Raw genomic sequence first — 57,671 nt, 5'->3', positions numbered from 1 at the left:
CGCATCGCCATGTCGGCGGTGGTCATCATGGTCTTGACCTTCTTCGCGGGGTTGCCCGCGGCCGGGGCCATGTGATCCTCGGTCACGTCCTTCGGTGTCCACTGCCAGGCGCCGGCGGGCCCCTTGGTCAGTTCCCATTCGTAGCCGAACAGCATCTCGAAATAGCCCATGTCCCACTGGGTCGGGTTGGGGGTCCAGGCGCCTTCGATCCCGCTGCCGATCTGGTCGTCGCCGATACCGGTGCCGAAACGGTTGGCCCAGCCGAAACCCATCGCTTCGATGGGGGACGCCTCGGGCTCGGCCCCGACCAGCGCCGCGTCGCCCGCGCCATGGCATTTGCCAAAAGTATGGCCGCCCGCGGTCAGCGCCACGGTTTCGTAGTCGTTCATCGCCATCCGTTCGAAGGTCTCGCGGATGTCGCGACCCGCGGCGACCGGGTCGGGATTGCCGTCAGGACCCTCGGGATTGACATAGATCAGGCCCATCTGAACCGCCGCCAGCGGGTCTTCCAGATCGCGGTCGCCGGAATAGCGGCTGTCGGGCTTGTCGCTGGTGGCAAGCCATTCGGATTCGGCACCCCAATAGATGTCCTCTTCCGGCTCCCAAGTATCGGCACGACCGCCGCCGAAGCCAAAGGTTCGCCCTCCCATCGATTCGATGGCGCAGTTGCCGGCCAGGATCATCAGGTCGGCCCAGGAAATCTTGTTGCCGTACTTGCGCTTGACCGGCCACAGCAGGCGGCGGGCCTTGTCGAGGTTCACGTTGTCGGGCCAGGAGTTCAACGGCGCAAACCGCTGCTGCCCGCCGCCGGCGCCACCGCGGCCATCCCCGGTGCGATAAGTGCCGGCGCTGTGCCAGGCCATACGGATGAACAGCGGCCCGTAATGGCCGTAATCGGCCGGCCACCAGGGCTGGCTGTCGGTCATCAGGGCATAGAGATCCTGTTTCAACGCCTGCAGATCCAGCGCCTTGAACGCCTCGGCATAGTCGAAGGACTCGCCCATCGGGTTCGATCTGGCCGATTGCTGGTGAAGCATCGCCAGGTTCAGCTGGTTCGGCCACCAGTCACGGTTCGACCTGATCCCGAAATTGGTTGCCCCGTGCATGACCGGGCATTTCCCGGCCGCGGCGATGTCATTTCCGTCCATGATATTCTCCCCTTCATCCCGCGCCATGCGGGCGTGTCATTTGAAACGTTACCAAATTTCCCCGGCCAGTGGACCGCGCCTGCAGCCCGTGCGACGCCGGCCGAAAGCGGCAAGTCCGTTCGGCCGGGTGCGTCCCCAGACCGGATACCGCCACAGCCCGAAGCCGGTCTGCGCCCGGGATCCCGTTGACCGACGGTCGGCACGACATCGCATCCCGTCCTGCAAACGGCCTCTGGCACCGACTCGCTATCCTTGCGGGGAGCCTAACAAGGCTGGAGCATTAGGTTAAGTTGAGTTTTCAAACCACTTTCATAGGATTTTCCTATGAATTCCCCGGCCACAGAGTCCTGGACCAAGGACGTTGCGAAAACGGGATCCACGCGCGTTGCCGCGACGGCCCCGGCGTCCGCCCGGAATACTGCTTGCCGTCACCGAGCCCCGCCCGCGGGTCCAGGCCAGAGCCCGCGGCAGCGCAAGTGCACCCCGGCGCAGCCGGTTGAAACGCAGGCAACACGCACTTACATGCCTCAATATGCGTCCTTCGGATCGGCGAGGTTGTCTTGTACCTCGATCCGTGCGAGGGAAAGCATGTGGGATCGCCGCATGATGCGGCGCCGGGCGCGCTGCGCAGGGTGTTGGAGGGTCGATCATCACATTTTGGACGATCCTTTCGATCGTGACGTTCCAAAATATCCGCGTCCTCTGCCGCAGTGGCATTCAGACGGCAAAAACCGCCCGGCTGTCGGCCGAAGGCCGCTTCTCCAGCAGCAAAGATTTCCAACCCGAGGCCGGTGCACCGCGCAGGCCCGGCAGTTCCGCGTTTCTCGCCGGTCTGTCCCTGATTGCGGCCCTGTCGCTGATCGCCCCGCCCCGCCCCGCCCAGGCGACCGAATTGGCCGTGCCGGCGAATGCCCATGCCCGAAGCTTTGGCGACAGCTGGGCCTGCGACCTCGGATTTCGCCAGAGCGGCGAGGAATGCCTGGCCGTTGCCGTGCCCGACAATGCCTATCCAACCGACAGCGCCTATGGCTCAGGCTGGAAATGCAACTTCGGGTTCGAAAAAGACGACACGACCTGCCTGGCGATCCCGGTTCCGAAAAATGGCTTTCTCGATGCCTCGGGCACCCGCTGGCGCTGTGATCGCGGTTTCATCCGCAGTGGCGAACGTTGCGATCCGATCCGCGTGCCGGAACATGGCTATCTCTCGGACGGCAGATTCCGGACGACCTGGGAATGCGAGCGCGGCTATGAACGCTCGGGCGACAAGTGTGCCCGGATCCGCGTGCCAGAAAACGGTTATCTCGCCAACGGTCGCGACGGCAAGGCCTGGGCCTGCGAACGCGGCTATAACAGGGCTGCCGGGCGCTGCGACAAGATCATGGTGCCGGAACATGGCTATCTCGTCGATACCTACAACGGTCAGGGCTGGGCCTGCGAGCGCGGCTATGCCGCTGAAGGAGAGGCCTGCGTTGCCCTTCTGGTTCCGGCGAACGCCCATCTCGACGACGGCGGCAACGATTGGACCTGCAATACAAGCTTCCGGCTTTCTTCGGGGACCTGCGTTGCCGGGCAATGACCGGGATCGCCAGGCGAACCGAAACGGCGCGTTGCTCCGACCGGCCGGACATATTCACACCCGCACGGGAGACGAAAAGATGCGCATAAGACTTGGCTGCCGCCTTGGGTACAGTCTGCCCAAACCGACCCCGATGATCGCCCTTCTGAACGTCCATTATTCGCGATTTGGCGATCTGGAGCGGCCGGATTTCCTGTTCACCACGCCAAGCGTGCCGATAGAAAGCTATCGTGACGGCTTCGGAAACTGGTGCACCCGGTTCGTCGCCCCGGCCGGCGAGTTCATGATCGGCGCCGACGGGATCTTCCGCGACAGCGGTGCGCTCGATCCCTTCGAGCCCGATGCCATCCAGCACCCGGTCGAGGATCTGCCCGCCGAGACGCTGAGCTGCCTTCTGGGCAGCCGCTATTGCGACACCGATCTGCTGTCGGATCGGGCCTGGCAGCTGTTCGAGAATACGCCTCCGGGCTGGGCAAGGGTGCAGGCGATCTGCGACTATGTCCATGAAACCATTGAATTCGGCTATCACAACGCCCGCAACACCCGGACCGCCTCCGAGGCACTGAACGAACGCGTGGGGGTCTGCCGCGACTACACCCATCTGGCCATCGCGTTCTGCCGCTGCATGAACATCCCGGCCCGCTACTGCACCGGGTATCTCGGCGACATCGGCACGCCGCCGCCCTATCCGCCGGGCGACTTCGCTGCCTGGATGGAGGTCTTCCTTGGCGGCGCATGGTGGACGTTCGATCCGCGCAACAACGTCCGCAGGATCGGGCGCGTCCTGATCGCGCGCGGGCGCGACGCCGCGGACGTGCCGCTGACACAGACCTTCGGCGCTGCCAATCTGACCCATTTCGAGGTCTGGACCGACGAGATTGTTTGAGCATCGAGACCGGGACGCTCAGGGTGCGGAGCGCCATCGCCGATGGACCGGAGCGAACGGAAATCCCAGCAAAGGGGAAACGGAATGACACGCAAGAAGGAGCCCATGGCACCCGCCCGGTTCGAACTGACGACCAAGCGGACCTATGAGACGGCCAAGGTCATTGTCGACGCCGAATCCCAGGAACGCAGCGACAAGGTGCAGCGCCTCCGCAAGGCCCGGATGGAACGCGAGGCATCCGGCGCCGCAACCCTTGCCGCCGTGAAGGCGTCACCCCGCCGGGGCTAGGCCTTTCTGCGCGCCGTCCGTCTTGGGCGACGGCGCGCCGATGCCGGACAGCGCACCGGACAGGCGGGCATTGCCCGGCTGATCGGATCCATTGGCAACCGAAGGCCGCGGGTGTCGGTCTGCTCGGGGCCATTAGACCGCCCGATCTTGCCTTTGCCCGAGAATTGGCGACAAATTTCGGTGACTTTCCACAAGGCGTTCCCTGTTCCATGGATCTCATCGACGGCCTTCGCGCCTTTGTGGCCACCGCCCAGACCGGCTCTTTCACCGCCGCGGCCGACCGGCTGGGGGTCTCGAACAGGCTTACCTCGAAATACGTGGCCGAGCTCGAGGCGCGGCTTGGCGCCCGGCTGTTGCAACGCACGACCCGGCGCGTCGGGCTGACGCCTGCGGGCGAACGGCTTCTGGCCCGGGCGCCGGCCTGGCTCGAAGACCTCGACGACCTACTGGGGGACGTGACCGAGAATGCGCAGGGCTTTTCCGGCACGCTGCGGGTTTCAGCCCCGGTGACATTCGGCGAGATGCGGGTGACCGGCCTGCTGACCCGCTTTGCCGCGCCCCACCCGGATCTGACCATCGACCTGCGCCTGTCCGATGCCTTTGTCGATCTCGCGGCCGAGGGGATCGACGTTGCCTTCCGCATCGGGACCCTGCCCGACAGCGCGCTGCTGGCCCGCCGTCTGGGCGGGATCCGCATGCTGGTTGTGGCCTCCCCCGACTATGTCGCGGACCATGGCGCGCCGCAGGTCCCCGCCGATCTGGCCGATCACATCTGCATCTATGACACCAACCGCCGCGGTGGCAGGCGCTGGCGGTTCGGCGAAGGATCGGCCGCGCAAGAGGTCGCGGTCTCGGGCCATTTCATGGTCAACAGCGCCCGCGTGGCCCGCGATCTGGCCGTAGCCGGCCAAGGCATCATCTGCTGCCCCGACTTCGTGCTGGGTGCCGACCTTGCGGAGGGCCGGCTGGTGCCGCTGCTCGTCGACTACCCGACCCCGCTGTTCGACATAAGCGCCGTTCACCTTGCCGGCGCCGTCCTGCCGCGAAAGGTCCGCGCGCTGATCGACTTCGCGGTCGAGGACATGGGCCGCGTCCACGCCTGATCGCCCCCCCGCTCAGGCGCGCCACAAGGTCGGTAGAAAGAACATCGGCCCCGCCATAAGGCGAGGCCGATGAGCACCTGGATCACTCGCCACAACCGGTTTGCGGGTCCACCGCCCCCCACCGGGCAGATGAACCCGCTCCTCCCCGACCTCAGCGGCAGGGAGGATAGGGGGCATAGCCGCAGGGCTCGGAATAGGGGCCATAGGGTCTCGCGGCGGCCTCTGCACCGGCGGCGTAGAAGGCGCCGCGATAGGCGGTCCGCCGGGCAACGCCGGCGAACGAGAGCGGGGTCAAAGGCCGGCCGATCAGGTCGATGAACACGGCCGCAGGCCCGCTCGCCCCGTCGAGACTGCCTTCCAGCACTGCGACGTCGAACATCAGATCGGCGCCCTCCATCCGCGGGTTGGTCAACGTGACCACGGCGTCATAGACGTTCTTCTCGGTCTCGCCAAAAACCGACACCGTGGCATTCGGCGGATCGGCATAGAAGCTGTCGGGATAGGCGGGGTTCCATTCGTCCAGCAACACCGCGGTCGGCGCGTGCCCGGCCGAACGCACCGGGCGGTCGGCAAAGACGATGGCGTTGCCGGCGATGCCCTTCAGCGTCAGCGTGCCGTCGGCAAGCGTCGCGCCCGCGGAATTCATCACAATCAGCGAGGGCACGATATCGGGCCGGGCCTGGCCGATCGTCTTTTCAAGCGGCTTGTGCGGCGGTGGCGCCGACTGGGCAAAACCCGTGATCGGTGACAGCGCGATGGCGAGTGCCGCGACAGCGGGCAGGCTCCAGGCTCTCAACATGTGTTCCTCCAAATTCGCGTGAGGCTCCGGCGGCAGGACTTTCGCCCTGCCGCCCTGCGCTACCAATAGCCGATGCGGATTCAGGCAGTTCACCCTGCGCGCCAGTTTGGCGGCGGACCGGGCAGATTTTTCATGAGTGCGGCAGGGGAGATGCCCGCCGATGCCGCATGCAAGGCGCGCTGTCCACTCCGGCCCGGCAAAGTCGCCCGCCGCGGATATGCGGCCTCAGACCAGCCGGATCCGGGCGATGTCGCGCGCGCGCGCGAAGGCGTCGTGCAGGTCGGGATAGCCCGGATCGGGGTCGACGCGTTGTCCGCCCTGCGGCAGCGGCAGGACCTGTCCCTGCGCCTCGTCCGCCAGCGCCGCCAGACCCAGCGCCGTGCGCTCGGCCTGATCCGAGACAACGACCGACCGGCGGCAGACATTGGCGAGGATGCGGGCGAAGCCCGGGTTTTGCGACATGCCGCCGTCAATCGCGATCGGCGACCGGATCGCCGTGCAGCGCCCCATCGCCTCCAGCACCTCGGCGGTGCGATAGGCGACGCCCTCGAGGATCGCCTGAACCATGTTCTGCCGCCCGGTTTCCAGCGTCAGCCCCAGCCAGGCGCCGGTCGCCCCGCGATCCCAGTGCGGACAGGCAAGCCCGACGAGCGCCGGCACGAAGACAAGGCCGCGCGCCAGCATCGAGGACCCGCCAAGCCCCGAGATCTCGTCGAACCCGGAAAACAGCCCCAGATCCCGCGCCCAGTTCAGCGCCGCCGAGGCGGCATAGACCCCGCCGTCGAGCGCATAGACAGGCGCCGCGCCATCCTGCTGCCAGGCAACCGTCGGCAACGCCCCGAGACCCGGCGCGGGCGGCGCGGCGCCCGCAACCGCCAGCACGAAGGCGCCGGTGCCAAAGGTGATCTTGGTGTCCCCCGGCGCGCGGCAGCCGTGCCCGAAAAGCGCCGCCTGCTGATCGACGATGCTGGCCGCGAGCGGCAGCCCTTCGGCCGTGCCAAGCGCCCCGGCGCAGGGAACGATGCGCGGCAGCGCCTCGATCGGGACGCCGAAGATCCGGCACAGCTCGGGGTCCCAGCGGCAACTGGCTAGGTTCATCAGCGAGGTGCGCGAGGCGGTGGCGGGATCGGTCTCGAACCGGCCGGTCAGGCGGTCGCGGAAGAACGCGTCGGTGGTGCCGAGCCGCAGCCGCCCGGAGGCCAGCAGCGCCCGCGCCTGCGGCACATGGCGCAGGATCCAGCCGAGTTTCGAGGCCGAGAAATATGGGTCGAGCGGCAGCCCGGCCCGTGCCGCAACCTCGGCCGCCGCGCCGTCGCGCTGCAGGGCGTCGGTCACCTCGGCGGTGCGGGCATCCTGCCAGACGATGACAGGGCTGATCGCCGCCCCGCTTGTCGCGTCCCAGGCCAGACAGCTTTCGCCCTGATTGGCCAGCGCCCAGGACGTGGCGCCGCGGGCCGCACCCGCCGCAAGCGCCGCCGCCACGTTCGCCAGCAGTTCCTCGGGGTCATGTTCGACCCAGCCGCGCCGGGGAAGGATTTGGCGATGGGCAAGGCTTGCGACCGGCTCGGCGCGGCCATCCGCAGCGACCAGAATACCGCGCGTGCTGGTCGTGCCCTGATCGATGGCAAGACAGCGCATCAGCACCCCTCGAGCCGGATCACGGTGTCCTCGACGGCCGGCAGATCGAAGGTCATCCGCCGCTCTGGCCTTGTCGCCAGCCGATGCCGCCGCCCACCCAGCAACAGATCGCCGCCCAGATCCCGCGCCGCCCGCGCCTGCAGCCGCGGCAACGCCGGCGGCGGCCCGGCGGGGGCGATCCTCTGCGGCAGCACCCAGGCAAGGCCTGCGCCCTCGACCGACACCGCCTGCGCCGCCGCGCGCGGCGGCAACCGGCCCGCCAGATCTGCCGCGATGGCCCCCGCGACCGCCCGTCCCTCGGCCCAGCACCAGCCCGCGGTCTCGACCGCGCGCAGCAGGTTGCCGGCGGCGAAATAGGCCGGATCCGAACAGCGGCCGTACTGATCGACCTCGGGGCCGAGCGTGCCGGGATCGACCGCCAGATGGCTGGCCCGCAACAGGGCGTTCTCGGGCCGGAACCGGCCGGTCAATACCACCCCGTCCACCTCGACCTCGCGCGTCGTAGACCCCGTGGCCAGCGTCACGCCCTCCACCCGATCGGCGCCATGAATCGCGACCAGGTCGGTGTTCAGCCACAGCGGCACCCCGAACACGAGCGGCGCAGCCCGCAATGGCGCCTGCGCCGTCATCCGGTCGTTCGGCTCGACCATGGCCACCGGGCGCATTCCGGCCTGCCGGCAGGTCAGCAGCGCCGAGAACGAGACCAGTTCCGTCCCCAAGATCAGCGGCCGCGAAAACGGCTTCAACCCGTCCAGATGCACCAGCCCCTGCAAGGCGCCGGTGTTCAGCACGCCGCCGGGTTTGGTCCCGCCGATCAGCCGCACGGCGCGCGGGCTTTCGCGCACGCCGGTCGCCAGCAGCACGGCGCGGGCGTCGATCTCGGCCATCCCGTCGGGCGTGCTCAGCGATACCCGCCCGCCCGGATGCAGCGCCGTGACTGTGACCTGCCGGTGCAGGGACGCACCCGCCGCTTCGGCCGCCGCGGTCAGGCGGCGGGCAAAGGCGGGGCCGAACATCGGCCGCCGGAATTCGCGCAGGCCATAGGGGGAATGGGCGCAGTGGCGGGGGATGCCGCCGGTCTCGGATTCGCGCTCCAGCACATGGACCGAGCCGATGCCCAATGCGCGCAGCCGCACCGCCGCCGCCAGCCCGGCCGGGCCGCCGCCGACGATCAGCACATCACAGAGCTGCGGCAGATCACTCATCATCGTCCTCCACCATCGGATGGGCCAACCGTCCCTTCGTGCAGGCGGCAAGGGCTGCCGAGCAATAGAACCCCTGGCAGCGCCCCATCGTCACCCGCGTCCGCCGTTTCAGCCCGGCCAGCGTCTGCGGCGCCAGCGGGCCTGTCATCGCGGCCTCGACCTCGCGCCGCGTCACCAGTTCGCAATGACACAGGATGCCGCCATTGCCCGGCCGCTGCCAGTCGCGTTCTGCCCCTTCCGAGATGTTCGCGACCGCGGGCCAGACCGGATCGGCTGGCGGCGCCGGGGAAAGCCCCAGCGCCTCGGCCAGCCGCGCCACATGGGCGGCGAGCCCCAGCGCCGCCGACAGCCCGGTCGAGCGGATCCCGCCGACGGTGATCATCGCCCGCCCCTCGTGGGCCGTGACACGGTATTCCTTGCGCTCGGTCGCGGGGCGCAAACCGGCATAAAGCGTCGTGATCTCCTCCTCCGCCAGCGCCGGCAGGATCTCGGCCCCCCTGGCGCGCAGCATCTCGAGCGTCTCGGGGACCAGCGCCGCGGTCTGGCGATCGCTCTGTTCCTCGGCGGTGGGGCCGACCAGCAGATTGCCCCAGACCGTGCGGCAAACCACGATCCCCTTGGTCTTTTCGCCCGGCACCGGCAGCAGGATGTGCCGCGCGAGCCGCGCCGCGGTCTTGTCGAAGACCACGAACTGGCCCTTGCGGGGCCGAATATCGAACGTGCTTTCCCCCAGCAGCATCTCGTCCACGCGGTCGCCGTAAAGCCCCGCGGCGTTGACGACGATACCCGACCGCAGCGGCCCTTGCGACGTCTCGAGCCGCCATTCGGAGCCGTCAAAGTCGCCGCCGGTCACCGCACAGTCGCGCAACAGCGTGGCGCCAGTCTCCAAGGCCTGCAGCAGATAGGCATGCGGCGCCGACCAGGGGTCGATCAGGCTTTCCCGCGGCACCAGGAACCCGGCACGGACCCGGGGCGCAAGCGCCGGCTCCAGATCGAGGATCCGGTTGCGGCCCAACATCTCGACATCCGCGACGCCATTTGCGTGCGCCTGCGCGATCAGCTCGGGCAGCTTCGCCTCTTCGGCCTCGGTCCAGGCCAGCACCAGCGCGCCGCAGCGGTCGAGCGGCAGGTTCAGCCGCTCGCGGATCTCGAGGTATTCGCGGTGACCCTCGCGGATGCACTCGGCCTCAAGCGAACCAACCGGGGCGTCAAAGCCGGTGTGCAGGATCGCGCTGTTGGCTTTTGATGCGCCATCGAGGATGTCGGGCGCCTTTTCCAGCACCGCGACATGGGCCCCAAGCAGGCTCAGCCGCCGCGCGATGGCGCAACCGATCACACCGGCACCGATCACCGCGACGTCGAAACAGGTGTTGCCGTGCGTCCTGTCTGGCATTGATTCGGGTCCTTCCGGTCACATCTCGACCTAAATATGGGCATCGAATGCCCATATGGTCAATGTTTGGGGCAGAATATCGGCCATACAGTCATAATTCGGGCATTTTTGTTGACAGGCCGCGCCGCATTGCCCGTATCCTGAGCATGTCGCAGCTGCCGGGTGGCTCCTTCCTCTTCCGTCGCTGGCGGCGCGACACCCCATTCACCGGGCCCCGGTCCGAGGACGATTGGAGCTTCGATGAGGCCGATAGACCGCAGAGCCGAGATTGCCGCGCTGGTGGAACGCCGGGGCGAACAAAGCGTCGAGACGCTGGCACAGGCCTTCGCCGTATCGGCCGAAACCATCCGCCGCGATCTGGCCCGGCTGGCCACCGACGGGGTGCTGCGCAAGGTCCATGGCGGCGCCCGCCCGCTGGCGCGGCTGCATGTCGAGCCGAGTTTTCAGGACCGGATGGCCGAGGACCCCGAGGCCAAGGCCGCCATTGCCGCCAAGCTGGTGCCCGAGATCGGCGCCGGCGACACGATCATGATCGACACCGGATCGACCACGCTGATCGCGGCCGAGGCCATGGCCGGGATTCGCGGCCTGTCGGTCATCACCAATTCGCTGGCAATCGCCAGCAGCTTCGGGCGCCGCGCGGCCGAGGACGAGACCCAGGTCTTCCTGCTTGGCGGCAGCTATGCCGCCGGCAATCACCAGACCGTGGGCGCCGCGGCGCTGGCGCAGCTCGACCTATACCGCGCCGACCACGCCATCGTCACGGTCGCGGCACTCGCGCCCGACATCGGGGCCATGGATTCGAACGTGGCCGAGGCCGAGATTGCGCGCGCCATGATCGCGCGGGCGCAGAACGTCATCGTTCTGGCGACCGCCTCGAAATTTGGCAGACGCGCCGCTTTTCGCGTCTGTGGCTTCGACGAGATCGACGTTCTCGTTACGGAAAGGCCCCCCGAGGCTTCCCTGGCCGACGCGCTTGGCGAGGCTGGCGTGACGATCCGGTGAGGGTGGGCAGATGACGGCGGGCAGGAGATACCTATGCCAGAAATGATCCGCGCCTATGTGCGCACCGTCGACAGGATCTCGGACTATGTCGGCATTGTCGCGATGTACCTGATCTTCGTCATGGTCGGGGTGTTGCTGCTCGATGCGATAACCCGCAACGTGATCGACATCCCGCTGAACTGGTGCGTCGAGTTCACCCAGTTCACGCTTGCCGCCTATTACTTCATGGGCGGCGCGATGTCGTTGAAGAACGAAGACCATGTCCGCATGGACCTGTTCTATGAACGCCTGTCCGAACGCGGCAAGGCCTGGCTCGACGCGGTCACGATCTTCTGCCTGCTGTTCTATCTTGGCGTGCTGTTCTGGGGGTCGATCTCCAGCCTCGGCTATGCCATCGCGACCAACGAAAAGCGGTTCTCGATGTGGAACCCCTCGATGATCCCGATCAAGTCGCTGATGGTCGCCTGCATCGCGCTGATGATCCTGCAAACCATATCCATCTTCATAAAGACCGTGGCCAAGCTGCGCGGGAAAGCGATCTGATGACCCACGAAATGATCGCCCTGCTGATGTTCGCCTCGATGATGGTGCTGCTGCTGACCGGCCAGCGCGTCTTTGCCGCGATCGGCTTTGTCGCCTCGGGCATGGTGCTGATGCTCTATGGCACCGGCGGGGTCGAGATCCCGTTCTCGTCGGCGTTCAAGCTGTTCAACTGGTTCCCGATGCTGACCCTGCCCCTGTTCATCTACATGGGCTATATCCTGTCCGAGGCGGGCATCGCCGAAGACCTCTACAAGATGCTGCACGTCTGGTTCGGCCGGGTGCGCGGCGGGCTGGCGGTCGGAACCATCGTGCTGATGGTGATCATATCGGCCATGAACGGGATGTCGGTCGCCGGCATGGCAATCGGCGCCACCATCGCGCTGCCCGAGATGCTCAGGCGCGGCTATGACAAGGTTCTGATTTCGGGCGTGGTGCAAGGCGGGTCCTCGCTTGGCATTCTGGTGCCGCCCTCGGTCGTGCTGGTGCTTTACGGCATGATCGCGCGCCAGCCGGTCAGCCAGCTGTGGCTTGCCGGCGTCGTGCCGGGGCTGCTGATGGCCGCGATGTTCATCGTCTATATCCTCGTGCGCGCCCGGTTGAACCCGTCGCTTGCACCGACGGTGTCGGAAGACGACCTGAACCTGCCGCTCAGCGAAAAGCTGGCGCTGCTGCGCGCCGGGATCATCCCGTTCCTGATCTTCTTCGCCATGACCGGGCTGTTCGTCATGGGCTATATCAGCCTTGTGGAAAGCTCGGCCGTCGGCGCCACCTCGGCGACGCTGGCCGCCTTGTTCAAACGACGCCTGAGCTTTCGCATCCTGCACGAGACCGCGCGCAAGACGCTCGCCATCTCCTGCATGTTCCTGTGGCTGATCCTGGCCGCGCTGGCCTTTGGTTCCGTCTTCGACGGCCTTGGCGCGGTCCGCGCGATCGAGAACCTGTTCATCAACAACTGGGAGCTGACGCCCTGGCAGACCATCATCATGATGCAGGTCAGCTTCATCGTGATGGGCATGTTCCTCGACGACACCGCCATGCTGGTGATCGTCGCGCCGCTTTATATCCCGTTGGTGCGGATGCTCGATCTCGGCATCGACAACCAGCTGATCTGGTTCGGCGTGCTCTATACGATGACCTGCCAGATCGCCTATATCACGCCCCCCTTCGGCTATAACCTGTTCCTGATGCGCTCGATGGCGCCAAAGGAGATCGGGCTGACCGACATCTACCGGTCGATCTGGCCCTTCGTGATCATGATGGCGCTGACCATCCTTCTGGTCATGCTGTTTCCCGGTATCGCGCTCTGGCTGCCCCAGATGGCGAACGCGCGATGAGCCTGCCCCTTCCCCGAACCGCCCGCAGAAGGCTGGATCATTCCAACTGAAGGAGACCAAGAAGATGACCGAGAAGACCCCGAAACTCATCACGCCGTCCGAACGCATCCTGTCGACCCGCCGAAGCTTCATGAAGCGCGCGGGCCTCGGCGGTGCGGCACTTGCCGCCAGCCCGCTGGCCGCGCCCTACCTCAACGCGCAGTCGGCGCCGATCAAATGGCGGCTGCAGACCTATTCCGGTGCCCCGCTGGGCGCCCATGTGATCCTGCCGCAGATCGAGGCGTTCAACGCCGCCGCCAATGGCGAGATGGAGATCGAGCTTTACTACGCCGACCAGCTTGTCCCCACGGCCGAGCTGTTCCGCTCACTGCAGAACGGCGTGCTCGATGCGGTGCAGTCGGACGAGGCGACCATGGCCTCGCCGGTCGATATCTCGGTCTTCGGCGGCTACTTCCCCTTTGCCACCCGCTACAGCCTCGATGTGGCGGCGATGTTCATGTACTACGGCTTGGACAAGATCTGGCAGGAGGCCTACGACGAGGTCGAGAACGTCACCTGGCTGTCGACCGGCGCCTGGGATCCGCTGCACATCTTCACCGTCAACGAACCGATCCGCAGCCTTGCCGACATGAAGGGCAAACGCGTCTTTGGCGTGCCGACCGCCGGGAAGTTCCTCAGCCAGTATGGCCTGATCCCGGTGACCGTGCCCTGGGACGACGTCGAGGTGGCGATGCGCACCGGCGAGCTTGACGGTGTCGCCTGGTGCGGGTTCACCGAAGCCTATGAGGTCGGCTGGGCCGACGTCTGCAACTATGCCCTGACCAACTCGGTCACCGGCGCCTGGTTCGGCAGCTATTTCGCCAACTCGGAATCCTGGGCCAAGGTGCCGCCGCATCTCAAGCAGCTTTACCTGACCACCATCGACCAGTCGCATTATTACCGCAACGTCTGGTACTGGGGCGGCGAGGCCAAGCTGCGGGTCGAGGGCCAGAAGATGGAACTGACCTCGCTGCCGCCCGAGGAATGGGCGCAGGTCGTGGGCGACGCGCAGGTGTTCTGGGACGAGATCGCCGCCACCTCGCCGCGTGCGGCGCGCGTGGTCGAGATCTTCAAGCAGTATTCCGCCGTGCAGGAAGCCGCGGGCTACCCCTATCGTTGAACCGCGTTCGGAGCCGTGCCATTAGGTGCGGCTCCGTGCTATCATCGGCAATTGATGTACCACCCAGATCTTCCCACCCACCCGGCACCCGCGCCGGGCAGTGCCTTCCTGCAGGCTGCCGGTCGTTTGCCTGGCTTTCTGGGTCCGGCCGTCGCGGTCCCCAAACCTGAAATGTCCGCCAACGGATCCCCTCGATGACACTCTACCGCACCGCCTTCGGCGGCGAGACCTTCCGCTTCGGCTCGCTGCGCGAAACCCTTGCCGCAGCGACCCCGTTGCGATCGGGCGACGAACTGGCCGGGATCGCCGCGGCCAGCGAGACTGCCCGGGTTGCCGCGCAGGCGGTGCTGGCCGATCTGCCGCTGACCACGTTCCTCAGCGAGGCGGTGATCCCCTATGAGACCGACGAGGTGACGCGGCTGATCTTCGACAGCCACGACGACGCCGCCTTCGCGCCGGTCCGGTCGATGACTGTCGGCGGGTTTCGCGACTGGCTGCTGTCGGACGCGGCAACGCCTGCGCAGGTGACAGCCCTGGCCCCCGGCCTGACGCCCGAGATGGTCGCTGCGACCGCGAAGCTGATGCGCAACCGCGACCTGATTTCCGCCGCGCGCAAGGCGCCCGTCACCGCGGCCTTCCGCACCACGCTGGGCCTGCCCGGCCGCATCGGCAGCCGGTTGCAGCCGAACCACCCTTCGGACGACCTGCAGGGGATCGCGGCCGGCATCCTCGACGGGCTGACCTATGGCGTCGGCGACGCGGTGATCGGCATCAACCCCGCGACCGACAACATCCCGAACGCCATCGCCCTGATCGAGATGCTGGACGAACTGCGCCAGCGCTACGAGATCCCCACGCAAAGCTGCGTTCTGACCCACATCACCAACGCGATCGAGATCATGGCGCGCGGCGCCCCCATCGATCTGGTGTTCCAGTCCGTTGCCGGCACCGAGGCCGCGAACGACGGCTTCGGCGTCAGCCTGTCGGTGCTGGACGAGGCTTATGACGCGGCGCTTTCGCTCGGCCGCGGCACCACCGGGCAGAACGTGATGTATTTCGAAACCGGTCAGGGCTCGGCGCTGTCTGCCGATGCCCACCACGGCGTCGATCAGCAGACGCTGGAGGCGCGCGCCCATGCCGTCGCCCGACGCTATCGCCCGTTGCTGGTCAACACCGTCGTCGGATTCATCGGCCCCGAATACCTCTATGACGGCAAGCAGATCATTCGCGCGGGGCTCGAGGATCACTTCTGCGGCAAGCTGCTTGGCCTGCCAATGGGGGTCGATGTCTGCTATACCAACCACGCCGAGGCCGACCAGAACGACATGGACGTGCTGATGACGCTGCTTGCCGATGCCGGCGTCACCTTCCTGATCGCGGTTCCGGGTTCGGACGACATCATGCTGAATTATCAAAGCCTGAGCTTCCACGACATCGTCTACCTGCGCAACACGTTCGGGCTGCGCGCGGCGCCCGAGTTCGAAGCCTGGCTGGAGCGTGTCGGCCTGATCGACGCAAGCGGCCACCTGCTCGAATCCGATGCACCGACCCGTGCCCTGATCGCGGGGGCGGCATGACAGGCGAGGTGACGAAAGACCCCTGGGCGCGGCTGCGCGCCGCGACGCCGGCCCGGATCGGGCTCGGCCGGGCCGGAAGCGCCCTGCCCGTTGCGGCCAACCTCGAATTCCAGTTCGCCCATGCCCGCGCCCGCGACGCCGTCCAGCGGGCCGTCGATTTCGCGGCCCTCGCCGATGACCTCGCCCCCCACCCGACGATCCTTGTCGACAGCGCCGCCCCGGACCGCGCGACCTATCTGCGCCGCCCTGACCTTGGCCGCAGGCTCGGGCCCGGCGACTGGCCCGCGCTCGACGGGCATCCGGCGTCGGATCTCGCCTTTGTCATTGCCGACGGGCTTTCGGCCGATGCGGTCCAGACCCACGCTGCCGCGGTCGTGCGTGCCTGCGACGGGCCGCTGAAGGGCCTGAAAGTCGGCCCCGTCGTGCTTGCCCGTCAGGGCCGGGTCGCCATCGGCGATCAGATCGGCGCGCGTCTTGGTGCCCGGCTGGTCGTGGTGCTGGTCGGCGAACGGCCGGGCCTGACCGTGGCCGACAGCCTTGGCGCCTATCTGACCTTCGCCCCTCGCGATGGCCGGCGCGACAGCGAACGCAACTGCATCTCGAACATCCATGCCCGCGGCGGCCAGAGCCATGAGCAGGCGGCGGCCAAGATCGCCTGGCTTGCCCGTCAGGCACTGGCCCGAGGGCTGACCGGGATCGCGCTGAAGGACGATGCCCCGGCGCTCGACGGCCACGGCCAGACCGGGATCGGCCGCGCGACCTGAACTGCGGGCCTAAAGGTTCAGGTCGGGGAACAGCGACGCCGAATTCTCGACGATCCACGCCTGCACCTTGTGGGCGGCGGGCCGCGTGTGGCGGTCGGGACGGCTCAGCAGATACCATTTCCGGACAATGGGCATCCCGGCGCAGGACAGCATCGCCAGCCGACCCGTCCGCAGTTCCTCGGCGACCGTGTGCCCCGAGATCACGGCGATGCCGAGCCCGCTCATCACCGCCTGCTTTATGGTTTCGTTCGACGACATCTCGACCATGCGCACCGCCTGCCCGCGAGCGATGTCTTCGACGAACCGCATCGCCAGAATTCGCGTTCCCGAGCCATCCTCGCGCATCACGAAGTGCTCGCGCAGCAACGCTTCGCTGTCGACCCGCGCCTGCTGTGCCAGCGGATGGTCCGCAGCCGCGATCAGAACATGGGGGTTGTCGCCAAGCGGGATCGCCTCGCACAGCGGCTCGCGCGGCGGGCGCCCCATGAGGCACAGGTCGAACTCGCCCTTGGCCAGTCCCGCGACCGTTACCTCGCGGTTGCCGACCTTCAGGATGATGTCGACCTCGGGGAACTCCTGCCGCAGCCGGGCGACGATTCGCGGGGCGAAATACTTAGCCGTGCTGACGACGCCCAGCACCACGCTGCCGATCTGGCCGCGGTCGAGCGCATTTATCGTGTGCACGGCCCGTTCGAGCGAGGCGCGGACCTCGCAATAGGCTTCGATCAGCACCCGGCCCTGCGGGGTGGGCTGGCTTGGCCCCTTGCCGTCCCGTTCCAGCAGCGCTGATCCGATGGATTCCTCCAGCAATTTCAGCTGGCTGTGAACGGCCGGCCCGGTCAGCCCAAGGCAATCGGCGGCGGCCGTGACAGTGCCTTCGCGCGCAACGGTGTCAAGAGCCCGAAGCTGCCTGAGGCTGATCTGATCGAGGCGTTTCAAAATTTTCCTTACACATACCATCGAATTTCTAAATTTATCTATCACTGAAAATCGGGAACAAGAAAGGCGCAAAAGACGAGGAGGGGAGGCCAGATCATGATGCTCACACCGGCCACCACAGGCACCGAAATTCCCGCAGACATCGCGCCGATCATCTCGGCGCTCTGCGCGGTCGCCGCGGATCTGTCGGCCACCATCGCACTCGGACCGCTCGGCCAGAGCCTTGGCGCCACGGTCGGCGCCAATACCGACGGCGACAGCCAGAAGGCGCTCGACATCATGGCCGACGACGCCTTTGCCGCGGCGCTGCGCGGCACCGGCGTGCGCTGGTACGCCTCGGAAGAGCGCGAGACGGTGGCCGAAATCGACCCCGAGGGGCGCCTGGCGTTGGCCATCGACCCGCTCGACGGATCCTCGAACATCGACGTCAACGTCTCGATCGGCACGATCTTCGCGATCCAGCCGGCCGAACCCGATGCGACGGCAACATTCCTGCGCGACGGCTCGCATCTGCGCGCCACCGGCTATTTCATCTATGGCCCCCAGACCGCGCTGGTCACCAGCTTTGGCGCGGGTCTGCGGCTGTTCATCCTCGACCGCGCCACGGGTCAGTTCCGCGAAACCCCGAAGGCGCCCGTCTTGCCGGCCGATGCGAGCGAATTCGCCATCAACGCCTCGAACTATCGCCATTGGTCGAAGCCGGTGCGCGCCTATATCGACGATTGCCTCGCCGGGGTCGACGGCCCGCGCGGCCAGAACTTCAACATGCGCTGGGTGGCCTCGCTGGTGGCCGAAACCCACCGGATCATGGCCCGCGGCGGCATCTTCCTCTACCCCTCCGACGACCGCAGCGGCTATGCCAAGGGGCGGTTGCGGCTGGTCTATGAATGCGCACCGATTGCCTTTCTGGTCGAACAGGCGGGCGGCAAGGCCACGACCGGGACCACCCGCATCCTCGATCTTGTGCCAGACAGCCTGCACGCCCGCACCCCCTTCGTGTTCGGAACCGCCGACAAGGTGGACCGCGTAGCATCCTACCACGACCTGCCTGACCGCGAGGTTTCGGCCCTATTCGGCGACCGCGGCCTGTTCCGCGCCTGATCAAGACGAAAGACCTGAAATGTCCAAGAAACATCCGATCATCTCGGTGACCGGCTCCTCTGGTGCCGGCACAACCACGGTCAAGGCGACCTTCGACCAGATCTTCCGCCGCGAGGGTGTGAAGACGGTGTCGATCGAAGGCGACGCCTTCCATCACTTCGACCGCGCCGGCATGAAGGCCGAGGTCGAGGCACGCAAGGCCGCGGGCGACCAGACCTTCAGCCACTTCAGCTATGAGGCCAACGAGTTGGTCAAGCTGGAGGATGTGTTCCGCAAGTATGGCGCGACCGGCCGGGGCGAGACCCGCCACTATATCCACGACGACGCCGAGGCGGAGTGCTATGGCGCCGCCCCCGGCACCTTCACCGAATGGGCGCCGTTCGAGGATGGCTCGGACCTGCTGTTCTATGAGGGTCTGCACGGTGCCGTGGTCAACGACGAGGTCGACCTCGCCTCGCACGCCGACCTGAAGATCGGCGTTGTCCCGGTGATCAACCTCGAATGGATCCAGAAGATCCACCGCGACAAGTCGAGCCGCGGCTACACGACCGAGGCCGTGACCGACACGATCCTGCGCCGGATGCACGCCTATGTTCACTGCATCTGCCCGCAGTTCACCCAGACCGACATCAACTTCCAGCGCGTGCCGGTGGTCGATACTTCGAACCCCTTTACCGCCCGCTGGATCCCGACCGCCGACGAAAGCCTGGTGGTGATCCGGTTCCGGAACCCGCGGGGGATCGATTTCCCCTATCTGACCAACATGATCCACAATTCCTGGATGACCCGGGCCAATTCGATCGCGATCCCCGGCTCCAAGCTCGATCTCGCCATGCAGCTCATCTTCACCCCGATGGTCAATCGGCTGGTGAGCGAATCCCGACGCGCCTGAGGAGAACGCCGATGAACGTCCAATCCCCGGTCAAAGCCGACGAACGCCTTATGGCGACCGCAATCCGCGTTCTGACGATGGATGCGGTCGAGGCCGCGAATTCCGGCCACCCCGGCGCGCCCATGGGGCTCGCCGATGTTGCGGCGGTGCTGTTCAACCGCTTCCTCACCATCGACCCCGCGGACCCCGCCTGGCCCGACCGCGACCGTTTCGTGATGAGCGCGGGCCACGGCTCGATGTTGCTTTATGCCGTCAACCATCTGCTCGGGTATGACGACATGGGCGCCGACCAGTTGCGCGCCTTCCGCCAGCTTGGCGCCCGCACCGCCGGTCACCCCGAATATGGCCACGCCAAGGGGATCGAGACCACGACAGGCCCGCTTGGCCAGGGCATCGCGACCGCGGTCGGCATGGCGCTGGCCGAGCGGCTGCACAACGCGCGCTTTGGCGACGATCTGGTGGATCACTGGACCTATGTCATGGCCGGCGACGGCTGCCTGATGGAGGGGATCAGCCATGAGGCGATCGACCTTGCCGGCCACCTCGGGCTGGGCCGGATGATCGTCTTCTGGGACGACAACCGCATCACCATCGACGGCGCGACCGACCTTTCGACCTCGATGGACCAGCAAAAGCGGTTCGAGGCCGCGGGTTGGCAGGTGCAGGCCGTCGACGGCCACGATACCGCCGCGATTGCGGCGGCCATCGAGGCCGCCCGCGCCGAAACCGGAAAGCCCTCGATGATCGCCTGCCGCACGGTGATAGGCAAGGGCGCGCCCAACAAGGCTGGCAGCCACAAGGTTCACGGCGCGCCGCTTGGCGCCGACGAGATCGCTGCCGCGCGCAAGGCGCTCGACTGGCCGCACGCGCCCTTCGAGGTGCCCGACGCGGTTCGCAGCGCCTGGACCGAGGTGGCCAACCGTGGCGCCGCAGCCCGCGCGGACTGGGCCGCGCGCAAGGCGGGCGCTGCCAATTCCACCGCCTTCGACCTCTCGCTCGCCCGGCCCGATGCCGCGGCCCTCGATGCCGCCATGACAGCCTACAAGAAACGGCTGTCCGCCGAGGCGCCCAAGGTCGCGACCCGCAAGTCCAGCGAAATGGCGCTGGAAGTGATGAACGCGACCCTGCCCAATTCCATCGGCGGCTCGGCCGACCTGACGGGGTCGAACAACACCCGCACAGGCGCCATGCGCGCGGTCAGCCGCAGCGATTATTCGGGCGACTACATCCACTATGGCATCCGCGAACACGGCATGGCGGCTGCCATGAACGGCATCGCGCTGCATGGCGGCTTCTTTCCCTATGGCGGCACCTTCCTTGCCTTCGCCGATTACTGCCGGCCGGCCATCCGTCTGTCGGCGCTGATGGGGGTGCCTGTCGCCTATGTCATGACCCACGACAGCATCGGGCTGGGCGAAGACGGCCCGACCCACCAGCCGGTCGAAACCATCGCCTCGCTGCGGGCGATCCCGAACCTGACCGTGATCCGCCCCGCCGACGCGGTCGAGACCGCCGAGGCCTGGCAGATCGCCGCGGCATCGGACAGCACGCCGACCCTGCTCTGCCTGTCGCGCCAGAACCTGCCGACCCTGCGCACCGCGCATCGCGACGAGAACCTGACCGCACGCGGCGCCTATGTGCTGAACGAACCCGAAGGCGGGCGCGACGTGACGCTGATCGCCACCGGCTCCGAGGTCGAGATCGCGATGGAGGCATCTTGCCTGCTGGCCGCAGACGGGATCCGGGCCGCGGTGGTTTCGGCGCCGAGCTTCGAGCTGTTTGCGGCGCAGCCGGAAGACTATCGCCAGCAGGTTCGCGGCGACGTCCCCCGCGTCGGGATCGAGGCCGCAATCCGCCAGGGGTGGGACCTGTTCCTCGAACGCTCCGACAGCTTCGTCGGCATGGCGGGCTTCGGGGCCTCCGCCCCCGCGCCCGAACTTTACCGCCACTTTGGCATCACGGCCGAGGCCGCCGCAGACGCGGCCCGGCGCCAGATCGAAACGCGCGCGACCGCCTGAACCGCTGCTGCGGACCAATCAAGAGGGAGGAAACTCATGGCCCTTATTACCCTGCGCCAATTGCTCGATCACGCCGCCGAGAACGCCTATGGCGTGCCGGCCTTCAACATCAACGCCATGGAACAGGGGCTTGCGATCCTGCGCGCGGCCAAGGCCTGCGATGCGCCGGTGATCCTGCAGGCCAGCCGCGGTGCCCGCAGCTATGCCGGCGACATAATGCTGCGCCACATGGTCGAGGCACTGGCCGAGATGCACCCCGAGATCCCGATCGTGCTGCACCAGGACCACGGCAATAACGACGCCACCTGCCTGTCGGCGATCCGGCACGGATTCACCTCGGTGATGATGGACGGCTCGCTGATGGAGGACATGAAGACGCCTGCCTCCTATGACTACAATGTCGAGATCACGGCCCGCGTCACCCGCGCCGCCCATGCGGTCGGCGCCTCGGTCGAGGGCGAGCTCGGTGTGCTTGGCAGCCTCGAAACCGGCGAGGCGGGCGAAGAGGACGGATCGGGGGCCGAAGGCAAGCTGTCTCACGACCAGCTTCTGACCGATCCCGAACAGGCGGTGGATTTCGTCGCCCGCACCCGCTGCGACGCGCTGGCCATTGCCTGCGGCACCAGCCACGGCGCCTACAAGTTCTCGCGCAAGCCCGACGGCGAGATCCTTGCGATGGACACCATCGCCGCGATCCACGCCCGCCTGCCCGACACGCATCTGGTGATGCACGGCTCTTCCTCGGTGCCGCAAGAATTGCAGGACATCATCAACCGCTTCGGCGGCGAGATGCCCCAAACCTATGGCGTGCCGGTGGAAGAGATCGAACGCGGCATCCGGATGGGTGTGCGCAAGGTCAACATCGACACCGACTGCCGGATGGCGATGACCGGCCAGTACCGCAAGGTCGCCTTGGAAAGCCCGCGCGAATTCGACCCGCGCAAGTTCCAGATCCCCGCGATGGAAGCGCTCGAAGCGCTGTGTCGCGACCGCTTCGAGCGCTTCGGCACGGCGGGCCATGCCAGCCAGATCAAGCCGATCCAGCTCGACGAAATGGCGCGGCGCTATGCCAGCGGCGCGCTCGATCCCGCCATTGGCGCCGAAAAGGCCGCCTGAACAGCCCCAGAGGACGAAGGACATGAACGACATGAACGACCAGACCAGAGTCACAGGCGCCAAGCGCTATGCCGCGGGGGTGATGAAATACGCCCAGATGGGGTATTGGGAGCCCGACTACGAACCCAAGGACACCGACATCATCGCGCTGTTCCGGATCACGCCGCAGGACGGTGTGGACGCGATCGAAGCCGCCGCCGCGGTTGCGGGCGAAAGTTCGACCGCGACCTGGACGGTGGTCTGGACCGACCGTCTGACGGCGAGCGAGAAGTACCGCGCCAAGGCCTATCGCGTCGATCCGGTGCCGAATTCTCCCGGCGAGTTCTTTGCCTATATCGCCTATGACCTCGACCTGTTCGAGGGCGGCTCGATTGCCAACCTCACCGCCTCGATCATCGGCAACGTCTTTGGCTTCAAGCCGCTCAAGGCGCTCAGGCTCGAGGACATGCGCCTGCCCACCGCCTATGTGAAGACCTTCCAGGGCCCGGCGACCGGCATCGTCGTCGAACGCGAGCGGCTGAACTGCTATGGTCGGCCGCTGCTCGGTGCGACGGTGAAGCCGAAGCTCGGGCTGTCGGGGCGCAACTATGGCCGCGTGGTCTATGAGGCGCTGAAAGGCGGACTCGACTTCACCAAGGACGACGAGAACATCAATTCGCAGCCGTTCATGCACTGGCGCGACCGGTTCCTGTACTGCATGGAGGCCGTCAACCGCGCCTCGGCCGCGACCGGCGAGGTCAAGGGAACCTATCTCAACATCACCGCCGGAACCATGGAGGACATGTACGAGCGCGCCGAGTTCGCCAAGCAGCTTGGCTCGATCGTCGTGATGATCGACCTTGTGATCGGCTATACCGCGATCCAGTCGATGGCGAAGTGGGCGCGGGCGAACGACATGATCCTGCACCTGCACCGCGCCGGGCATTCGACCTATACCCGCCAGCGCAGCCACGGCGTCAGCTTCCGCGTCATTGCCAAATGGATGCGGCTTGCGGGCGTCGACCACCTGCACGCCGGCACCGTCGTCGGCAAGCTCGAAGGCGATCCGGCGACGACCAAGGGGTACTACGACATCTTCCGCGAGGAATTTAACCCGATGGCGCTGGAAAACGGGATCTTCTTCGATCAGGACTGGGCGTCGCTGAACAAGATGATGCCGGTCGCGTCGGGCGGCATCCATGCCGGCCAGATGCACCAGCTGATCTCGTATCTCGGCGAGGATGTGGTGCTGCAGTTCGGCGGCGGCACCATCGGCCACCCGCACGGCGTCTCGGCCGGCGCCACGGCGAACCGCGTCGCACTCGAGGCCATGGTCTATGCCCGCAATGCCGGACGCGACATCTGGAACGAGGGCCCCGACATCCTGCGCGATGCCGCCCGTACCTGCACGCCGCTGAAGCAGGCGCTGGACACCTGGAAGGACGTCACGTTCGACTATACCTCGACCGACCAGCCCGACTATGCGCCCACCCCCGAAGTCACGGCCTGAGCCCAGATCAACAGGAGTAGACCAATGAAAGTTACCCAGGGCCAGTTCAGCTTCCTGCCCGACCTCACCGACGACCAGATCCGCCAGCAGGCACAATATGCCATCGACAAGGGCTGGGCGGTCTCGGTCGAATACACCGACGACCCGCATCCGCGGAACACCTATTGGGAGATGTGGGGCCACCCGATGTTCGACAATCCCGATGCCGCCGCGGCGGTCTTCGAGGTCAACGAATGCCGCAAGGCGCACGGCAGCAAATACATCCGTGTCATCGCCTTCGATGCGAGCCCGGGCTGGGAATCGATCCGCATGTGCTTCATCGTCAACCGCCCCGCGCAGGAACCGGGCTTCCGCCTGGTGCGGCAGGAGGGCGAGGGACGCGTGGTCCGCTATACCATCGAAAGCTATGCGGTGCGCGAACCCGAAGGCGCCCGCTACGTCTGAACCAGCGGCCCGGGCGACACGCCCGGGCCCCCCTTTCCCGCAGGAGCCCCGAAATGGACGACGACGCCCCCCGCCCCGAAACCGTCGATCTTGCCGCCGCTTTCGAAAGCAGCGGTGTGCGCGACCTGCTGGCCGAGCTTGACGAGACCATGATCGGACTCGGCCCGGTCAAGAACCGGATCCGCGAGACCGCGGCGCTGCTGCTGGTCGATCAGGCCCGCCGGCAGATGGGCCTCGCCACCGAAACTCCGACCCTGCACATGTCGTTCACCGGCAACCCCGGCACCGGCAAGACCACCGTCGCGATGAAGATGGCGGGCCTGCTGCACCGGCTCGGCTATGTCCGCAAGGGGCATCTGGTGACGGTGACCCGCGACGATCTGGTGGGCCAGTACATCGGCCACACCGCGCCGAAGACCAAGGAAGTGCTGAAGAAGGCGATGGGCGGCGTGCTGTTCATCGACGAGGCCTATTACCTCTATCGCCCGGAAAACGAACGCGACTATGGTCAGGAGGCGATCGAGATCCTGTTGCAGGTGATGGAGAACAACCGCGATGACCTGGTTGTGATCCTGGCCGGCTATGCCGACCGGATGGACCGGTTCTTCGACTCGAACCCCGGGTTCCGGTCGCGCATCGCCCACCACATCGAATTTCCGGACTATTCCGATGCGGAACTGCTGCGCATCGCCGAGCGGATGCTGACCGACCAGAACTATGTCTTCGATCCTGCCGCCCGGCAGGCGATGGCCGACTACATCCCCGCCCGCCGTGCCCAGCCGCATTTCGCCAATGCCCGCTCGATCCGCAACGCGCTCGACCGCGCCCGGCTGCGGCAGGCCAATCGCCTGTTCACCGAAGCGAAAGGACCGCTTAACGCGACCGACCTTTCGACCATCGCCGAACCCGATATCCGTGCCAGCCGTGTGTTCCGCGGCGGGCTCGATGTCGACCGCCGCCCGGCCGCCGACGCCGCCGAATGACCGACAGGAGACCAAGATGACCTTCGACCGTTCCATCAAGATCGCGCCGTCGATCCTTTCCGCCGATTTCGCCAACTTCGGCGCCGAGATCCGCGCCATCGAATCCGAGGGCGCCGACTGGGTGCATGTCGACGTGATGGACGGTCATTTCGTGCCGAACCTCACCTTCGGCCCGCCGGCGGTCAAGGCGTTCCGCCCGCACGTGAAAACGGTCATGGACGTGCACCTGATGATCGCGCCGGTCGATCCCTTTATCGACGCCTATGCCGAGGCGGGCGCCGACATCCTGACCGCGCATATCGAGGCGGGCCCGCATATCCACCGCACCTTGCAGGCGATCCGCGGCGCCGGGATGAAGGCGGGCGTGGCGCTCAACCCCGGCACGCCGGCCGAGGCGGTCGAGCATCTGCTCGACCTGACCGACCTGATCTGCGTGATGACCGTCAACCCGGGCTTTGGCGGACAAAAGTTTCTCGACCTGTCGAGCAAGATCCGCAAGCTCCGGTCGATGATCGGCGACCGCCCGGTGCATATCGAGATCGACGGCGGCGTGGACCCGACGACGGCCCCCATCGTCGTCTCGGCCGGCGCCAATGTGCTGGTCGCAGGCTCGGCGGTGTTCCGCGGCGGATCGGTCGAAAGCCCCGCAGCCTACGGCGCCAACATCCGCGCGATCCGCGCGGCCGCCACAGCGCCGGTACACGAGCCCGCCTGACGCCGCGCACCGCGCGACAGCTGCTTGCCCCCGCCGTCCGAACGCGCGACCTTGGCGCATGTGCGTCTTCCGTGCCGGCCCTGCCGCACCGGAGACGACAATCGGCGCGGACAGCAGCAAAGGACAGCAACATGAAACTCGGCGTAATCGGCCTGGGGCGGATGGGCGGCAATATCGCGCGCCGCCTGATGAGAGACGGGCACGAGGTCGTGGCCTTTGACCGCAGCGACGCGGCGGTCGCGGCGCTCGCCAGCGACGGGGCGATAGCCTCCCTCGGGGTCGGGGACATGCGCGAGAAGCTCGGCGACAACGCGATCTATTGGGTCATGCTGCCCGCGGGCGAGCCGACCGAACAGACAATCGCCGAGATCGCCGCCGCCGGTGTGGCCGGCGAGACGGTGATCGACGGCGGCAATTCCTATTACAAGGACGATGTCCGGCGGGCGGCGACGCTGCAGGAAAAGGGCATGCATTACGTCGATGTCGGCACTTCGGGCGGGGTCTGGGGACTCGAGCGCGGCTATTGCATGATGATCGGCGGGGAAGAGGCGGTGGTGTGCCGGCTCGACCCGATCTTCGCCACTCTCGCGCCGGGGATCGGCAACATTCCCCGCACCCCACGCAGCGACACCGCCGATGCCCGGGCCGAGCAGGGCTATATCCACACCGGGCCGGTGGGATCGGGCCATTTCGTCAAGATGGTGCACAACGGCATCGAATACGGCCTGATGCAAGCCTATGCCGAAGGCTTCGACATCCTAAAAGGCAAGAGCGCCGAGCACCTGCCCGAAGCCGAGCGCTTCGACATCAACCTGACCGATGTCGCCGAAGTCTGGCGCCGCGGCAGCGTGATCAGCTCGTGGCTTCTCGATCTCTGCGCACGACAACTGGCCGAGGACCCCGGGCTCGACCGGTTCCGCGGCGATGTCGCCGACAGCGGCGAAGGGCACTGGACCATCGAGGCCGCGATGGAAGAAGCGGTGCCGGCCCATGTCCTGACCTCGGCGCTCTATGCCCGCTATCGCAGCCGGGTCGAGCACACCTTTGGCGACAAGCTGCTGTCGGCCATGCGTTTTGGCTTCGGTGGCCATGTCGAGGGGCCGAAGTAGCGCCGGTTCAGCCGCGCCGGCCCGATCCGCGCCCCGCAGCCGCGGTCGGGCCGGCAGACATACACAATAGGTGTGCTCAACCGCCAGGTCTGAGCCGCGCCTCGAACTGGTCGGCCCATCCGCCCGCGGCCCGTCCGTCGCCGGAACTCACCGGCCTCCGGAACATCCTCAGGGGTCCGCGCGGGATGCCGACCGTGTCCGGGGCTGCTTTGCGCCGGGCTCGCTCAGGCGCCCCGGCACCAGCGCCGGCCTGTCGGCCACCCCGGCGCCGCCGAGACGCCGCAGTTCGCTTGGCGAGACCGTCGCCCATCGGCGCACCGCCCGGTGGAATGCCGGCTGCCCGGAATATCCGAGGTCGGCGGCGATATCGCCAATCCGCGACGATCCCTCAGCCAGACCGCGCAGCGCCCGGTTCCGCCGCACCTCGTCCAGCAGCGCCGAATAACTTGTCCCTTCGTCGGACAGCCGGCGCTGCAGCGTCCGGCGGCTCAGCCCCGCCGCGGCGGCGAACCGGTCGATCGATTGCTCGCCACCGTCGAGCATGTTCTCGATATAGACCCGTGCCGTGCTGACAAATCCCCTGCCCCAGGTCGGCTCGCATCCGTCCACCGGCATCTGACCCCGAATCTGCGGCCGAAACGGCAGATCGAGGACCTTGTCGGGGATGAAGATCGACAGCGTTCGCGTCGTGCTTGCCACCACATGCATCCCCGGGCCGTTCCACATTCCCGACAGCCCCGCGACGGGATGCGGGGTCATTTCGACCTGTTCCAGCGGCTCGCCGCGATAGCCGGTCGCCCGGCACAATGCCCGCACCAGAGCCGCCACATATTGCTGCTCGACATGGCGCAGCTCGGGTTCGCTTTGAAACAGCAACTGCTCGCGGAGCATCATGCCGCCAGACACCCGTGCCACGGAGATATTTTCGTGCGTTGAATGGCGCGCCATCGCCACCGTCAAAAGACCCAGCGCCTCCCGCGGCGTTTCCGCCGCCGCCGTGATCCGGCTCAGCAGGCCAATTTCCGAAAGGCTCGCCTCGGATACAACGCGGTGGCCAATGTCCGGCCCCTCGCGCAGCGCCAGATCCTGCAGAAACCGCATTCCACTATGAAAGGCGATCGGGCGGTCGGGCTGTTCCCATGGCGGAGCGTTCAGCTCGGCCAACCGCAGGGCCTGATCTATCGGGCGCCCGTTGTCGCGCATCCATCTCACGAAGGGAACGAGGACCGAGGCACGTATCAGGGGAAAGGAACTGGACATTGGCGGCGGCTGTTCAACTATCACATGGCTCAAACAAGATGAAGTTGATGAGGTTTTGGCACGCAATGGGAAGCCACGCTAGGTCAAGCCGACGCATTCTACCATCACGGATTCGGCATGGCGCCTGAATTGCGCGGCGAACCGGTCGCCGTGGTGGCGCGTATCGGACGACAGGCCGGACAAACGGGAGAAGGAACGACAATGACTTCCAGATTGCTTTTCAGACTGGCCATCGGCCTTGGTCTGACGGCGCTCGGCACGATGCCGGGCTTTGCGCAGGACAATCCTGCCGGGGTCGCGATCGACTCGCATGTCACGACAGGGATGAACAACCATCGCGATGCCGCGCCGGCGCCGGGATCCCCGGACGCGACCGCTGTGATCGACGGCAACTACATCCCGAATGTCCCACCGTCCTTCGCGGGAACGATCGAACTCAACGCCCACGACTCGACGCCCTACTGGCCGCCGCGGATCGTGCCACCGCAGGATGCGCCGAATGTCCTCGTCATCCTGACCGACGACACCGGCTTCGGCGCCGGCTCCACCTTCGGCGGGGTGATCCCGATGCCGGCGCTCGACCAGCTGGCAGCGGACGGGCTGCGCTACACCAATTTCAACTCGACGGCGCTCTGCTCGCCGTCGCGGGCGGCGCTGCTCACCGGGCGCAACCACCACAATGCCGGCTTCGGCGTCATCGCCGAGCAGTCGACCGGCTATCCGGGCTACGACTCGGTGATCGGCCGCGACGAGGTCGCCGTGGCGACGATCCTGTCGGCCAACGGCTACAACACCTCGTGGTACGGCAAGAACCACAACACCCCGCCCTATACCGAAAGCCAGGTCGGGCCGTTCGACCAGTGGCCGACCGGCGAAGTCTTCGGCTTCGACCATTTCTACGGCTTCATGGGCGGCGACGCCAACCAGTGGCAGCCGAACCTGTTCAACGACACGACGCAGATCTACCCGTTCCGGGACAACCCGGGCTGGAACCTGATCACCGCCGAGGCCGATGACGCGATCCGTCAGCTCGAGACGCTGAACTCGATCGACCCGGACAAGAAGTTCTTCGTCTATCTCGCGCCCGGCGCCACCCATGCGCCACACCATCCGACGAAGGAGTGGGTCGACAAGATCGAAGCGATGCACCTGTTCGACGACGGCTGGAACAAGCTGCGCGACACGATCTTCGCCAAGCAGAAAGAGCTTGGGGTCATCCCGCAGACAGCCGAGCTGACGCCGTGGCCCGATGATCTGAAGCAGTGGGACGACCTCAGCGACGACGAGAAGAAGCTCTTCCTCCGGCAGGTGAACGTCTATGCCGCCTACCTCGCCTACGCCGACCACGAGAACGGCCGGGTGATCGACACCATCCGGCGGATGGGCAAGCTCGACAACACGCTGATCATCTACATCGTCGGCGACAATGGCTCTTCGGCCGAGGGCTCGCCGATCGGCACGCCGAACGAGGTCGCGCAGTTCAATGGCGTGACCCCGCCGGTCGACGTGCAACTCAAGGACTTCTACGACCTCTGGGGCACCGACCAGACCTACAACCACATGGCCGTGGGCTGGACCTGGGCCTTCGACACGCCGTTCAAGTGGACCAAGCAGATCGCCTCGCACTTCGGCGGCACCCGGCAGGGAATGGTGATGTCCTGGCCGAACCGCATCACCGACAAGGGCGGGGTCCGCAACCAGTTCAGCCATTTCATCGACATCGTTCCGACGGTTCTCGAAGCGACCGGCATCCCGGCGCCGCAGTTCGTCTATGGCATCGAGCAAAAGCCGTTCGACGGCACCAGCATGGTCTACACCTGGGACGCGAAGCCGGACGACCCGACCCGGCACAAGGTCCAGTATTTCGAGATGTTCGGCAACCGCGGCATCTACAACAACGGCTGGTACGCGAACACCACGCCGATCGTCGATCCCTGGTCGCTGTTCTCGGTGCCGGCGCAGGACGTGATGAACAGTTTCAAATGGGAGCTCTATGACCTGACGAAGGACTGGACGCAGAACAACGACCTCGCGGCGGAGATGCCTGACAAGCTGCGCGACATGCAGCAACTCTTCATCGCCGAGGCGTCGAAGTACCATGTCTTCCCGCTCGACAACTCGCTCGCCCCGCGAATGGTGACGCCGCGTCCGAGCGTCATCGCCGGCAAGAGCCATTTTGAGTACACCTATCCGGTCGCGGGCAACCCGAACGGCACGGAGCCGCTGCTGCTCAACGCGTCCTACAAGATCACCGCCGATATCGAGGTGGGCGAGGACGGCGGCGACGGGATGCTGTTCACCCAGGGCGGCAAGTTCGGCGGACACGGTTTCTATATCCTGAAGGGCGTGCCGGTCTACACCTGGAACCTCGTCGATCTGGAGCGGGTGCGCTGGGAGAGCGACACCAAGCTCACTCCGGGCAAGCACACGCTCGAGTTCGAGTTCAACTACGACGGGCTCGGCTTCGGCACCTTCGCCTTCAACAGCCTCTCCGGCGTCGGCCGGGGCGCCGAAGGGGTGATGCGCGTCGACGGCAAGGAGGTGGCGCGGCAGAAGATGGAGCATACCATCCCGATCACCCTCGCCTGGGACGAGAGCCAGGACATCGGCTCGGATACCCTGACCGGGGTCAATGACGCCGATTACCAGGTGCCGTTCGCCTTCAACGGGACGATCGACAAGATCACGCTCGACATCACGCGCCCGAAGCTCAGCCCCGAGGATATCCAGAAGCTCGAGGCCGCCGCGAGCGCCCAGGGCGACAAAGGCTAAGACAGACCGGCCTTCTGTAAACATCACGCCGGGTCCCACCGCTTGGGCCCGGCGTTTTTCCGCCTTCTGGTGCCGCAACCTCGCCACACAGGGGCAATCGCACAGCGTCGCGGCGAACATCCGAATGGACGCGGGCACGTCGCCGGTGCAAAAGTTGACCAAAGGACAAACTTTTCGGACCCTACGGAAACTGCCATTCTGTGATGCGTCGCAACGACCACAGGGGACTGCCATGATCCGCAAGCTGACCGCCCTCGCCACCCTGTCGGCCTTTGCGCTGGCATCGGCCGCAACAGCCCAGAGCGGTTCGGACAGCGCCGATCTGGCCAAGAAACTGTCGAACCCGGTCGCCGACCTGATCTCGGTGCCGTTCCAGTTCAACTACAATCAGGGCTTTCCCGGCGGCAAGGGTGAGCAGTACTACCTCAACATCCAGCCAGTGATTCCGATCTCGATCAGCGAGAACTGGAACCTGATCTCGCGCACCATCCTGCCGGTCTACAACCAGAACATTTCGGACGTCGATGGCCGCCAGATCGGCTTCGGCCCGACCACGCAAAGCTTTTTCTTCTCGCCCAAGGATCCCGGCCCGGCCGGGCTGATCTGGGGGGTGGGGCCGGTCGTCCTGATCCCGACCGTGACCGACGACATCGCGACCGACCAATGGGGGCTCGGCCTGACCGGCGTCGCGCTGAAGCAAAGCCACGGCTGGACCTATGGCGCACTGGTCAACCAGATCTGGTCGGTCACCGACAATGACGACGATGGCGAGATCAACCAGCTCTATGCCCAGCCTTTCGTCAGCTACACGACGAAAAAGGCCACATCGTTCGGCGTGAACACCGAATCGACCTATGACTGGGTGGACGAGGACTGGTCGGTGCCGATCAACCTGACGGTGGGACAAATCGTGAAGGTCGGGCATCTGCCGGTGCAGGTAACGCTCGGCGCCCGCTATTGGGCCGATGCCCCCGAATACGGCCCAGAGGGCTGGGGTGCCCGGCTGCAGATCACCATGCTGTATCCAAAGAAATAGGCGCGCACGGCTGCCCCCTTCCGCCCAGACATGGCCCATATCGGCTGCGCGAAGCGCGGGACAGTCAGTCTTCGGGAGTCTCGGAGATGGCCCCGCGCATTATCACCCCGACAACGACGGTCCCCGCAGTGAACAGCGCCATGCCCAGGAGCACCCCCCATTCCGCGGCGCCCATCCGGCCTGCACCGACATTTGTCACGAATTGGTCCAGCATCATGATCATGTCCTGGATCAGGCGGTCGATCATCGGTCGGTTCCTGTATTGATGGTTCGGGACTTCTGGTTGAGGATCGGGATCGACGAAACGGTGCCGGGACCGACGCCTGTTGGCGCCCGCCCCGTCATGGCTGACGGTTCGATCTGATGCGTCTGCTGCTCGGCCAACATCATGCCTCGGGGGTCGCTGAACGGTTGCTTCCGTCCATGTCGTTCAGGACCGAATCCATACAGGATCGGTTGCGAGGTGTAACGGACCATCTGCGGTGCCGGATCCAGTTTTGGCGGAATGCTGCGTGCCCGGACCGACCCGTCCCTCGCTCCGTTGCAGATCGACCGCAGTCGCAGTCCGACGGCAGCGTTCCGCGGTTTTGCCCTTGGCACCAGGGGCACAGAGATCAAAAGTGCGCGCGCTTTGGTTCGGGCGGTCTGCCGTCCGATGAAAAGGGAACAGCGGTGGGGCGAAATACGCCGAATCCGCGACTGCCCCCGCAACTGTAAGCGGAGAGCAGGGCCGACGACGCCACTGCGGAGCCAATCCGCGGGAAGGCCGGCCCCTGCGACGACCCGTAAGTCAGGAGACCTGCCAAGGCGGCCAACCCGGTTCCCGTGCGGGGCGCGCGGCGGACAGCGGACCCTTTCCGCAGTGGTGGCACACGCAATCGCCCGCGGCATGGATGACACCGGCCAAGGGCATGATTTCTGTCACCGGTGCAGCCTGTGTGCTGCCCGCCAGTCGGGGTTCGATATGAAACACGCCCTTTACGCCCTTGGCGCCACCACCATGCTGGTGGCCGCCCCCGCCCTTGCCCAGGACAGCGAGCCCGTGCAGCTTGACGAGATCATCGTCGGCGGCGGCCTGACCCCGATCGAGGCCGAACGTTATGGCCACGCCGTCAGCGTCGTCACCGCCAAGGATATTGCCGAGCGTCAGATCAAGCATGCGGCCGATGCCCTGCGCGCGCTGCCCGGCGTTTCGGTCAGCCAGACCGGCAACCCCGGCGGGCTGACGACCGTGCGGCTGCGCGGCGCCGAGGCCAACCACACGCTGGTGCTGATCGACGGGATCGAGGTCTCGAACCCCGCTTCGGGCGCCTATGACTTTGCCAATCTGCTGACCGACGACATCGAGCGGATCGAAGTGCTGCGCGGGCCGCAATCGTCGGTCTTCGGCTCGAACGCCATGGGCGGCGTGATCAATGTCATCACCAAGGGCGCAACCGAACCCGGCTTCTCCGGCAGCGCCAATGCCGAGGTCGGCACATTGCACAGCGGCGGCGGAAAGCTCTCGCTGCGCTATGGCGGCGAGACCGGGAACCTGTCGTTCTCGGCCGCGCGGCGGGTAACCGGCGGCTATGACATCTCGGACAGCGACGGCGGCAACGACGACTCCGACGCGAACACCACATTGAACGCCAAGGGCGAGATCAATCTGGGCGAAGACATCACGCTTGGCGCCACCCTGCGCCACGTCGAACGCAATTCCGACTATGACCAGTTCAATTTCGGCGCGGCGACGGTCGAGGACCTGGTGACCGACGCCGACCTGCAGTCCGAGGTCAACGATTTCTTCGGCTCGGCCTTTGCCAATATCGACAGCTTCGATGGCCGGTTCCGGTCCGAACTCAGCTTCAACCGCGGGATCATGGACAGCCGCGATACCGACGCGGGCCAGGCGACCTCGGACACCACCTCGACCCGTACGCGGCTGGCCTATCGCGGCAGCGTGTCGCTCGACGGTGCCGACGTCGACAGCGCGGCGCAGATCGTCAGCTTTCTGGTCGAAAGCAAGGAAGAGACCTTCCAGAACAACGATGCGAGCCTCGTCTATGACCCCGCGATGATGGACGAAGAAAAGCGGCGCCTTTACGGCTATGTCGTCGAATACCGCGGCAGTTTCTTCGACGATGCCTTCACCCTGCAGGCGACGGCGCGGCATGACGACAACGACGACTTCGAGGATACCGACACCTGGTCGCTGGGCCTGTCCTATCTGCTGCCGAACCAGACCACGCGGCTGCACGCCTCGGCCGGAACCGGCACGCAGAACCCGACGATGTACGAACAGTTCGGCTATAACCCCGGCACCTGGGTCGGCAATCCGGACCTGAAGCCCGAGTCGAGCAAGGGCTGGGATGTCGGCATCGAGCAGCGGTTCCTGAACGACATGGCGGTCATCGACGTGACCTATTTCCGCTCGGAACTGACCGACGAGATTTCTTCGACCTATGACTATGACACCGGCGAATCGACGCCCTTCAACGAGGACGGCACCAGCGACCGCCATGGTGTCGAGTTTTCGGCGGCGCTCGATCTCAACAACGGGCTGACGCTCGGGCTCGACTACACCTGGCTCGACGCCACCGATCCCGATGGCGATGTCGAAGTGCGCCGCCCGAAGAACGAGCTTGGCCTGCGCGCCAGCTATCTGCTGCCGAACGACAAGACCCTGATCGGGGCCGATCTGCGCTATATCTCCGGCAACTGGGACTTCGACTACACCACGGCGTCCTTCGGCGTCGACCGGGTGGAGCTTGACGATTATACCGTCGTCAATGTCACCGCCCAGCATCAGGTCAACGACAGCCTCGTGCTGACCGCCCGGATCGAAAACCTGTTCGACGAGAATTACCAGGAAATGCTTGGCTATCTCGCCCCGCCGCGGACATTCTATGCCGGGCTGAACGCGAGTTTCTGATCATGCGCTGCCCGCCCGCCCTTGCTGCCGTCCTGACCCTCGCCCTTGCCGGCGCGGGGCAGGCCGCGCCCGGGCGGGTGGTGTCGATGAACCTTTGCACCGACCAGCTTGCGATCCTGCTGGCGGCGCCGGGGCAACTGGTGTCGGTCTCCGATCTGTCCCAGGACCCGCGCAGTTCGGCCATGGTCGAGGCGGCGCGGGACTTCCCGGTGAACCATGCCGGAGCGGAGGAGGTCTTCCTGCTCGACCCCGATCTGGTGCTTGCGGGCACCTTCACCGCCCGGCCCTCGGTCGCGATGCTGCGCCGGCTGAGCATTCCGGTCGAAACCATGCCGCCGGCCTATTCGCTGGCTGACGTCCGCGACCGGATCGCCACGATGGGCCACCTGCTCGGCCGCGAGGCTGAGGCCCAACGACTGGTGGCCGATTTCGACGCCGGGCTTGCCGCGCTGCGCGACCCCGCGGCAGGTCGCCCGCGCGCCGCGATCTATGCCGAACAGGGCTATACCTCCGGCCCGGCGAGCCTTGCCGGTGCGATCCTCGATGCCGCGGGGTTCGAGAATGCTGCCGCCGAGGCCGGGCTCAACGTTTCGGGTTTCCTGCCGCTGGAGCGGCTGGTGATGCTCGATCCCGACATGGTGGTGCTGCCGACCCGCCAGCCCGGCGCCGCGCGTGCGGGCGAAGTGCTGGATCACCCCGCACTTGAAGCCCTGCGCGAGGCGGCCGGAACTGCCCCCCTTACCGACGCAGACTGGGTCTGTGGCACGCCGCAGGTGCTGCGCGCCATTGCGCGGCTTGCAGAGGCGCGCAAGGATCTGGGGCGCACGCCATGATCCCCTTCCCTCGGCTGCTCGCCGGACTTGCCGCGCTGGTCGTGGCGCTGTTTCTGGTCTCGCTTCTGATCGGTCCGGCCGGGATCTCGCCGGGCCGCGGCCTTGCCGCGCTGTTTCACGACGACGGCGGTCCGATGACGCTTGTGATGCGCGAGATCCGGCTGCCGCGGGCGCTCCTTGGCGTCATGGTCGGCGCCAGTCTCGGGCTGTCGGGGGCGGCGATGCAGGGCTATCTGCGCAACCCCCTGGCCGAACCGGGACTGATCGGGGTCAGCGGCTCTGCCGCCCTTGGCGCGGTGCTGGCGATCCAGACCGGTGTTGCCGCGTCCTTCGCCCTGGCGCTGCCGCTTGCCGCCCTTGCCGGCGCCGGGATCGCGGTCGGCCTGCTGCTGGCGCTGGCCGGGCCGCGCGGCGATTCGCTGACGCTGATCCTTGCCGGCATCGCGATCTCGGCGCTTGCGGGTGCGCTGACCTCGCTGGTGCTGAACCTGTCGCCCAATCCCTTTGCGGCGTCGGACATCGTGTTCTGGATGCTGGGCTCGCTTGCCGACCGCTCGTTCCTGCATGTGGCGCTGGCCCTGCCCTTCATGGCCGGTGGCGCCGCCCTGCTGTTGCCGCTGGCGCGCGGGCTTGACACCCTGACGCTGGGCGAGGATGCGGCAGCCGCCCTTGGCACCCGGCTTGGCAGGCTCAGGCTGATGCTGGTCGCGGGCACCGCCGCCATGGTGGGGGCCGCGACCGCTGTCGCCGGCACGATCGGATTTGTCGGCCTTGTGGTCCCTCACCTGCTGCGCGGCGCGGTCGGCGCCCGGCCCGGGCGCTTGCTCGCCGCCTCGGCGCTTGGCGGGGCCGCGATGGTGCTGGCCGCCGACATTGCGGTGCGGATCGTGCTGCCCGGGCGCGACCTGAAACTTGGCGTTCTGACCGCCATCGTCGGCGCGCCGCTGTTTCTGCATCTGGTCTATCGGACCCGAAGGGATCTGGAATGAGCCTGCTGACGCTCGACGCCGTGACCGTGCTGCGCGGGCAATGCCCGGTGGTCGATGCGGTGTCGCTTGCCATCGACGCGGGCGAGGTCGTGGGCCTGATCGGTCCGAACGGGGCCGGCAAGACCACGCTGCTGCGCGGCGCGCTGGGGCTTTTGCCGCATACGGGCCGTTCGTCGCTAAGCCAGATGCCGCCCGCCGCCCGCGCCCGCCACGCCGCCTGGCTGCCACAGGGGCGCGAGATCGCCTGGCCGGTCGACGTTGAAACCCTGGTCGCGCTTGGCCGGGTGCCGCACGGCGCCGGACTGTCCGCGCTGTCGGCCAAGGATGCCGCCGCGGTCGAACGGGCGCTCGCGCGCATGGATCTGGGCGGTTTTCGCAAACGTATCGCGACACGGCTGTCGGGTGGCGAACAGGCGCGCGTGCTGCTTGCGCGGGCATTGGCGCAGGAGGCGCCGCTGCTTCTGGCCGACGAGCCCATCGCCGGGCTCGACCCCGGCCACCAGATTGCGACGATGGAGGTTTTCAACGACCTCGCCGCCGAAGGCTGCGGCGTCGTGGTCTCGCTGCACGATCTGGGGCTCGCGGCGCGGTATTGCAGCCGCCTCGTGCTGATGGCGGCGGGGCGGGTTGTCGCCGACGGCCCACCGGCCGAGGTGCTTTCGCCCGACCGACTGGCCGCTGTCTTCGGCATCACCGCCTTTCTCGCCGATACCGCCGATGGCCTGGTTCTGCAGCCGCTGTCGCGCTCGGGCCTGCGGCCATGAAGGTGACCCACACCGGTCCCTGGCTGATCGCCGATCTTGCCGCGCCGCACCGCGTGCTGAGCTGGGCGCTGAACCGTCCGGGCTTTGTCACCGCCTCGCGTATCGTCTTCCGCGAGGTGCGCAACCGCGACCTGCCGCCCGATCTGGACGCCGCCGCCTGGCTGAACGCTGCGCTGGCAGAGGCCGGATTGTCGGACGCTCCGGCGCTTCTGACCTCGCGCAGCATCGCAAGCTATCGGCTGACCCATGCCGAGGCCGAGGGCATCGCCGCGCAGTGCCTTGCCACGGTGGGCCTGTCGAACGCCGAGCGCGTCGGGCACCGCCAGCGGTTCGATCCGGCCCGCTTCGGCACCATCAATATCGCCCTGTCCTGCAGCGCCGGGCTGAGCGAAGCCGGCCAGATCGAGGCACTGAGCATCGCGACCGAGGCGCGAACCGCGGCGGTGATCGCGGCCGGGTTCAACCTGCCCGAAGGTCCCGCCACCGGCACCGGCACAGACTGCATCGCGCTGGCCGTCCCGCCGGGGGACGGGCCCTTTGCCGGTCTCCATACCGCGGTGGGCGAAGCCATCGGCCGCGCCACCTTTGACGCCGTCGCCGCCGGATGTGCCCATTGGCTCGAAACCCGCCCCGATCTGAGCGGCGTGCCGCAGGATTGACCCGCGATAGCGCTATCCTCGCCCACGCGTCTTTGTGTTCGCACCCGCGTCTGAATGGCACGAAATGGCACGTAGTTGGTCCTGAAAACCGTGTTATAGAACCGAAATCGCACAGGCATTCCAGAGATATGGGAGCTATCATTATGAAATTTAAAAGAATTACCGTCAGCACATTGGCGGTGACCCTGTCCTTCGGCTCCGCCTGGGCGGATGTCTCGACCGAAACCGTCACCGCGCTCGGCGCGCCCGACAGCCTCGAGACGAGTGTCGGCACGCTGACCTTCAGGGACGGCGCACCCAGCGCCGAAACCGCGCAGAAGGTTTTCGATGCGCTCGACTTCACGCGCGCACTGAACGTCTACAACAACAGCTTCCGCGGCGCCTCCGCGCTGGCGCTGCTGAAAGGCGCCGCCAGCATCGGTGCCAAGGATAACGACGTCATCATCTTTTCCGAACTGATGGACTCCTCTTCGCTCTATCTGACCGCCAATGCGGACACGGTCTATTACCTGAGCGGGATCAACCTGACGCAGGGTCCGATGGTGATCGAACAGCCGTCCGACTCGGTCGGGACCATCAATGACATGTGGTTTTCATGGATCATCGACATCGGCGGTCCCGGTCCGGACCGCGGGCTGGGTGGCAAGTACCTGATCGTCGGCCCGGATTATGACGGGCCGCTGCCCGAGGGCGGCTATTTCATCGCCCATTCCAAGACCAACCACGTGCTCTATGCGTCGCGCGCCTACCTCGTCGACAACGACCCGAAACCCGCTGTGGACAACATCAAGGCGAACCTGAAGATCTACCCCTATGTGCCCGGCTCCTACGGCACCAGCATCGCGACGGCGCTGGAGGGCGGCGTGAAGCTGGCCGGCGAGCCCAAGGTTCCCGAGACGACGTTCATCGAGGGCACCGGCAAGGCGTACAACACGATCCCGCCGAGCGACTTCGGCTTCTTCGAGATGATCAACGAAAACGTCCAGAACGAACCGGCGACGAGCTATGATCCGGAACTCGCGGGCCAGCTCGCCGCTATCGGCATCGTCAAGGGCAAGGACTTCGCGCCGGACGAGCGGATGAAAAAGATCCTGACCGACGCCGCCGCCGTCGGCAATGCGTCCGGACGGGTGCTGAACTGGCGCCCCTACGGCGCTCACCCGGACTGGGCCTATTACCCCGGTTCGATGTGGAGCAGCATGCTTTGGGAGGGCGGCGCCTTCTTCGAGACCCCGCCGCCCGCGTATCAGGACGGCATGTTCAAGCCGCTGCCGCCGACCGGGGCCCGCACGCTCGATTCGCGCACGGCCTTTTACTATGGCTACACGCTCGACAGCCCCGGCATGATCATGAACATCCCCGGCGTCGGATCGCAGTATCTGATGGGCTTCGTCGATGCGGACGGCGAGGTATTCGACGGCGCCAAGACCTACAAGGTGACGCTGCCCAAGGATATCCCGGCCAGGGCGTTCTGGTCCTTCACGGTCTATGACAACCAGACCCGTTCGATGCTGCAGACGCCGCAGAAATACCCCCGCGCCGGGTCCCAGAGCTACCCCTCGCCCGCGGCAGAGGCGGCCGAGGACGGCGCGACCACGGTCTGGTTCGCCCCCGAACAGCCCGAAGGCGTGGCGCGCGGCAACTGGATCCAGACCGACCCGGCGAAGGGCTGGTTTACCATCCTGCGGCTCTACAGCCCGCTGCCGTCGTTCTTCGACAAATCCTGGCGGCCGACCGAGATCGAACCGGTAAACTGAACCGGCAGCGGCGCCGCGACCGCGCCGCGCTGCACCAAAGGAAACGCCCCTGCCGGTATCGGCAGGGGCGTTTTTCGTGTTGCGGGCATTTGGGCACCGTCACCGGGCCGGTACGGCGCGTCACACCGGGCTGGTCTCGTCACGCCGTTTCACGAAAACCCGCATGACCACCGAGAAGAACAGCGGCACGAAGATCACGCCGAGGATCGTACCGGTCAGCGTTCCGCCCAGCACCGCGGCACCGACCGCAGTCCGGCCGCCAGAGCCCGCGCCGGTCGACAGCACCAGCGGCACCACGCCCAGCGAGAATGCCATCGAGGTCATGATGATCGGGCGGAAGCGCTGCCGCGCCGCCTCGATCAGCGCATCGAACAGGCGTTCGCCTGCGTCATAGCGATCGCGGGCAAATTCGACGATCAGGATCGCGTTCTTGCCCGTCAGGCCGATCACCGTCAGCAGGCCGACCTGGAAGAACACGCCATTCTCGAACCCGAACTGGTGCGCCGCGAACAGAGTGCCCATGACCCCGATCGGCATCGCAAGGATGACCGAGAACGGAATGGCCCAGCTTTCGTACAGCGCCGCGAGGCACAGGAAGATCGCTGCCAGCGACAGGGCATAAAGCATTGGCGCCTGTCCCCCGGATTCGCGTTCTTCCAGCGACAGCCCGGTCCAGGCGACGGTGTAGCCCGGCGGCAATTGCTGCACCATCTGTTCGATCGCGGCCATGGCTTCGCCGGTGGTCACGCCGGGCGGGGGCGACCCCTGAAGCTGCATCGACGGGATCCCGTTATAGCGGGACAGGCTCTGCGCCCCATAGGTCCAGTTTTCCTCCGTGAAGTTGGCGAAGGGCACCAGATCGCCGGTGGCATTGCGCACCCGCCACTTGTGCATGTCCGATGGCACGGCGCGCGAGTCGGGTCGACCCTGGACATAGACCCGCTTGATCCGCCCGTTGTCGTTGAAGTCGTTCACGTACTTTCCGGCCCAGGCAATCGACAGGGTATCGCCGACATCGGCCGGCGATACGCCGACTGCACCCGCGGCACGCCAGTCGATGTCGAGCGCGAACTGAGAGGCATCCTCGAGCCCCGAGGGCCGGATCGAGGCGATCAGCGGGCTCTGCATCCCCATGCCCAGAAGCTGGTTGCGTGCCTCAAGCAGTTGCTCGTGGGTCTGCCCGCCGACGGCCTGCAGGTAGAAGTCAAAGCCCGAGACGTTGCCAAGTTCGATCACCGAGGGCGGCACGATCGGATAGACGTTGGCGTCCTGGACGCCCATGAAGGCGCCGAACGACCGGCGGGCAACCGCCTGCACGCTCTGGTCGGGGGCCGGGCGCTCGTCCCAGTCCTTCATCCGCACAAAGGCAAGACCCGCGTTCTGGCCGCGTCCGGCGAACGAGAACCCGACGACGCCGAAGACCGAGGCGACATCCTCCTTCTCGGCGCCCAGATAATACTGCGTCACATCGTCAACGACACTTTCGGTCCGTTCGGCGGTTGCCCCGGTCGGCCCCTGGATCAGCGTGATCAGGATGCCCTGATCCTCGTCTGGCAGGAAGCCTGTCGGCGTGTTGGCAAACAGCCACCAGATGCTGGCGCCCATCGCCAGATAGATCAGCAGGATCCGCACCGGACGGCGAATGACATAGCCCACGGTCGCGGTATAGCCACGCGTCAGCCCCTCGAACCCGCGGTTGAACCAGCCGAGCGGTCCGCGGCGGGCGTGATGGGCGTCCTTCGCCTTCAGGATCGTGGCGCAAAGCGCCGGCGTCAGCGTCAAGGCCACGATCACCGACAGCGTCATCGCCGAAACGATGGTCACCGCGAATTGTCGATAGATCACGCCGGTCGAGCCGCCGAAGAACGCCATCGGCACGAACACCGCCGACAGCACGAGGGCAACACCAATCAGGGCGCCGGTGATCTGATCCATCGACTTGCGCGTGGCCTCGCGGGGACCCAGCCCCTCTTCCTCCATGATCCGTTCGACGTTCTCGACAACCACGATGGCATCGTCGACCAGCAGACCGATCGCCAGCACCATGGCCAGCATCGTCAGCGTGTTGATGGTGAAACCCGCGACACTGAGGACCGCGAATGTCCCCATGATGACGACCGGCACCGCAAGCGTTGGAATGATCGTGGCACGGAAGTTCTGCAAGAACAGCAGCATCACGAAGAACACCAGGACGATGGCCTCGAACAGGGTCTTCTCGACCTCGTGGATCGAGATCCGGATGAACGGCGTGGTGTCGTAGGGGATCACATAGCTCACGCCCTCGGGGAAGAACTTGGAATATTCCTCGAGTTTCGTCTTCACACGGTCGGCTGTATCCAGCGCGTTTGCGCCCGAGGCAAGCTGCAGCGCCATGCCCGAGGCCGGCTTGCCGTTGAAACGCGCGATGATCGAATAGTCCTGCGCCCCGATCTCGACCGAGGCGACGTCCTTGAGCAGCACGAGGCCGCCGTCGGTCTCGGCCCGCAGAACGATGTTTTCGAAATCCTCGGGCGTGGTCAGCAGCGACTGGGCAGAGATGGTGGCGTTCAGTTCCTGGCCATCGGGCGCCGGCAACGTGCCGAAGGCGCCGGCCGAGATCTGGGCGTTCTGGGCCGAAACCGCCTGCACCACGTCTGTGGGCGTCAGTTCATAGGCGGACAGCTTCGAGGGATCGAGCCAGATCCGCATCGCATAGGGCGCGCCAAAGACCTGGCTGCCGCCAACTCCATCGATCCGGCTGAATTCGTCAACAAGCGTGGTGTCGAGATAGTCCGACAGGTCCGCCTGATCGAGCGAACCGTCCTCCGAGATCAGCGCGATCACCATGAAGAACGAGGACGAGGCCTTTTCGACCCGGACACCCAGTCGCTGCACCGTTTCGGGCAGCGAGGGCGTCGCCTGTGCCAGCTTGTTCTGCACCTGGACCTGGGCGACGTCGGGGTCGGTCCCGGTCTCGAAGGTCAAGGTGATCGAGGAGGTCCCGGCCGATGTCGAACTCGACGACATGTATCGCATCCCGTCGAGCCCGGTCATCTCCTGTTCGATGACCTGGGTGACGGTATTGGCCACTGTCTCGGCCGAGGCGCCGGGATAGGTCGCCGAGATCCGGACCGAGGGTGGCGCGATCTGGGGATACTGGGCGATCGGCAGGGTCAGGATCGACAGCAGGCCCACCCCCATGATGAGGATCGAGATGACCCAGGCAAAGACCGGCCTGTCGATGAAAAAGCGAGCCATGGGGAAACGTCCTGCAAAGCATTGCGGAAAAGGTCGGCGTCGGGCGGCCGTGGTGTCAGTTGGCGGCGTCTGCGGCGGGTTCTGGTGTGCGCTCTTCGGGAACGACGGTCTGGCCAGGCGCGATCTTTTGCAGCCCGGCGACGACAATCCGGTCGCCCGACGCGAGCCCGCCGGTCACCACCCAGAACGGACCGCTGTCGCGCTGCACCGTCAGTTCGCGGGCCTCGACCACATTGTCGGCATTGACGACCATCGCCAGCGGCTTGCCGCGACGGTCGCGGGTCACACCCTCCTGCGGGGCAAGGATCGCGTCGTGCACCACGGTCTGCGGCACCTCGACCTGCACATACATCCCCGGCAGCAACAAGCCGTCGGGATTGTCAAAGGCAAGCCGCAGCACGATCACCCCGGTCTGTTCGTTCACATGCGGCTCGGCCGCCGAGATCTTTCCGGTCTGCTCATAGGTGCTGCCATCGGCCAGCCGCAAGGTCAGCACCGCGTCGTCGCGGGCGTCGGTTCCCGTCATCTCGGCCGACCGCCGCCAGCGCAGCAGTTCGGCCGAAGACTGGGTAACGTCCACATTGACCGGGTTCAGCGTGCGGATCACCGTCAAGGGCGTCGACTGCCCCGATGTCACCAGCGCGCCCTCGGTCACCTGACTCAGGCCGGCGGCGCCCGAGATCGGGGCGCGAATCGTCGTGCGGTCCAGATCGATCTCGGCCGACAGCAGATTTGCCTCGGCCACCTTGACCGAGGCCGCCGCGACATCGCGTGCCGCGATCGCATCGTCATAGTTCTGCTGGCTCGACACCGAGCGCTGCAGCAGCGTCTCCTGACGCGTGACCTCCTGCTCGGCCTGCTTCAGCTGAGCCTCGGCCTGCGCCAGACCGGCGGAAGCGGCCGCTTTCAGCGCGGCATAGGTGGCGTCGTCGATACGATAGAGCGCATCGCCCTCCTTCACCGGCCGGCCTTCTTCAAACAGCCGTTCGGTAATCAGTCCATTGACCTGCGGGCGCACTTCGGCCACTCGCGAGGCGGTGACGCGGCCCGGCAAGGGCATCGTCAGGGTCACGTCCTCGGCCTTGAGCGTTACCACCGTCACATGCGGCGGCGGCATCGACGACGGCGCACCCTGTGCGGCGGCGACATCGGCCAGTCCGACAAGGGCAAGAACGGCAGCAAACAGGGAACCTGCAAGGGGGGACAATCGGTGTCGCATGATCTCGCTTCGGTGAAATGGGGACCGGCGGAGTGGCTCCGCCACGATGGCACTTGATTTTGATTAAGGATACCGGCAGGTTTTGTAAAGGCGTTGTATGCTGCGGGCGCGAGAAATTCCGCAAAGCGCCGTGAAAGGGAAGAGAATGTCCTGCAGATGTCCTGAATCGGGCAACCCGAAAGGACCGCGGCGTCGGGGCCGTCCGGTACAGATAGAACCCGAACGCCGCCAGGAACTGCTTCTGACCGCCACTGCCGAACTGCTGTCGGAACGTCGCCTAGACGAGGTCACGATGACCGCTGTCTCGGACCGGGCCGGCATGTCCAAGCGCACGATCTACGGGATGTTCGACAGCCGCGAGGCGCTGCTCGAGGCCGCGATCACCCATGTCAGCCGGGCGATCTTTCGCCCGCTCGACGACACGGCCCGTGCCCTGCCGCTGGCCGACCGGCTGCGGCGGCTGATGACGGTGAACACCGTGCCGGGGGCCGAGAACTACAAGATCGAACTGCTGCGGACCATAATCACCTCGGCCAAGGCATTCCCTGATCTGGCGCGGCGGGCCTGTGACGAGGGGTTCGGGGTTCTGGTGCGCAACATCGCGACCGAGATCGACATCGGCGTGCGCACGGGCGAGATCGCGCTGCCCGAGGATCAGATCCCGCTGGCCGCGCGGATCCTGGTCGACATGACATTCGAGAACCCGATCCCGAAGCTGCTGAGATCCGACCTGTCGCACCCGGACCCCGCCTGTTCGGCCGAACGTCGCGAACTTGCCATCGCGATCTTCCTGCGCGGGTTGGCGGGCCCGGCAACGGGCGCGGGCACCGGGCTGCCGCCCTGAGACAGACCTGCCGGCAGGCGCCGCTCCGCGCCGTCCCCGTGAACCTCAGGCTTGGGCCAGCCCCAGCCGGACAGTCAGCGCCTGCCGCTCGGGTGCGAGCGCGGTCAGCGCCCGCGCCTTGACCGGGCCAAAACCGCGGATTCGCTCGGGCAGGCTCAGCAATGCCAGCCAGTCGGCCGCGGTCTGGGGCGTCAATCCGGCCTCCAGCGCCTCCAGCCAGCTTTCATAGTCGCGGATCAACTGCCGCTCCTGCCGCCGCTCGGCCGTGTATCCGAAGGGATCGAACGGCGTGCCCCGCAACCCGCGAAGGCCCGCGAGCAGCCGGAAAAGCCGCAGGATCCAGGGGCCGAACACCCGCTTCACAGGCTCGCCCGTGGCCGGATCAATTCGCGCCAGAATCGGCGGGGCAAGATGGAAACTCAGACGCTCCGGCGTCTCGAACCGCTCGGCCAGCGCGGTCGCAAAGGCCGGATCGGCATAAAGCCGCGCCACCTCGTATTCGTCCTTGAAGGCCAGCAGCTTGGCATAATTCCAGGCGACCGCGCGGCTCAGCTCCTCCTGCCCCGGCAAGAGCCGCGCTTCGAGCGCGCGCACCCGGTCGACCCGGTCGCAATAGCGGCGGGCGAGTTTCGGGTCCTGATAGCCGGTCAGGTGGGCGACACGGTGGTCGATCAGCGCGTCGAGCGTCATCGGCAGTTGTTCTGCGCCGCCCTGGTCGGCAAGGGCCGCGACCCGATCCGGGTCCTGCGCCGCCACCCGACCCCAGCCAAAGGCGGCGAGGTTGCGCGCGACCGCCGTGCCGTTCAGCCGGATCGCCTGTTCCAGTTCCGCCCGTCCCAGCGGGATCAGCCCCTTCTGCCAGGCAAAGCCCAAAAGGAAGGGGTTGGCAAAGATCGCATCGCCAAGCAACGTCCTGGCAAGCCGGTCCGACGCCACCGTCGCCACCGCCGCCGGGTGTAGCGCCGCGCCAAGGGCGGCCACGATCGCCGGGCCGTCCTGGAACTCGTCGGGGTCGAGCGCAAAACTTGCCAGCGGCGTGACCCGGTCGTTCAGAACGACCCGGGTGCGCCCCGGCGACAGCAGCGCCATCGCCTCGGCGCCCGCTGCCACCACCATGTCGCAGCCGATCACCAGATCGACATGCCCGGCCGGGATCCGCGTGCCATGCAGCGCCGCGGGGTCGGGGCCGATCCGAACGTGGCTGGTCACGGCCCCGTTCTTCTGCGCGAGCCCGGTCTGGTCCAAAACCGACGCGCCCAGCCCCGACAGATGCGCGGCCATGCCAAGCAACGCGCCCACGGTCACGACGCCCGTGCCCCCGATGCCGGTGACAAGGATGTTGAAGCCCGCCCCCAGCGCCGGCAGGTCGGGGTCCGGCATCGCGGCCAGAAGGCCCGCCAGATCGTCACCGGCCCGAGGCGCGGGCTTGCGCGGCTCGGCCCCGTGCACGGTCACGAAGCTTGGGCAAAAACCCGCGACGCAGGAGAAATCCTTGTTGCAGCTCGACTGGTCGATCTGCCGCTTGCGGCCGAACGCGGTCTCGAGCGGCCGTATCGCGACACAGTTCGACTTTATCCCGCAGTCGCCGCAACCCTCGCAGACAGCGGGGTTGATGAAGATCCGCTCCGCCGGGTCGGGATAGGTGCCGCGCTTGCGGCGGCGGCGCTTCTCGGCCGCGCAGGTCTGGTCGTAAAGCAACACCGTGACGCCCGGCACCTCGCGCAGGTCACGCTGAACCGCGTCGATCTCGCGCCGGTGGTGGATCGTGACGCCCTCGGCCCATGGGGTTCCGGGCGGATAGTTTTCGGGCCGGTCGGTGACGACGACAATGCGTGCAACGCCTTCGGCCGCGACCTGCCGGGTGATGCCCCAGGGTGTCAGCGGCGCGTCCACCGGCTGGCCGCCCGTCATCGCGACCGCATCGTTGAACAGGATCTTGTAGGTGATGTTGACGCCGGCCGCGACGGCGGCACGGATGGCAAGCGATCCCGAATGGCAATAGGTGCCGTCGCCGAGGTTCTGGAACACGTGCCGGTCCTTCGAGAACGCCGCCTGCCCGATCCACTGCGCGCCCTCGCCGCCCATCTGGGTAAAGCCCTCGGTATGCCGGTTCGGCATGAACAGCGCCATGGTGTGGCAACCGATCCCGGCGAAGGCCCGGCTGCCCTCGGGCACCAGGGTCGAGCTGTTGTGCGGGCAGCCCGCACAGAACCAGGGCGTACGCCGCGCCGCCGCCGCGGCGGGTGCGGGGGCCGCCTGCAGCGCCCGGTCAAGCTGCGGGCGCAGCCCTTCGGGCGCGTCCGCGACCAGCAGGCGCGCCAGCGTCCGGGCGATCACCCGCTCTGTCAACTCGCCAAAGCCCGGCAGCAGCGGCCGGCCCGCGGCATCGGCCTTGCCCAGGATCTGCGGCCGGTCGGGCAGGTCATAGAGGATCCGCGCCACCTGATCCTCGATCAGCGGCCGTTTTTCCTCGATCACCAGCAGGGTCTCGTGACCCGCCGCAAAGGCGCGCAGCCCCTCGGGCTCCAGCGGCCAGGTCACCGCAGGCTTCCAGACGCTGATCCCCAGCGCATCGAGGCCCTTTGCGTCGAGCCCCAGATCCTCCAGCGCCGCCATCAGGTCGGCCCAGGACTTGCCCGCCGCGATCACGCCGATCCGCCGCCGCGGCGCCAGATGCGTCGCCCGGTTCCAGCCATTCGCCCGCACGAAGGCCAGCGCCGCAGGCAGCTTGACCTCGACCAGACGCCGTTCGGGCCCGACCCCCCATTCATGCGGGCGGATATGCACACCGCCCTCGGGCAGGACAAAATCCCCCGGTGTCACGAAAGCCGCTGCCAACGGGTCGATCGTGACCGAGGCCGAGCCCTCGACTATGTCCGTGATGCACTTCATCCCGGTCCACAGCCCCGAGAACCGAGACAGCGCAAAGGCCATCAGCCCGAAATCGAGGTATTCCTGGATCGAAGCGGGATCGAAGACGGGCATTCCGGCCGCGATCAGCGCCGGTTCGCTCTGATGCGGGACGGTCGAGGATTTCGCCATCGGATCGTCGCCGAACAGCGCCAGCACGCCCCCATGGGGTGCGGTGCCCGCCATGTTGCCATGTTTGAACACGTCGCCCGAACGGTCGACCCCCGGCCCCTTGCCGTACCAGATGGCAAAGACCCCGTCATATTGCGACCGCCCGCCCATCCCGACCTGCTGGGTGCCCCAGACCGCGGTCGCGGCCAGATCCTCGTTCAGACCGGGCTGAAACCGGACATGCGCTGCCTCCAGATGCGCGGCCGCCTTCCACAGCGCCATGTCGTAGCCGCCAAGCGGCGAGCCGCGATAGCCCGAGATGAAGCCCGCGGTGTTCAGCCCCGCCAACACGTCGCGGTCGCGCTGCAACATCGGCAGCCGCGCCAGCGCCTGGCTCCCGGTCACGAAAACGCGCCCCCGCTTCAGGGCATATTTATCCTCCAGCGTCACGTCCTGCATCCGCACGGCGCCGTCTCCTCCCCAAGGGGCTCCACCCCCCGAGCAGAGCCTGACACAGGGGTGGCCGGATCGACAATAGACGGCTGGAGCCCGCGCCCGCCCGCTGCGATCAGACCGGGCGCTTCCGCACCCCGTCGGCCCCGCGTCCCGGATTCGGGGCCGCGCGGGCCGGCAGCGTCCGCAAGCTGCGCAGCCAGGGGACGCGACCTGACATTTTCGGACAATTCGTGCTCAAGTTTCACGCATTCATTGTCCCGGACACGGCAGCAGCCTTCCCCCAGCCATGCAATCCGCGCGAGCCTCGCAAAAGAGTGATGCAAACGTGAAGTTCAGATCAGCCCCAAGCCAGCGGACCCGACGTGACCTCCAGCGAGCCGACCATCGTGACCTCTTCGATCACCGATCCGCTGCGGCAGATCGGCCGGTTCGGCGGCGACGTTCAAGCCGTCATGCGGCGTGCGGGTCTCGGCCCCGACACATTCGACAAGGCTCCCGCCGCAATCCCCCTGCGCGCCTTCGTGGCGCTGTCGCAGACCGCGGCCGACTGCCTGAACCGGCCCGATTTCGGCTGGCTTACCGGCAGCCGCTTTGATCTGGCAAACCTCGGCCCGGTCGGGCGCGCCATGCTGAGCGCCCCCAACGCGGGATCGGCGCTGCGGCTGGTTTGCGACGCCTTCGCCTCGGTGCAGGCGCATTCCGAGCTGTGCCTGCGGGTCGAGGGCGAGACCGCGCGCCTGCAATATCGGGTGCTCGACCCTCGGATCTGGCCGCGCGATCAGGATGCCGAGCTGACGCTGGCTGCCATCGGCCGGGTGCTGTGGCTGGCCAAGGGCCCGGACTGGCGACCGGACCGGCTGATATTCGAACATGCCGCGGGCAGAACCGCGGCCGCCGCCATGCTGCGGGCGCGGCAGGGCGTGGACTATGGCGGCGCCTGCAACGAGATGCAGTTTCCCGCGGCCCACCTGTCGGCGCCGATGCCGGACAGCAATCAGGGCCGCTTTCGTGCCGAATGCGCCGAAACCAGGCGCATCGCGCACCAGATCGCCGGCCAGAGCGGCCCCGAAGGCCGGGTGCGCCAACTGATCCTGCAACGCTTCGGCGCGGCCTCGCTCGACCAGACAGACATCGCCCGCGCTCTCGGATGTTCGCGGCGCAGCCTGCGCCGGCGGCTTGCCGAAAGCGGGACCTCTTATTCCCGGGTGCTGGCCGATTGCCGCATCGGCGTTGCCCGCCACCGGTTGCAGCATTCGACGCAATCGGTCGCCAGTATCGCCGAAGAGCTGGGCTATTCCGACCCGACTGCCTTTGACCGGGCGTTCCGGCGCGCGGCCGGGCTGTCGCCCACCCAGTTCCGGCGGCAGACCTGAGCATGGCGCAGTCCGCGAAAAGCTCGACCGAGGTTCTGGTGCTGGGGGCGGGTCCTGCAGCCAGCCTCGCCGCGATCCGGCTGGCACGGGCGGGGGCGCACGTGCACCTGATCGGCCGGCCCGACCCGCGGCCGCGGATCGAAGGCGCCAGCCCCCGCGTCGTCGCGCTGCTGCGCCACGAGGGGCTCGACACGGAGGCTTTCGGGCCGCCCCTGCGCCGCCGCGCCGACTGGGCCGGGCTACCGGCTGCACCCAACACCGAACATCCCGTCGACCGCCAGGTACTCGACCGCGACCTGCTGGAACTCGCCCGCGCATCGGGCGTGCGCGTCACCCCAGCAGAAATCGCCTCGGTCCGCGGCCCTGTCGCATCGACCTCGGCAGGCGAGATCCGCGCCCGCCACATTGTCGAGGCTCGCGGCCGCCGCGCCCCCAGCACGGAACGGGCCCAGCGCGGCCCCGCAACCATTGCAATCGCTGGCTGGGTTGCCGGCGCTGGCGACCGGCAGGCCCCCGGCACCGCGCTTGTCGCCACGCCGCTCGGCTGGCAATGGCGGGTCGAGACCGGCACGGGCCGCCGCTGGGTGCAGATTTGCCTTGATGCGAGCGCGGCAAAATACGGCGCCGCGGCGGCCTGGGCCGTGTTTCATGCCCAGCCCGGGGTCACGCCGCAGGCGTTTCCCGCCGGCGCCAGGGCCCGGGCCTGCGAGCTGCGGCTGACCGCACCGCGGCTCGATCCCGCCCGCCTGAGGGTCGGCGATGCTGCCGTCGCCATCGACCCATTGTCCGGGCACGGGTTGTTCTGGGCGCTGTCCTCGGCGCTGATGGCGCCGCCGCTGCTGGCAGCCATCGATGCTGGGCGCGAGGACCTTGCCCGCCGCTTCCATGCCGACCGCGTGACCGAGACATTCTGGCGACAGGCACGCATATCCCGCGACTTTCATGCCCTTGCCGCAGCGGTCCATGGCACGGCCTTCTGGCGGGTGCGGGCCACATGGCCCGATGCCCTGCCCGCCCATGCCGAAAGAACCGCTCCCGAGAGCGCCCGCAAGGTGATCCTTCGGGATGGCGTGTTGACCGAGGCCGAGGTGCTGCTGACCCCGCAGGAGCCCGCCGGCGCCGCCTTTGTCCGCGGCCTGCCGCTTGCCCCGGTCCTTGACCGTTTCGGCACCGGTCCGCTGCCCGAGGCCGCGGACTTTGCCGCCGCGCTGCCCCAGTTTTCCCCGGCCGAGGCGGGTTTTCTGCACGCCTGGCTTGCCAGCCGCGGGATGCCCGTCGCCGGCCCCGTTCCCCCGTTTCAGCCAATGGAGACCCAGCCAGTGGAGACCCAGCCATGACGCCCCCCTTGACGCCGCCATTCCTGACCGCCACGGCAATGGCCCTGATCCTGCCGCTTTTGACCGCGCTGCCTGCGGCCGCCTCGGAAGAGCTGGTGATGCAGAAATGCGCAGCCTGCCACAGCGATGGCGCGGGCGGGCTGACCCGCATCCCCGGCGCCCGCAAGACCCCCGAGGGCTGGCTGATGACCATCGTGCGGATGCGGCTGCTGAACGGTCTGATGCTGAAGCCCGGCGAAGAGCAGGCGCTGGTCCAGTACCTCTCGGACACCCAGGGCCTCGCGCCCTCCGAGGCAGAACCGTTCCGCTATGCGCTTGAACGCGACCCGTCGGTGATCGAGGCCGACCAGGGCGCCGATCTGAACACCATGTGCGGGCGCTGTCACACCGTCGCCCGGTTCGGGCTGCAACGGATGACGCCTGAGGAATGGGACCTGAACACCGAATTCCACATGGGCCACAACCCGTCGATCGAATACCAGGCGACGGCGCGCGACCGCGAATGGTACCGGATCGCCAAGGACGAGGTCGTGCCCTATCTGGCCGAGATCTATCCCTTCGACGCGCCGGCCTGGGACGAATGGCTGGCCTCCGACAAGCCTGCCGCCGCAGGCGAGTGGGTCGTGCTGACCGAGGTTCCGGGCCTCGGGCCGGTCTATGGGACGCTTGAGGTGACGGGCGAGGCAAGCCCCTTTGCCGTCAGCGGCAGCTATGTGACCGAAACCGGCCAGACGCTGCCGGTCACGGGGTCGATGAACTTCTATTCCGGGTACGAATGGCGCGCCAACGTGATGGTCGGCGACCTGAAGCTGCGCCAGATCCTGGCGATCGACCCTGCGACCGGCCTCCTGTCGGGTCGCCAGTTCGTGCACGGGCAGGACAGCCTCGGCGGCGCCTTCACGGCCGCCAAGGCGGGCAACGGCCCGGTCGTTCTGGGCACCCTGCCCGAGGCAGCACCGGCGGGCAGCGTGTCGGTCCAGATCGTCGGCGCCGACCTGCCGCCTGCCGACGGCTTCACCGCCAATGCCTATGGCAGCACGGGCGAGGTCCTGGGCGAGAGCGGGCCGGTCGAAATCGCCCTGACCGAGGGGCTTTCGGCCAGCCTGACCTTTTATGACAGCGTCGACAGCCTGCAGGTCGAGCCTGCCTTTACCATCGCCCGGGTCGGTGGCGGCGGCGGGTTGGTGCCAGACCCCGCACCCGCCTATTTCAAGGCGGTGGGGTTCTGGAACGGCCCCGATGGCGCGCCGGGCACCGAGGACGACATCCGCATCGGCGTGCTGCCGGCAAGCTGGAGCGTCAGCAACCACGGCGAGGTGGCCGAGGCGATGCAGGATGCGGCCTTTGCCGGCACGATGGACCCGGTGACCGGCATCTTCATGCCAGCGGTCGCAGGCCCCAACCCGGACCGGCCGTTTTCCACCAACAATGCGGGCGAACTGGTCGTGACGGCCGAGGCGGCGGGGGTGACCGGCGATGCCGAACTGATCGTCACCGTGCAACGCTTTGTCGATCCACCGATCCGCTGAGGGGCCAGACACATGGGACAACTCTTCTTTCAGCCGCAGAACGCGCACCGGGTCCGGGTGGACGGGCGCGAGCTGCTGTTTCACGTCCCCACCACCGCGCTGTTCGAGCTTGACGGGCTCGAGGGCGAGGTGCTGGGCTTTTTCGCCGAACGCGGCACGCTCGACGCCCACGAGGTCGCAGCGCGGTTCGCGGGACAGGACCCCGACCGGGTGGCGGGCAGTATCAAGGATCTGATGGATCTGGATATCGTCTGCGATGCCGGCGGGCCGAAACCCGACCGCCCGGCGGCGAAGATCGAACAATTCCCGCTCAGCACCATCGTGCTGAACGTCAACACCGGCTGCAACCTGTCCTGCAGCTATTGCTACAAGGAAGACCTCGATACGCCAAAGAACAACCGGCGGATGGAGTTCGAGACGGCCGTGCGCTCGATCGACCTGCTGCTGAAGGAAAGCCCGGATCGCGACGATTATAACCTCGTGTTCTTCGGCGGAGAGCCGTTGTCGAACCTCGGGCTGATCAAGGCGGTGGTCGAACACGCCGAGCCGCGGTTCGCGGCCCTTGGCAAGCGGGTCAGCTTTACCATGACCACCAATGCGACGCTGCTGACCGAAGAGATCGTCGACTGGCTGGACGCGCATCGTTTTGGCCTGACGATCTCGATGGACGGGCCGAAGGCGCTGCACGACCTCCGGCGCAAGACGGTTGGTGGCAAGGGCAGCTATGATGTGGTCGCCGCCAAGGCGCGGATGCTGCTGGCGCGTTACAAATCGCGCCCGGTCGGCGCCCGCGTGACCCTGACCGCCGGGGTGACAGCGGTCGAGGAGATCTTCGAGCATCTGAAATACGACATCGGATTTGCCGAGGTCGGCATGGCACCGGTCACTTCGGGCGACATGGCGATCTTCAACCTGTCGGGCGACGAGCTGGCCGAGGTCTTCGCCGGCATGAAGCGGCTTGGCCTGCGCTATCGCGATGCCGCGCTGCGGGGCGAAAGCCTTGGATTCTCGAACATCCAGAACCTGATGAAGGACCTGACCGAGGGGCGCGCCAGATCGCTGCCCTGCGGCGCGGGTCTGGGCCTTCTGGCCGTCGATCACGCGGGCGAGGTCAACCTCTGCCATCGCTTCACCGGGTCCGACATGGAAACCTTTGGCCATGTCGACACCGGGCTGCGGCGCGAGGCATTGAAGGGTTTTTTGACCCAGCGGCTCGACCGCACCGACAAGGGCTGCGCCACCTGCCGGATCCGCAGCATCTGTTCAGGCGGCTGCTATCACGAAAGCTATGCGCATTTCTCCGACCCGCTGAAACCCGCGTATCATTACTGCGACCTGATGCGCGACTGGGTGGATTTCGGCATCCGCCTCTATTCCGAGATCGCCGCCGCGCGGCCGGGCTTTTTCGCCCCCGCGACCGCGGCCAGACCACAAGCCAGGAGGGCCTGACGACCATGAAACCGCTCAACCAGAAGGCCGCCCGGGTGACCCGGGCCCTCTCCGGCGAGGACACCGGAATGGACGAGGTGCGCGCCATGCAGACGGTGCCCGCGGGCTGCACCACCACCTTCGATCCGGGATGGGAGGTCGACCCCTTCGGCGGCGTCGCAGCCCTTTGCCAGCCGATGGAGGCCGACCTCTATGGCTGCTCGGACCCCTGCTGGTGGCCCGCCCAGGTGCCCGACACGATGTCGAGCTATCCCGAGTGGAACCAGGGCGTCGGCTCGGCCGCAACCGACTGGCGCGCGCTCGGGTCGGTGTTCCCCGGCGACAGCGAAACCTGAGGAGACAGCGATGAAACGACTGATTTCCGTCCTGGCGCTTGCCACAGGGCTCGGCCTTTCCGCGATGCCGCTTGCGGCCAGGGACCTGCTGGTCACCACCGCGAAGGACAACACGCTCTACGTCTTCGATGCCACCGAACGCAGCCTGATCCAGTCCTGCCCGATCGGCGGCCAGGTCATGCCGGGCGTCATCGTCATGTCGCCCGATTCAAGCATCGCCTATCTGGTGGTGAACCTTTGGGAGGACGTGATCGGCATCGACCTTGCGACCTGCGAAAAGGTGTTTCACGCGGTCGGCAGCAGCAAGGACGTGACGCGCAAAAGCATGGCCTCGCTCGCGGTCAGCCGCGACGGGACCGAGATCTATGCGATCCGCAATCAGGTCCGCAAGCTGATCGACCGCTACGAGACCCTGCCGCCCGAATTCGTCGTCTTCGACGCGGAGGCGGGCCTCGATGCCCAGCCAAAGGCAAGTTTCGAGGCACCGCGGCGGGTCACGGTGATGGCCGCGGGCGACACCGGACTGGTCTATGCCGCCGGACACGACATCTTTGCCATCGATCCGTCGGACGGGACGACGACAGTCGCCATTCCCAACGCGCATTGGGACATGCCGCGCCATTCGCCGCCCGACGTTCTGGCCTTCTGGCCCATCGGCACCCAGAACGACGAATTCCTTCTTATGTATTCGGCGGCGCTGTTCACCGACGAGACCATGTCGGACATCGCGGATTTCGTTTGGGGCTATTCGACGGTCGATCTGAAGACCGGCGAAACCGACGTGCGCGACTTTGCCAGTTTCGAGGTCATCATGTTCTCGGGCGTGCGCAACCCGGTCCGGCCGAACGAGCTGTTCGGGGTCTATACCCAATTGTCGAAGCACGACGTCGACACCGGCGAGTTGATCAAGCGGGTGGACCTGCCGCACACCTATTACGTGATCAACATCTCCTCGGACGGGTCCGAAGTCTATGTCGGCGGCACCAATGCGGATATCGGGGTCTATGACACCGAGACGCTGGAACGGATCGGCGAGATGCAGATCCCGACCGGCGCCGACATGGCGATCACGACACTGCAGATCGCGAAGGCGGAGTAGGGCCGATTTCGATGCACAGGGCCACGTGATGGAACCGTCGAGCGTCGTACTCAGGATCGCGCCCGGCCGGGTGGGCGCGCAATCGCGCCCGCCTGGGGGTGGGCGGGCGCGATCCGGGGCTGATGCGCCGGACACACCGCCCGAACGGCGCGCCGCCTCCCCCGACACTCTTTCCCGCCCCTGGCGCCTGATCGCCGGAGGCCTGCTCGATTCCCGTACCGCCCCCTGGCTGCTGCCGCTGCTGCAGGCGCGACAGAGGCGTCTGGCGCTGCTGTTCCTGCTAGGGCTGGTCGGTGCCGGGATCGGGTTGTTGCCGCCCTGGATCACCAAGCTGGTGATCGATCGCGGGTTGGTCGCGGGCGATGCCTCGGCCCTTGTCGCCTGGTCGCTTGCGCTGTTCGCCGTGGGCCTTGCCGCTCTCGGGCTCGGCGCGCTCAGCAGCGTGCTGCACATGCGCGCCTCGGTCACCATGCTGGCCGATCTGCGCCGCAGCCTGATCGGCGCCGTCCTGACCCGCCCGCCGTCCTGGCGGGCGCAGCATCAGACCGGCGAGTTGATGGCGCGGATCGACGGCGATGCGGCCGAGGTGCAGAAATTCGCCTTCAACGCGCTGCTGACCGGCAGCGGTGCGCTGGTGCGGCTTTGCGGCGGTGCCATACTGCTGGCCGTGCTCAACTGGAAACTTGCGCTGCTGGCTGCGAGCCTTGCGCCACTGGAGCTGTTGTTCTTCGCCCGTGCCCGGCCGCGGACCGAGCGGCTGGCCCGCGACAGCCGCGCCGCGCGTGGCCGGTTCGCCGGTCAACTGGGCGAGATCTTTGCCGGGCTTGGCAGCCTTCAGGCCGTCGGCGCCGAGGCCGCTGTCAGCCACAGGATCGAGGCCGCGCAACGCGATCTGAACGCCCGCACCGTCGCCGCCCACCTGTGGGGCGAGGCGACCCGCGCCGTGCCGCAGGTCCTGTCGGCCCTGGTGCGCGGGGCGGTGTTTCTGGCCGGCGGGCTGGCCGTGATCCGCGGCGACTGGCCGCTTGGCTCGCTGATCGCCTTCCTCGCCTATCTGGGGTTCCTGACCGGGCCGACGCAATCGCTGATCGGGCTGTGGCACGCGCAGGCGCGGACCCGCGCCGCGCTCGACCGGATCGGCGGGCTGCTGCAGGCCGCCGATACGATCACGCCGCCGTCCCGCCCGCGGCCGCTGCCCCGCACAGGCGGTGCGATCTGCTTCGACGCCGTCACCCTGCGCGGCCTGTTCCGCCCGGTCAACGCCGAAATCGCGCCGGGAGAGGCCTGCCTGCTGACCGGGGCAAGCGGCATCGGCAAATCGAGCCTGCTGGCACTGCTGCATCGTCACGCCGACCCGGATGCGGGTCGGGTCCTGCTCGACGGTATCGACCTGCGCCAGATCGACCCGGCCCAGCTGCGCCGCGCCGTGACGCTGGTGCCGCAACGTCCCTTCGTGCTGCGCGCGAGCCTGGCCGAGAACCTGCGGCTGACCTGCCCCGAGGCGTCCGACGCCACCCTTCACGACCGTCTGGCGCTGGTCGAGCTTGACGAAAGGTTCCGCGCG

At 66.9% G+C, this 57,671-nt stretch carries 46 protein-coding genes and 1 riboswitch (2 of these 47 running past the window's edge); of the genes, 35 read left to right on the top strand and 11 right to left on the bottom strand.

The genetic code is table 11. The features are described 5' to 3' along the window. A protein-coding gene (gene katG / locus DQG17_RS14375; RefSeq protein WP_116133625.1) for a catalase/peroxidase HPI crosses the window boundary here: on the bottom strand, positions 1-1,148 show its 5' portion. 1,069 nt of this gene lie to the left of the window's left edge; the window shows 1,148 of its 2,217 coding nt (coding positions 1-1,148); its start codon is at positions 1,146-1,148; its stop codon lies off the left edge, out of view. A gap of 676 nt (positions 1,149-1,824) precedes the next feature. Here katG and DQG17_RS14370 point away from each other — a divergent pair. The 4 genes from DQG17_RS14370 (at position 1,825) to DQG17_RS14355 (ending at position 5,001) form a co-directional block, all read left to right on the top strand. Continuing rightward, a complete protein-coding gene (locus tag DQG17_RS14370; protein WP_116133528.1) occupies positions 1,825-2,724 on the top strand; it encodes a hypothetical protein in 900 nt (299 codons plus the stop codon). A gap of 79 nt (positions 2,725-2,803) precedes the next feature. After that, positions 2,804-3,610, top strand: coding sequence for a transglutaminase family protein (locus DQG17_RS14365; RefSeq protein ID WP_116133527.1), 807 nt, complete (start codon positions 2,804-2,806; stop codon positions 3,608-3,610). 84 nt (positions 3,611-3,694) lie between these two features. After that, positions 3,695-3,898, top strand: a complete 204-nt coding sequence (locus tag DQG17_RS14360; protein WP_116133526.1) for a hypothetical protein — start codon at positions 3,695-3,697, stop codon at positions 3,896-3,898. Between the two features lie 209 nt (positions 3,899-4,107). Further along, a complete protein-coding gene (locus DQG17_RS14355; RefSeq protein WP_116133525.1) occupies positions 4,108-5,001 on the top strand; it encodes a LysR family transcriptional regulator in 894 nt (297 codons plus the stop codon). Between the two features lie 151 nt (positions 5,002-5,152). Here DQG17_RS14355 and DQG17_RS14350 read toward each other — a convergent pair whose 3' ends face one another. From DQG17_RS14350 to DQG17_RS14335, 4 genes are all read right to left on the bottom strand, one after another. After that, positions 5,153-5,800, bottom strand: a complete 648-nt coding sequence (locus DQG17_RS14350; RefSeq protein ID WP_198666133.1) for a hypothetical protein — start codon at positions 5,798-5,800, stop codon at positions 5,153-5,155. 225 nt (positions 5,801-6,025) lie between these two features. After that, the gene (locus DQG17_RS14345; protein ID WP_116133524.1) at positions 6,026-7,438 is read right to left on the bottom strand and encodes an FGGY family carbohydrate kinase; all 1,413 of its coding nucleotides are present in this window, start codon (positions 7,436-7,438) and stop codon (positions 6,026-6,028) included. Further along, positions 7,438-8,643, bottom strand: coding sequence for an FAD/NAD(P)-binding oxidoreductase (locus tag DQG17_RS14340; protein ID WP_198666132.1), 1,206 nt, complete (start codon positions 8,641-8,643; stop codon positions 7,438-7,440). Before DQG17_RS14340 ends, DQG17_RS14345 begins: the two co-directional genes overlap by 1 nt. Further along, the gene (locus DQG17_RS14335; protein WP_116133523.1) at positions 8,636-10,036 is read right to left on the bottom strand and encodes an NAD(P)/FAD-dependent oxidoreductase; all 1,401 of its coding nucleotides are present in this window, start codon (positions 10,034-10,036) and stop codon (positions 8,636-8,638) included. The genes DQG17_RS14340 and DQG17_RS14335 overlap by 8 nt, the downstream gene beginning before the upstream one ends. A 240-nt stretch (positions 10,037-10,276) precedes the next feature. Between DQG17_RS14335 and DQG17_RS14330 the strand changes: the two genes are divergently transcribed. The 6 genes from DQG17_RS14330 to eutC all read left to right on the top strand — a co-directional run bounded on the left by DQG17_RS14330 (position 10,277) and on the right by eutC (position 16,418). Continuing rightward, entirely contained in the window at positions 10,277-11,041 is a 765-nt protein-coding gene (locus DQG17_RS14330; RefSeq protein ID WP_116133522.1) for a DeoR/GlpR family DNA-binding transcription regulator, read from the top strand. A gap of 33 nt (positions 11,042-11,074) precedes the next feature. Continuing rightward, the gene (locus DQG17_RS14325; RefSeq protein ID WP_116133521.1) at positions 11,075-11,584 is read left to right on the top strand and encodes a TRAP transporter small permease subunit; all 510 of its coding nucleotides are present in this window, start codon (positions 11,075-11,077) and stop codon (positions 11,582-11,584) included. Then, complete coding sequence (locus DQG17_RS14320; RefSeq protein WP_116133520.1) at positions 11,584-12,918, top strand: TRAP transporter large permease subunit; 1,335 nt, start codon at positions 11,584-11,586, stop codon at positions 12,916-12,918. Before DQG17_RS14325 ends, DQG17_RS14320 begins: the two co-directional genes overlap by 1 nt. Positions 12,919-13,027: 109 nt before the next feature. After that, entirely contained in the window at positions 13,028-14,077 is a 1,050-nt protein-coding gene (locus DQG17_RS14315; RefSeq protein WP_198666146.1) for a twin-arginine translocation signal domain-containing protein, read from the top strand. 194 nt (positions 14,078-14,271) lie between these two features. After that, a complete protein-coding gene (locus tag DQG17_RS14310) occupies positions 14,272-15,654 on the top strand; it encodes an ethanolamine ammonia-lyase subunit EutB (RefSeq protein WP_116133518.1) in 1,383 nt (460 codons plus the stop codon). After that, entirely contained in the window at positions 15,651-16,418 is a 768-nt protein-coding gene (gene eutC, locus DQG17_RS14305; protein WP_116133517.1) for an ethanolamine ammonia-lyase subunit EutC, read from the top strand. The genes DQG17_RS14310 and eutC overlap by 4 nt, the downstream gene beginning before the upstream one ends. Positions 16,419-16,427: 9 nt before the next feature. Here the strand turns inward: eutC and DQG17_RS14300 are convergent, their stop codons facing one another. Next, positions 16,428-17,357, bottom strand: coding sequence for a LysR family transcriptional regulator (locus DQG17_RS14300; RefSeq protein ID WP_198666131.1), 930 nt, complete (start codon positions 17,355-17,357; stop codon positions 16,428-16,430). A gap of 99 nt (positions 17,358-17,456) precedes the next feature. Here DQG17_RS14300 and DQG17_RS14295 point away from each other — a divergent pair, with 99 nt between their 5' ends. The 9 genes from DQG17_RS14295 (at position 17,457) to gnd (ending at position 27,224) form a co-directional block, all read left to right on the top strand. Beyond that, positions 17,457-18,458: a class 1 fructose-bisphosphatase gene (locus tag DQG17_RS14295; protein ID WP_198666145.1), complete on the top strand. Its 1,002-nt coding sequence runs from the start codon at positions 17,457-17,459 to the stop codon at positions 18,456-18,458. A 19-nt stretch (positions 18,459-18,477) separates the two neighbouring features. Beyond that, positions 18,478-19,350, top strand: a complete 873-nt coding sequence (locus DQG17_RS14290) for a phosphoribulokinase (protein WP_116133514.1) — start codon at positions 18,478-18,480, stop codon at positions 19,348-19,350. A gap of 11 nt (positions 19,351-19,361) precedes the next feature. Next, on the top strand, positions 19,362-21,368 hold the full coding sequence (gene tkt / locus DQG17_RS14285; RefSeq protein WP_116133513.1) for a transketolase: 2,007 nt from the start codon (positions 19,362-19,364) through the stop codon (positions 21,366-21,368). A 36-nt stretch (positions 21,369-21,404) separates the two neighbouring features. After that, positions 21,405-22,484, top strand: coding sequence for a class II fructose-bisphosphate aldolase (gene fba, locus DQG17_RS14280; RefSeq protein ID WP_116133512.1), 1,080 nt, complete (start codon positions 21,405-21,407; stop codon positions 22,482-22,484). 31 nt (positions 22,485-22,515) lie between these two features. Beyond that, entirely contained in the window at positions 22,516-23,973 is a 1,458-nt protein-coding gene (locus DQG17_RS14275; RefSeq protein WP_116133622.1) for a form I ribulose bisphosphate carboxylase large subunit, read from the top strand. Positions 23,974-23,997: 24 nt separating this feature from the next. Further along, positions 23,998-24,417, top strand: a complete 420-nt coding sequence (locus tag DQG17_RS14270; protein WP_116133511.1) for a ribulose bisphosphate carboxylase small subunit — start codon at positions 23,998-24,000, stop codon at positions 24,415-24,417. 53 nt (positions 24,418-24,470) lie between these two features. Beyond that, a complete protein-coding gene (cbbX, locus tag DQG17_RS14265) occupies positions 24,471-25,400 on the top strand; it encodes a CbbX protein (RefSeq protein WP_116133510.1) in 930 nt (309 codons plus the stop codon). Between the two features lie 16 nt (positions 25,401-25,416). Beyond that, positions 25,417-26,115, top strand: coding sequence for a ribulose-phosphate 3-epimerase (gene rpe, locus DQG17_RS14260; protein ID WP_116133621.1), 699 nt, complete (start codon positions 25,417-25,419; stop codon positions 26,113-26,115). 131 nt (positions 26,116-26,246) lie between these two features. Then, the gene (gene gnd / locus DQG17_RS14255; protein ID WP_116133509.1) at positions 26,247-27,224 is read left to right on the top strand and encodes a phosphogluconate dehydrogenase (NAD(+)-dependent, decarboxylating); all 978 of its coding nucleotides are present in this window, start codon (positions 26,247-26,249) and stop codon (positions 27,222-27,224) included. Positions 27,225-27,392: 168 nt separating this feature from the next. Here gnd and DQG17_RS14250 read toward each other — a convergent pair whose 3' ends face one another. Continuing rightward, positions 27,393-28,427 (bottom strand): AraC family transcriptional regulator, encoded by a 1,035-nt coding sequence (locus DQG17_RS14250; RefSeq protein WP_198666130.1) that lies wholly within the window; start codon positions 28,425-28,427, stop codon positions 27,393-27,395. Positions 28,428-28,685: 258 nt separating this feature from the next. Here DQG17_RS14250 and DQG17_RS14245 point away from each other — a divergent pair, with 258 nt between their 5' ends. Then, entirely contained in the window at positions 28,686-31,256 is a 2,571-nt protein-coding gene (locus DQG17_RS14245; protein ID WP_232829447.1) for an arylsulfatase, read from the top strand. 232 nt (positions 31,257-31,488) lie between these two features. Next, positions 31,489-32,292 carry a transporter gene (locus tag DQG17_RS14240; RefSeq protein WP_116133507.1) on the top strand — a complete coding sequence of 268 codons (804 nt, stop codon included), beginning with the start codon at positions 31,489-31,491 and terminating at the stop codon, positions 32,290-32,292. Positions 32,293-32,356: 64 nt separating this feature from the next. On the opposite strand, the gene DQG17_RS14235 is transcribed toward DQG17_RS14240, so the two are convergent. Then, a complete protein-coding gene (locus DQG17_RS14235) occupies positions 32,357-32,539 on the bottom strand; it encodes a hypothetical protein (protein ID WP_116133506.1) in 183 nt (60 codons plus the stop codon). Between the two features lie 368 nt (positions 32,540-32,907). Next, positions 32,908-33,114: riboswitch (cobalamin riboswitch) on the top strand. Positions 33,115-33,256: 142 nt separating this feature from the next. Between DQG17_RS14235 and DQG17_RS14230 the strand changes: the two genes are divergently transcribed. The 6 genes from DQG17_RS14230 (at position 33,257) to DQG17_RS14205 (ending at position 40,208) form a co-directional block, all read left to right on the top strand. After that, the gene (locus DQG17_RS14230) at positions 33,257-35,206 is read left to right on the top strand and encodes a TonB-dependent siderophore receptor (RefSeq protein WP_198666129.1); all 1,950 of its coding nucleotides are present in this window, start codon (positions 33,257-33,259) and stop codon (positions 35,204-35,206) included. Positions 35,207-35,208: 2 nt separating this feature from the next. After that, complete coding sequence (locus DQG17_RS14225; protein ID WP_116133504.1) at positions 35,209-36,039, top strand: ABC transporter substrate-binding protein; 831 nt, start codon at positions 35,209-35,211, stop codon at positions 36,037-36,039. Next, positions 36,036-37,028 (top strand): iron ABC transporter permease, encoded by a 993-nt coding sequence (locus DQG17_RS14220; protein WP_116133503.1) that lies wholly within the window; start codon positions 36,036-36,038, stop codon positions 37,026-37,028. The genes DQG17_RS14225 and DQG17_RS14220 overlap by 4 nt, the downstream gene beginning before the upstream one ends. Beyond that, positions 37,025-37,792 (top strand): ABC transporter ATP-binding protein, encoded by a 768-nt coding sequence (locus tag DQG17_RS14215; RefSeq protein ID WP_116133502.1) that lies wholly within the window; start codon positions 37,025-37,027, stop codon positions 37,790-37,792. Before DQG17_RS14220 ends, DQG17_RS14215 begins: the two co-directional genes overlap by 4 nt. After that, positions 37,789-38,451, top strand: coding sequence for an adenosylcobinamide amidohydrolase (locus DQG17_RS14210; RefSeq protein ID WP_116133501.1), 663 nt, complete (start codon positions 37,789-37,791; stop codon positions 38,449-38,451). Before DQG17_RS14215 ends, DQG17_RS14210 begins: the two co-directional genes overlap by 4 nt. Before the next feature lie 143 nt (positions 38,452-38,594). Beyond that, positions 38,595-40,208, top strand: a complete 1,614-nt coding sequence (locus DQG17_RS14205) for a DUF1254 domain-containing protein (protein WP_116133500.1) — start codon at positions 38,595-38,597, stop codon at positions 40,206-40,208. A gap of 120 nt (positions 40,209-40,328) precedes the next feature. On the opposite strand, the gene DQG17_RS14200 is transcribed toward DQG17_RS14205, so the two are convergent. Together DQG17_RS14200 and DQG17_RS14195 are read right to left on the bottom strand one after the other, a co-directional pair. Continuing rightward, positions 40,329-43,445: an efflux RND transporter permease subunit gene (locus DQG17_RS14200; RefSeq protein WP_116133499.1), complete on the bottom strand. Its 3,117-nt coding sequence runs from the start codon at positions 43,443-43,445 to the stop codon at positions 40,329-40,331. Between the two features lie 55 nt (positions 43,446-43,500). Then, positions 43,501-44,664 carry an efflux RND transporter periplasmic adaptor subunit gene (locus DQG17_RS14195; RefSeq protein ID WP_116133498.1) on the bottom strand — a complete coding sequence of 388 codons (1,164 nt, stop codon included), beginning with the start codon at positions 44,662-44,664 and terminating at the stop codon, positions 43,501-43,503. Between the two features lie 97 nt (positions 44,665-44,761). Here DQG17_RS14195 and DQG17_RS14190 point away from each other — a divergent pair, with 97 nt between their 5' ends. Next, positions 44,762-45,508, top strand: a complete 747-nt coding sequence (locus DQG17_RS14190) for a TetR/AcrR family transcriptional regulator (RefSeq protein WP_116133497.1) — start codon at positions 44,762-44,764, stop codon at positions 45,506-45,508. 45 nt (positions 45,509-45,553) lie between these two features. Here the strand turns inward: DQG17_RS14190 and DQG17_RS14185 are convergent, their stop codons facing one another. Next, a complete protein-coding gene (locus DQG17_RS14185) occupies positions 45,554-48,988 on the bottom strand; it encodes an indolepyruvate ferredoxin oxidoreductase family protein (protein ID WP_116133496.1) in 3,435 nt (1,144 codons plus the stop codon). A gap of 359 nt (positions 48,989-49,347) precedes the next feature. On the opposite strand from DQG17_RS14185, the gene DQG17_RS14180 reads away from it, so the two are divergent. The 7 genes in view from DQG17_RS14180 to DQG17_RS14150 are tightly spaced (at most 28 nt apart) and all read left to right on the top strand, a layout consistent with a single transcriptional unit that may run on beyond the window. Further along, on the top strand, positions 49,348-50,358 hold the full coding sequence (locus DQG17_RS14180; protein WP_116133495.1) for an AraC family transcriptional regulator: 1,011 nt from the start codon (positions 49,348-49,350) through the stop codon (positions 50,356-50,358). Positions 50,359-50,360: 2 nt separating this feature from the next. Beyond that, complete coding sequence (locus DQG17_RS14175) at positions 50,361-51,695, top strand: NAD(P)/FAD-dependent oxidoreductase (protein WP_116133494.1); 1,335 nt, start codon at positions 50,361-50,363, stop codon at positions 51,693-51,695. Next, positions 51,692-53,224 (top strand): quinohemoprotein amine dehydrogenase subunit alpha, encoded by a 1,533-nt coding sequence (gene peaA / locus DQG17_RS14170; protein ID WP_116133493.1) that lies wholly within the window; start codon positions 51,692-51,694, stop codon positions 53,222-53,224. The genes DQG17_RS14175 and peaA overlap by 4 nt, the downstream gene beginning before the upstream one ends. A gap of 12 nt (positions 53,225-53,236) precedes the next feature. Beyond that, complete coding sequence (peaB, locus tag DQG17_RS14165; protein WP_116133492.1) at positions 53,237-54,673, top strand: quinohemoprotein amine dehydrogenase maturation protein; 1,437 nt, start codon at positions 53,237-53,239, stop codon at positions 54,671-54,673. A 5-nt stretch (positions 54,674-54,678) separates the two neighbouring features. Continuing rightward, positions 54,679-55,008, top strand: a complete 330-nt coding sequence (gene qhpC, locus DQG17_RS14160) for a quinohemoprotein amine dehydrogenase subunit gamma (protein WP_198666127.1) — start codon at positions 54,679-54,681, stop codon at positions 55,006-55,008. 10 nt (positions 55,009-55,018) lie between these two features. Then, positions 55,019-56,107 (top strand): quinohemoprotein amine dehydrogenase subunit beta, encoded by a 1,089-nt coding sequence (gene peaD, locus DQG17_RS14155; protein WP_116133490.1) that lies wholly within the window; start codon positions 55,019-55,021, stop codon positions 56,105-56,107. Between the two features lie 28 nt (positions 56,108-56,135). Then, positions 56,136-57,671: the 5' portion of an ABC transporter ATP-binding protein gene (locus tag DQG17_RS14150; protein ID WP_198666126.1), read on the top strand. It continues 267 nt past the right edge of the window; 1,536 of the gene's 1,803 nt are visible here — the first part of the coding sequence; it begins with the start codon at positions 56,136-56,138; the stop codon falls past the right edge of the window.

It is taken from the genome of Tropicimonas sp. IMCC34043 (assembly GCF_003390845.1).
Taxonomy (GTDB): Bacteria; Pseudomonadota; Alphaproteobacteria; order Rhodobacterales; family Rhodobacteraceae; genus Tropicimonas.
The sequence above is the reverse complement of the archived record's forward strand: the minus strand, read 5'-3'. Positions and strand labels throughout refer to the sequence as shown.

Bases quoted from the DNA above. Each gene is read 5' to 3' on its own strand.
- DQG17_RS14185 (WP_116133496.1), bottom strand. From the start codon at position 48,988: ATGCAGGACGTGACGCTGGAGGATAAATATGCCCTGAAGCGGGGGCGC.
- DQG17_RS14340 (WP_198666132.1), bottom strand. From the start codon at position 8,643: ATGAGTGATCTGCCGCAGCTCTGTGATGTGCTGATCGTCGGCGGCGGC.
- qhpC (WP_198666127.1), top strand. From the start codon at position 54,679: ATGAAACCGCTCAACCAGAAGGCCGCCCGGGTGACCCGGGCCCTCTCC.
- DQG17_RS14295 (WP_198666145.1), top strand. From the start codon at position 17,457: ATGCTCACACCGGCCACCACAGGCACCGAAATTCCCGCAGACATCGCG.
- DQG17_RS14335 (WP_116133523.1), bottom strand. From the start codon at position 10,036: ATGCCAGACAGGACGCACGGCAACACCTGTTTCGACGTCGCGGTGATC.
- peaA (WP_116133493.1), top strand. From the start codon at position 51,692: ATGACGCCCCCCTTGACGCCGCCATTCCTGACCGCCACGGCAATGGCC.
- gnd (WP_116133509.1), top strand. From the start codon at position 26,247: ATGAAACTCGGCGTAATCGGCCTGGGGCGGATGGGCGGCAATATCGCG.
- DQG17_RS14310 (WP_116133518.1), top strand. From the start codon at position 14,272: ATGACACTCTACCGCACCGCCTTCGGCGGCGAGACCTTCCGCTTCGGC.
- DQG17_RS14350 (WP_198666133.1), bottom strand. From the start codon at position 5,800: ATGTTGAGAGCCTGGAGCCTGCCCGCTGTCGCGGCACTCGCCATCGCG.
- DQG17_RS14245 (WP_232829447.1), top strand. From the start codon at position 28,686: ATGACTTCCAGATTGCTTTTCAGACTGGCCATCGGCCTTGGTCTGACG.
- DQG17_RS14215 (WP_116133502.1), top strand. From the start codon at position 37,025: ATGAGCCTGCTGACGCTCGACGCCGTGACCGTGCTGCGCGGGCAATGC.
- fba (WP_116133512.1), top strand. From the start codon at position 21,405: ATGGCCCTTATTACCCTGCGCCAATTGCTCGATCACGCCGCCGAGAAC.
- DQG17_RS14195 (WP_116133498.1), bottom strand. From the start codon at position 44,664: ATGCGACACCGATTGTCCCCCCTTGCAGGTTCCCTGTTTGCTGCCGTT.
- DQG17_RS14230 (WP_198666129.1), top strand. From the start codon at position 33,257: ATGAAACACGCCCTTTACGCCCTTGGCGCCACCACCATGCTGGTGGCC.
- DQG17_RS14365 (WP_116133527.1), top strand. From the start codon at position 2,804: ATGCGCATAAGACTTGGCTGCCGCCTTGGGTACAGTCTGCCCAAACCG.
- rpe (WP_116133621.1), top strand. From the start codon at position 25,417: ATGACCTTCGACCGTTCCATCAAGATCGCGCCGTCGATCCTTTCCGCC.
- peaB (WP_116133492.1), top strand. From the start codon at position 53,237: ATGGGACAACTCTTCTTTCAGCCGCAGAACGCGCACCGGGTCCGGGTG.
- DQG17_RS14235 (WP_116133506.1), bottom strand. From the start codon at position 32,539: ATGATCGACCGCCTGATCCAGGACATGATCATGATGCTGGACCAATTC.
- peaD (WP_116133490.1), top strand. From the start codon at position 55,019: ATGAAACGACTGATTTCCGTCCTGGCGCTTGCCACAGGGCTCGGCCTT.
- DQG17_RS14270 (WP_116133511.1), top strand. From the start codon at position 23,998: ATGAAAGTTACCCAGGGCCAGTTCAGCTTCCTGCCCGACCTCACCGAC.
- DQG17_RS14225 (WP_116133504.1), top strand. From the start codon at position 35,209: ATGCGCTGCCCGCCCGCCCTTGCTGCCGTCCTGACCCTCGCCCTTGCC.
- DQG17_RS14175 (WP_116133494.1), top strand. From the start codon at position 50,361: ATGGCGCAGTCCGCGAAAAGCTCGACCGAGGTTCTGGTGCTGGGGGCG.
- DQG17_RS14290 (WP_116133514.1), top strand. From the start codon at position 18,478: ATGTCCAAGAAACATCCGATCATCTCGGTGACCGGCTCCTCTGGTGCC.
- DQG17_RS14320 (WP_116133520.1), top strand. From the start codon at position 11,584: ATGACCCACGAAATGATCGCCCTGCTGATGTTCGCCTCGATGATGGTG.
- DQG17_RS14190 (WP_116133497.1), top strand. From the start codon at position 44,762: ATGCTGCGGGCGCGAGAAATTCCGCAAAGCGCCGTGAAAGGGAAGAGA.
- DQG17_RS14360 (WP_116133526.1), top strand. From the start codon at position 3,695: ATGACACGCAAGAAGGAGCCCATGGCACCCGCCCGGTTCGAACTGACG.
- DQG17_RS14355 (WP_116133525.1), top strand. From the start codon at position 4,108: ATGGATCTCATCGACGGCCTTCGCGCCTTTGTGGCCACCGCCCAGACC.
- cbbX (WP_116133510.1), top strand. From the start codon at position 24,471: ATGGACGACGACGCCCCCCGCCCCGAAACCGTCGATCTTGCCGCCGCT.
- DQG17_RS14240 (WP_116133507.1), top strand. From the start codon at position 31,489: ATGATCCGCAAGCTGACCGCCCTCGCCACCCTGTCGGCCTTTGCGCTG.
- DQG17_RS14220 (WP_116133503.1), top strand. From the start codon at position 36,036: ATGATCCCCTTCCCTCGGCTGCTCGCCGGACTTGCCGCGCTGGTCGTG.
- eutC (WP_116133517.1), top strand. From the start codon at position 15,651: ATGACAGGCGAGGTGACGAAAGACCCCTGGGCGCGGCTGCGCGCCGCG.
- DQG17_RS14210 (WP_116133501.1), top strand. From the start codon at position 37,789: ATGAAGGTGACCCACACCGGTCCCTGGCTGATCGCCGATCTTGCCGCG.
- tkt (WP_116133513.1), top strand. From the start codon at position 19,362: ATGAACGTCCAATCCCCGGTCAAAGCCGACGAACGCCTTATGGCGACC.
- DQG17_RS14325 (WP_116133521.1), top strand. From the start codon at position 11,075: ATGCCAGAAATGATCCGCGCCTATGTGCGCACCGTCGACAGGATCTCG.
- DQG17_RS14200 (WP_116133499.1), bottom strand. From the start codon at position 43,445: ATGGCTCGCTTTTTCATCGACAGGCCGGTCTTTGCCTGGGTCATCTCG.
- DQG17_RS14275 (WP_116133622.1), top strand. From the start codon at position 22,516: ATGAACGACCAGACCAGAGTCACAGGCGCCAAGCGCTATGCCGCGGGG.
- DQG17_RS14345 (WP_116133524.1), bottom strand. From the start codon at position 7,438: ATGCGCTGTCTTGCCATCGATCAGGGCACGACCAGCACGCGCGGTATT.
- DQG17_RS14205 (WP_116133500.1), top strand. From the start codon at position 38,595: ATGAAATTTAAAAGAATTACCGTCAGCACATTGGCGGTGACCCTGTCC.
- DQG17_RS14330 (WP_116133522.1), top strand. From the start codon at position 10,277: ATGAGGCCGATAGACCGCAGAGCCGAGATTGCCGCGCTGGTGGAACGC.
- DQG17_RS14250 (WP_198666130.1), bottom strand. From the start codon at position 28,427: ATGCGCGACAACGGGCGCCCGATAGATCAGGCCCTGCGGTTGGCCGAG.